This window comes from Streptomyces sp. NPDC034670 (assembly GCF_055574875.1).
Genome location: NZ_JBVITR010000001.1, coordinates 37564 through 94380, shown reverse-complemented (window position 1 = coordinate 94380; position 56817 = coordinate 37564). Strand labels below are relative to the sequence as shown.

General features: G+C 75.7%; 45 protein-coding genes and 1 pseudogene (1 of these 46 only partly in view). 18 read left to right on the top strand and 28 right to left on the bottom strand.

Features of this window, described 5'->3' with window-relative positions:
* From ACZ56B_RS00420 to ACZ56B_RS00380, 9 genes are all read right to left on the bottom strand, one after another.
* Positions 1-305: the 5' portion of a glycosyltransferase family 9 protein gene (locus tag ACZ56B_RS00420; RefSeq protein ID WP_468785011.1), read on the bottom strand. The gene continues 688 nt to the left of window position 1, outside the view; only the first 305 of its 993 coding nucleotides appear in the window; it begins with the start codon at positions 303-305; its stop codon lies off the left edge, out of view.
* 140 nt (positions 306-445) lie between these two features.
* A complete protein-coding gene (gene rfaE2, locus ACZ56B_RS00415) occupies positions 446-1810 on the bottom strand; it encodes a D-glycero-beta-D-manno-heptose 1-phosphate adenylyltransferase (protein ID WP_468784734.1) in 1365 nt (454 codons plus the stop codon).
* Between the two features lies 1 nt (position 1811).
* A complete protein-coding gene (locus tag ACZ56B_RS00410; RefSeq protein ID WP_468784733.1) occupies positions 1812-2438 on the bottom strand; it encodes a D-sedoheptulose-7-phosphate isomerase in 627 nt (208 codons plus the stop codon).
* Complete coding sequence (locus tag ACZ56B_RS00405; RefSeq protein WP_468784732.1) at positions 2435-3655, bottom strand: glycosyltransferase; 1221 nt, start codon at positions 3653-3655, stop codon at positions 2435-2437. The genes ACZ56B_RS00410 and ACZ56B_RS00405 overlap by 4 nt, the downstream gene beginning before the upstream one ends.
* Positions 3652-4602, bottom strand: a complete 951-nt coding sequence (locus ACZ56B_RS00400; protein WP_468784731.1) for a glycosyltransferase — start codon at positions 4600-4602, stop codon at positions 3652-3654. Before ACZ56B_RS00400 ends, ACZ56B_RS00405 begins: the two co-directional genes overlap by 4 nt.
* On the bottom strand, positions 4599-5597 hold the full coding sequence (locus ACZ56B_RS00395; RefSeq protein WP_468784730.1) for a glycosyltransferase family 9 protein: 999 nt from the start codon (positions 5595-5597) through the stop codon (positions 4599-4601). The genes ACZ56B_RS00400 and ACZ56B_RS00395 overlap by 4 nt, the downstream gene beginning before the upstream one ends.
* Positions 5594-6211 (bottom strand): D-glycero-alpha-D-manno-heptose-1,7-bisphosphate 7-phosphatase, encoded by a 618-nt coding sequence (locus ACZ56B_RS00390; protein ID WP_468784729.1) that lies wholly within the window; start codon positions 6209-6211, stop codon positions 5594-5596. The genes ACZ56B_RS00395 and ACZ56B_RS00390 overlap by 4 nt, the downstream gene beginning before the upstream one ends.
* On the bottom strand, positions 6208-7212 hold the full coding sequence (locus ACZ56B_RS00385; protein ID WP_468784728.1) for a glycosyltransferase family 2 protein: 1005 nt from the start codon (positions 7210-7212) through the stop codon (positions 6208-6210). The genes ACZ56B_RS00390 and ACZ56B_RS00385 overlap by 4 nt, the downstream gene beginning before the upstream one ends.
* Positions 7209-8846 (bottom strand): carbamoyltransferase family protein, encoded by a 1638-nt coding sequence (locus ACZ56B_RS00380; protein ID WP_468784727.1) that lies wholly within the window; start codon positions 8844-8846, stop codon positions 7209-7211. Before ACZ56B_RS00380 ends, ACZ56B_RS00385 begins: the two co-directional genes overlap by 4 nt.
* A gap of 299 nt (positions 8847-9145) precedes the next feature.
* Here ACZ56B_RS00380 and ACZ56B_RS00375 point away from each other — a divergent pair, with 299 nt between their 5' ends.
* Positions 9146-9916 (top strand): polysaccharide deacetylase family protein, encoded by a 771-nt coding sequence (locus tag ACZ56B_RS00375; RefSeq protein WP_468784726.1) that lies wholly within the window; start codon positions 9146-9148, stop codon positions 9914-9916.
* A gap of 83 nt (positions 9917-9999) precedes the next feature.
* On the top strand, positions 10000-10440 hold the full coding sequence (locus tag ACZ56B_RS00370; protein WP_468784725.1) for an SRPBCC family protein: 441 nt from the start codon (positions 10000-10002) through the stop codon (positions 10438-10440).
* A 99-nt stretch (positions 10441-10539) separates the two neighbouring features.
* Here the strand turns inward: ACZ56B_RS00370 and ACZ56B_RS00365 are convergent.
* Positions 10540-10895: pseudogene (locus ACZ56B_RS00365) on the bottom strand (XdhC family protein); the annotation flags it as partial.
* A 327-nt stretch (positions 10896-11222) separates the two neighbouring features.
* On the opposite strand from ACZ56B_RS00365, the gene ACZ56B_RS00360 reads away from it, so the two are divergent.
* Positions 11223-12968 (top strand): PucR family transcriptional regulator, encoded by a 1746-nt coding sequence (locus tag ACZ56B_RS00360; protein ID WP_468784724.1) that lies wholly within the window; start codon positions 11223-11225, stop codon positions 12966-12968.
* A gap of 246 nt (positions 12969-13214) precedes the next feature.
* Entirely contained in the window at positions 13215-13982 is a 768-nt protein-coding gene (locus ACZ56B_RS00355) for a hypothetical protein (protein ID WP_468785009.1), read from the top strand.
* 46 nt (positions 13983-14028) lie between these two features.
* Here ACZ56B_RS00355 and ACZ56B_RS00350 read toward each other — a convergent pair whose 3' ends face one another.
* On the bottom strand, positions 14029-14847 hold the full coding sequence (locus ACZ56B_RS00350) for a GntR family transcriptional regulator (protein ID WP_468784723.1): 819 nt from the start codon (positions 14845-14847) through the stop codon (positions 14029-14031).
* Between the two features lie 181 nt (positions 14848-15028).
* Here ACZ56B_RS00350 and ACZ56B_RS00345 point away from each other — a divergent pair, with 181 nt between their 5' ends.
* Both ACZ56B_RS00345 and ACZ56B_RS00340 read left to right on the top strand, forming a co-directional pair.
* Complete coding sequence (locus ACZ56B_RS00345) at positions 15029-15874, top strand: (2Fe-2S)-binding protein (RefSeq protein ID WP_468784722.1); 846 nt, start codon at positions 15029-15031, stop codon at positions 15872-15874.
* 257 nt (positions 15875-16131) lie between these two features.
* The gene (locus tag ACZ56B_RS00340) at positions 16132-17181 is read left to right on the top strand and encodes a DUF2637 domain-containing protein (protein ID WP_468784721.1); all 1050 of its coding nucleotides are present in this window, start codon (positions 16132-16134) and stop codon (positions 17179-17181) included.
* Positions 17182-17292: 111 nt separating this feature from the next.
* Here the strand turns inward: ACZ56B_RS00340 and ACZ56B_RS00335 are convergent, their stop codons facing one another.
* Positions 17293-18510, bottom strand: coding sequence for a PucR family transcriptional regulator (locus ACZ56B_RS00335; RefSeq protein WP_468784720.1), 1218 nt, complete (start codon positions 18508-18510; stop codon positions 17293-17295).
* A gap of 123 nt (positions 18511-18633) precedes the next feature.
* Here ACZ56B_RS00335 and ACZ56B_RS00330 point away from each other — a divergent pair, with 123 nt between their 5' ends.
* The 4 genes from ACZ56B_RS00330 to ACZ56B_RS00315 are packed head-to-tail and all read left to right on the top strand — an operon-like array spanning position 18634 to position 23973.
* On the top strand, positions 18634-19212 hold the full coding sequence (locus tag ACZ56B_RS00330) for an urease subunit gamma (protein WP_468784719.1): 579 nt from the start codon (positions 18634-18636) through the stop codon (positions 19210-19212).
* Positions 19209-20897, top strand: coding sequence for an urease subunit alpha (locus ACZ56B_RS00325; RefSeq protein ID WP_468784718.1), 1689 nt, complete (start codon positions 19209-19211; stop codon positions 20895-20897). The genes ACZ56B_RS00330 and ACZ56B_RS00325 overlap by 4 nt, the downstream gene beginning before the upstream one ends.
* Positions 20898-20944: 47 nt before the next feature.
* A complete protein-coding gene (locus ACZ56B_RS00320; RefSeq protein WP_468784717.1) occupies positions 20945-22645 on the top strand; it encodes an amidohydrolase in 1701 nt (566 codons plus the stop codon).
* Positions 22642-23973, top strand: coding sequence for an MFS transporter (locus ACZ56B_RS00315; protein ID WP_468784716.1), 1332 nt, complete (start codon positions 22642-22644; stop codon positions 23971-23973). Before ACZ56B_RS00320 ends, ACZ56B_RS00315 begins: the two co-directional genes overlap by 4 nt.
* A gap of 324 nt (positions 23974-24297) precedes the next feature.
* On the opposite strand, the gene ACZ56B_RS00310 is transcribed toward ACZ56B_RS00315, so the two are convergent.
* Both ACZ56B_RS00310 and ACZ56B_RS00305 read right to left on the bottom strand, forming a co-directional pair.
* A complete protein-coding gene (locus ACZ56B_RS00310) occupies positions 24298-24780 on the bottom strand; it encodes an ATP-binding protein (RefSeq protein WP_468784715.1) in 483 nt (160 codons plus the stop codon).
* A gap of 206 nt (positions 24781-24986) precedes the next feature.
* On the bottom strand, positions 24987-25604 hold the full coding sequence (locus ACZ56B_RS00305; RefSeq protein WP_468784714.1) for a hypothetical protein: 618 nt from the start codon (positions 25602-25604) through the stop codon (positions 24987-24989).
* A gap of 247 nt (positions 25605-25851) precedes the next feature.
* On the opposite strand from ACZ56B_RS00305, the gene ACZ56B_RS00300 reads away from it, so the two are divergent.
* The gene (locus tag ACZ56B_RS00300) at positions 25852-27480 is read left to right on the top strand and encodes a helix-turn-helix domain-containing protein (RefSeq protein ID WP_468784713.1); all 1629 of its coding nucleotides are present in this window, start codon (positions 25852-25854) and stop codon (positions 27478-27480) included.
* 6 nt (positions 27481-27486) lie between these two features.
* Here ACZ56B_RS00300 and ACZ56B_RS00295 read toward each other — a convergent pair whose 3' ends face one another.
* Together ACZ56B_RS00295 and ACZ56B_RS00290 are read right to left on the bottom strand one after the other, a co-directional pair.
* The gene (locus ACZ56B_RS00295) at positions 27487-29229 is read right to left on the bottom strand and encodes a pyruvate dehydrogenase (protein ID WP_468784712.1); all 1743 of its coding nucleotides are present in this window, start codon (positions 29227-29229) and stop codon (positions 27487-27489) included.
* A gap of 68 nt (positions 29230-29297) precedes the next feature.
* A complete protein-coding gene (locus tag ACZ56B_RS00290) occupies positions 29298-30818 on the bottom strand; it encodes a protein phosphatase 2C domain-containing protein (protein WP_468784711.1) in 1521 nt (506 codons plus the stop codon).
* A 156-nt stretch (positions 30819-30974) separates the two neighbouring features.
* Here ACZ56B_RS00290 and ACZ56B_RS00285 point away from each other — a divergent pair, with 156 nt between their 5' ends.
* Positions 30975-31457: a DUF456 domain-containing protein gene (locus ACZ56B_RS00285; protein ID WP_468784710.1), complete on the top strand. Its 483-nt coding sequence runs from the start codon at positions 30975-30977 to the stop codon at positions 31455-31457.
* Between the two features lie 33 nt (positions 31458-31490).
* Here the strand turns inward: ACZ56B_RS00285 and ACZ56B_RS00280 are convergent, their stop codons facing one another.
* From ACZ56B_RS00280 to rsgA, 3 genes are all read right to left on the bottom strand, one after another.
* Complete coding sequence (locus ACZ56B_RS00280; RefSeq protein ID WP_468784709.1) at positions 31491-31994, bottom strand: methylated-DNA--[protein]-cysteine S-methyltransferase; 504 nt, start codon at positions 31992-31994, stop codon at positions 31491-31493.
* Between the two features lie 2 nt (positions 31995-31996).
* Complete coding sequence (locus ACZ56B_RS00275; RefSeq protein ID WP_468784708.1) at positions 31997-33391, bottom strand: AlkA N-terminal domain-containing protein; 1395 nt, start codon at positions 33389-33391, stop codon at positions 31997-31999.
* 127 nt (positions 33392-33518) lie between these two features.
* Positions 33519-34622, bottom strand: coding sequence for a ribosome small subunit-dependent GTPase A (gene rsgA, locus ACZ56B_RS00270; protein WP_468784707.1), 1104 nt, complete (start codon positions 34620-34622; stop codon positions 33519-33521).
* Positions 34623-34856: 234 nt separating this feature from the next.
* Here rsgA and ACZ56B_RS00265 point away from each other — a divergent pair, with 234 nt between their 5' ends.
* Together ACZ56B_RS00265 and ACZ56B_RS00260 are read left to right on the top strand one after the other, a co-directional pair.
* Positions 34857-35342: an effector-associated constant component EACC1 gene (locus ACZ56B_RS00265; protein WP_468784706.1), complete on the top strand. Its 486-nt coding sequence runs from the start codon at positions 34857-34859 to the stop codon at positions 35340-35342.
* A 14-nt stretch (positions 35343-35356) separates the two neighbouring features.
* Positions 35357-40645 carry a caspase, EACC1-associated type gene (locus ACZ56B_RS00260; protein ID WP_468784705.1) on the top strand — a complete coding sequence of 1763 codons (5289 nt, stop codon included), beginning with the start codon at positions 35357-35359 and terminating at the stop codon, positions 40643-40645.
* A 358-nt stretch (positions 40646-41003) separates the two neighbouring features.
* Here the strand turns inward: ACZ56B_RS00260 and ACZ56B_RS00255 are convergent, their stop codons facing one another.
* Positions 41004-42542, bottom strand: a complete 1539-nt coding sequence (locus ACZ56B_RS00255; protein WP_468784704.1) for a cellulose binding domain-containing protein — start codon at positions 42540-42542, stop codon at positions 41004-41006.
* A 250-nt stretch (positions 42543-42792) separates the two neighbouring features.
* Positions 42793-44112 (bottom strand): radical SAM protein, encoded by a 1320-nt coding sequence (locus tag ACZ56B_RS00250; RefSeq protein WP_468784703.1) that lies wholly within the window; start codon positions 44110-44112, stop codon positions 42793-42795.
* Positions 44113-44331: 219 nt separating this feature from the next.
* Between ACZ56B_RS00250 and ACZ56B_RS00245 the strand changes: the two genes are divergently transcribed.
* Positions 44332-45588 (top strand): D-arabinono-1,4-lactone oxidase, encoded by a 1257-nt coding sequence (locus ACZ56B_RS00245; RefSeq protein WP_468784702.1) that lies wholly within the window; start codon positions 44332-44334, stop codon positions 45586-45588.
* A 77-nt stretch (positions 45589-45665) separates the two neighbouring features.
* Here ACZ56B_RS00245 and ACZ56B_RS00240 read toward each other — a convergent pair whose 3' ends face one another.
* Positions 45666-46196: a hypothetical protein gene (locus tag ACZ56B_RS00240; RefSeq protein WP_468784701.1), complete on the bottom strand. Its 531-nt coding sequence runs from the start codon at positions 46194-46196 to the stop codon at positions 45666-45668.
* On the bottom strand, positions 46178-47911 hold the full coding sequence (locus ACZ56B_RS00235) for a PHP domain-containing protein (protein ID WP_468784700.1): 1734 nt from the start codon (positions 47909-47911) through the stop codon (positions 46178-46180). Before ACZ56B_RS00235 ends, ACZ56B_RS00240 begins: the two co-directional genes overlap by 19 nt.
* 653 nt (positions 47912-48564) lie before the next feature.
* Here ACZ56B_RS00235 and ACZ56B_RS00230 point away from each other — a divergent pair.
* Positions 48565-49089 (top strand): gluconokinase, encoded by a 525-nt coding sequence (locus ACZ56B_RS00230; RefSeq protein ID WP_468784699.1) that lies wholly within the window; start codon positions 48565-48567, stop codon positions 49087-49089.
* A gap of 83 nt (positions 49090-49172) precedes the next feature.
* Entirely contained in the window at positions 49173-50255 is a 1083-nt protein-coding gene (locus ACZ56B_RS00225; protein WP_468784698.1) for a PP2C family protein-serine/threonine phosphatase, read from the top strand.
* 36 nt (positions 50256-50291) lie between these two features.
* On the opposite strand, the gene ACZ56B_RS00220 is transcribed toward ACZ56B_RS00225, so the two are convergent.
* From ACZ56B_RS00220 to ACZ56B_RS00210, 3 genes are read right to left on the bottom strand one after another with little or no spacing between them, the layout of a single operon-like run.
* Positions 50292-51728 carry a sugar porter family MFS transporter gene (locus ACZ56B_RS00220; RefSeq protein ID WP_468784697.1) on the bottom strand — a complete coding sequence of 479 codons (1437 nt, stop codon included), beginning with the start codon at positions 51726-51728 and terminating at the stop codon, positions 50292-50294.
* Positions 51725-53137 (bottom strand): glucose-6-phosphate dehydrogenase, encoded by a 1413-nt coding sequence (locus ACZ56B_RS00215; RefSeq protein ID WP_468784696.1) that lies wholly within the window; start codon positions 53135-53137, stop codon positions 51725-51727. Before ACZ56B_RS00215 ends, ACZ56B_RS00220 begins: the two co-directional genes overlap by 4 nt.
* Positions 53134-53982 (bottom strand): SMP-30/gluconolactonase/LRE family protein, encoded by an 849-nt coding sequence (locus ACZ56B_RS00210; protein ID WP_468784695.1) that lies wholly within the window; start codon positions 53980-53982, stop codon positions 53134-53136. Before ACZ56B_RS00210 ends, ACZ56B_RS00215 begins: the two co-directional genes overlap by 4 nt.
* A 143-nt stretch (positions 53983-54125) precedes the next feature.
* On the opposite strand from ACZ56B_RS00210, the gene ACZ56B_RS00205 reads away from it, so the two are divergent.
* The gene (locus ACZ56B_RS00205) at positions 54126-55295 is read left to right on the top strand and encodes an FUSC family protein (RefSeq protein WP_468784694.1); all 1170 of its coding nucleotides are present in this window, start codon (positions 54126-54128) and stop codon (positions 55293-55295) included.
* A 268-nt stretch (positions 55296-55563) separates the two neighbouring features.
* On the opposite strand, the gene ACZ56B_RS00200 is transcribed toward ACZ56B_RS00205, so the two are convergent.
* Complete coding sequence (locus tag ACZ56B_RS00200; protein WP_468784693.1) at positions 55564-56397, bottom strand: class II glutamine amidotransferase; 834 nt, start codon at positions 56395-56397, stop codon at positions 55564-55566.
* A gap of 57 nt (positions 56398-56454) precedes the next feature.
* A complete protein-coding gene (locus tag ACZ56B_RS00195; protein WP_468784692.1) occupies positions 56455-56676 on the bottom strand; it encodes a hypothetical protein in 222 nt (73 codons plus the stop codon).
* Between the last annotated feature and the right edge of the window lie 141 nt (positions 56677-56817).

Here is a 56817-nt window from a genome sequence, read left to right as displayed (position 1 = left end):
AGCAGGCGGTGGCTGGGCGGTCCGTTGCCGTGCAGGTCGACGGCGACGTCCGGGGGCGGCCCGGTCCAGTCCAGCGAGCGGGGCACCGCCCGCCCGGGCGCGGAGGCGGGCAGCACGCGGTCCACGGCTCCCGTGGCCGCGGCGGCCGGCGCGAGCCCGGCGGGCCCGGCCAGCACCAGTTCGTGGGCGGGGAACGCCCGGCGCAGCGCCCGCAGCGCGGGGACGCCGGCGAGCAGGTCCCCGAGGCCGAGGGCCCGCAGCACCAGCAGACGGGGCCGCCCGGCGGGCTCCGCCGGCACGGCGATCCGCGTCTCCGGCCGCCCGGCGGGGCGCCCGCCGGGCGGCGCGATGCCGTTGCCGCCCGGCACGCCCCCGGGGGCCGGGGCGCCGCCGGGCGTCTCCCCGCCCTCCGCGGTCGCTCCTCCCCGGGAGGGGTCCGGCCCGGTCACCGCGTTCCCTCCGCGGCGCGCTCCAGCATCCTCGTCGAGGAGCGGCCGTCCAGGTAGGGCAGGAGGACCGCCTGGCCGCCCCACTCCTCCAGCAGGGCCGCCTCGGGCAGGTCGGCGGCCGCGTAGTCGCCGCCCTTGACCCAGACGTCGGGGCGCAGGTCCGCCAGGAGGCGCTCGGGGGTGTCCTCGTCGAAGACGGCGACGGCGTCGACGCAGGCCAGGGCGCGCAGCACGCGGACCCGGTCGGCGAGCGGGTTGACCGGGCGGCCCGCGCCCTTGCGGCGGCGCACCGACGCGTCGGAGTTGACGCAGACGACCAGGCAGTCGCCGAGGCCCCGGGCGGCCTGGAGCAGACCGACGTGCCCGGCGTGCAGGAGGTCGAAGCAGCCGCCCGCCGCCACGACGGTGCCGTGGGCGGTGCGGATCCGGTCCGCGAGGGCGAACGGGTCGTCGCCGTCGGCCGGCGGCGGGGGCGGGGCGTCCGGCCGGGGCAGCGCGCCCGCGCCGCCCGCGCCGACGAAGTCGGTCGCGGCGGCGACGGCGGCCTCGACGGCCTCGCCGACCAGCGCGCCGTCGGCGAGCAGCCCGGCCGCCGTCACGGCGAACCGGTCGCCGGCGCCGCAGCTGTCGCCGTGGTGCGCGGCGGGGGCGGGGACGAGCAGGGGGTGCTCGCCGTACGAGAGGAGGGCGCCGCGGGCGCCGAGGGTGACCGCGACGGCGGCGGCCCTCCAGTGCCGCACGAGCGCGGCGGCGCCGCGGGCGGCGGCGGTCAGGTTCCGGTGCGGGGCCGCGCCGTCCGGCGCGAGGGCGCGCGCCTCCTGCTCGGCCGGGGTGACCAGCCGGGTGCCGGGCGCCGGCGGCCCGCCGCGCGGGTGGGGGTCCCAGAGCAGCGGCGGGCGGGCGGCCAGGACGTCCCCGAGGGCGTCGGCGGCGCCCCGGCCGTAGTCGGAGACGAGGACGGCGGACGCGGCGCGGACGGCCCCGCGGGCCCGGTCGGTGGCCTCGCGGACCCGGCCGTCGCCGCGGTCGAGGCGGGCCACCGGCCGGTCCCCGGCCAGGACGCGGCTCTTCTCCGGGAGCGGTCCGGTCAGCGGCAGCGGGACCAGGGTGACCCAGGGCCGAAGGAGCCGCCGCAGTTCGCGGCTGGCGGGATCGTCGCCCACGCCGGCGACGAGGGTGACCTCGCGGCCGTCGCGTGCGGCGAGGTACGCGGCGAGCGCGGCGCCGCCGGGGCGGGCCCGCTCCCCGTAGTCCTCGACCACCGGGACGGGCGCGTCGGGCGCGAGCCGTTCGGCGCGGCCGGTCAGGTCGCGGTCCAGCAGGGCGTCGCCGACCACGACGAGGGGTGCCTTGCCGTTCATGTCACCTCCCGGTGTCCCGGTCGCGCGCGGGTCCCGGGTCCGCGCTCCGCCACCCCCCGTCCGCCAGCGCCGCGTCGAACGCCGCGCACACCATGTGCACCGCGACCAGGTGGAGTTCCTGGACGGTGGCCGCCGCGGGCGCCGCCACGCACAGCGACTCGTCGCTGCCCGCCGCCAGCGGGTTGGGGGCGGGACCGGTCAGGGCCCACACCCGCAGGCCCGCCGAGCGCGCCGCGTCGGCGGCGGACAGCAGGTTGGCGCTGGCGCCGGACGTGGACAGCAGCATCAGCACGTCGCCGGGGCGGCCGTGGGCGCGGACCTGGCGGGCGAACACCGCGTCGACGCCGTAGTCGTTGGCGATGGCGGTGGTGCTGGAGGTGTCGGCGTGCAGGGCGATCGCGGAGAACGCGGGCCGGTCGTCGCGGTAGCGGCCGACGAGTTCCGCGGTCAGGTGCTGCGCCTGGGCCGCGCTGCCGCCGTTGCCCGCGGCCAGCAGCCGGCCCCCGCCGGCGAGGACCCCGGCGAGCCGCTGGCCCCAGCGCGCGGTGAGGGGCGCCGAGGCGCGGAACGCCCTGAGGGCGTCCGCGAGTTCGTCGCAGTGTCCGGTGACGGGAGGGTGCACGGTCATCGGGCCGCCTCCTTCCGGGTCGCGTGGGCGCTCAGCACCCGGCGGTGGACCTCCTCGACGCCGTCGGCGACGCGGTCCCAGGTGTAGCGGGCCAGCACGCGCTCGCGTCCGGCGGCGCCGTAGGCGCGGCGCAGCCCGTCCGAGGCGAGGAGGTCGCGGACCGCGGCGGCGATCGCCGCGGGGTCCCGGGGCGGGACCAGCCGGCCGGTGGTGCCGTCGACGACGCTGTCGCGGTGGCCGCCGACGTCGGTGGCGACGACCGGCACGGCGCACGCCATCGCCTCCAGCGGCACGATGCCGAACGGCTCGTAGACGGGGGTGCACAGCACCAGGTCGGCGCTGCCGAGGAGGGCGGGCATGCCGGCCGGGTCGACCGCGCCGACCAGCCGTACCCGGTCGGCCACCCCCGCGCGGTGCGCCAGGTGCCACAGCCGCCGGGCCTCCGGGTCGCGGGCCAGCCGTCCGGCGGCGGGCCCGCCGGCGATGACGAGTTCGGCGTCCTCGATCCGGGTCAGCGCGCGGACGGCCTGGTCGTAGCCCTTGCGGCGGACCAGCCGGCCGCAGGCGAGCAGCCGGTGCCGCGCGCGGCGCGGCGGTACGGACGCGTCCTCGGCGCCGGGGCGGAAGTGGCCGGCGTCCACCCCGCAGGGCACCACCGACACCCGCTCCCGGGGCACGCCCATCCCGGCCAGTTCGCGCACCTCGTCGCTGCAGGTGGCGAGGACGTGCGCGCAGCCGCGGCCGATCTCCCGCTCGACGGCGACGCGTTCGGGCGGGCTGGTGTCCCGCCACCCCTGGTGGCGGCGCTTGACGGTGCCGAGGGCGTGGAACGTCTGCACCACCGGGATGCCGTACGGGCGGGCGCCGGTCAGGGCCGCCGTGCCGGACATCCAGAAGTGGGCGTGCACGACGTCCGGCCGCTCCCGCCGCCAGGCCCGGGCGAGGTGCGCGCCGAAGGCGGGCATGTACGGCGGCAGTTCGTCCTTGGGCACCGCCTGGGGCGGGCCGGCGGGCACGTGCTCGACGACCGCGCCGCCGGGCAGCGGCACCCGGTCGGGCGGGCCGGCCGCGTCACGGCGGGTGTACACCGTGACCCGGTGGCCGCGCCGGGCCAGTTCCTCGCTGAGCCGCGCCACGTACACGTTCTGGCCGCCGGCGTCGACGCCGCCGAGCGCGGCGAGCGGGCTCGCGTGCTCGGACACCATGGCGATCCTCATCGGGCCACCTCCTTCAGCAGCCGCTCCCAGTCGTCCAGGAAGCGGGACAGCCCGTAGCGGGACAGCGCCGCCGCCCGCGCGGCCTCGCCGGCGAGGCGGGCGCGCGGCGGGTCGGCGACGAAGTCCCGCACGGCTTCGGTGAGGACGTCGATCCGGTTGGAGACCACCCCGGCACCGGGCGGCACGGCCTCGGTGACCTCGGTGGTGGCGAGCGCGACCACGGGCATGCCCAGGTGCATCGCCTCGAGCAGGGACAGGCCCAGGGAGGTCCAGCGCACGGGGTGGACGTAGACGCGCCGGCGGGCCATCTCCGCGTGCAGCCGGTCCTGCGTCAGCTCGTACGAGCGGCAGCGGTGGGGCGGGACGCCGATGTGGCCGGCGAGGCCCTCGGTGCGCATGCCGAAGACGTCGAGGGGCGCCGCGGCGGCGAAGGCCGGCAGCAGGTCGGTGCCGGTGGTGCGGCCGCGCCGCACCGGTTCGTTGACGACGACGGCGGCGTGCGGCAGTTCGCCGGTCCACCGGGGTCCGGGGTCGACGATGCCGTGCTCGATGACGGTGGCCGGGGTGGGGCCGGCGTCCCACATCAGGCGGTTGAAGTGGGTGACGTGGACGAGGGTGGCGCCGGGGACGTCCGCGGCCGGGTGGCGGGTGTCGGGCACGTCCCCGTGCGGGGCGTTGTGCTCCAGGTAGACCAGGGGCGGGCGGCGGCCCAGCCACCGGTCGACCAGGCCGAGTTCGTGGGGCCGTTGCAGCACCACGACGTCGACGTCCTGCTCGCGCAGGCGCTGCGGGGGCACCTCGACGACCGAGTCGGGCCAGTCGAAGGTGCGGGCGCGGCCCAGCCCGTCGGGTCCGCGGTCCGGGGTGACGGGGACGACGTAGGTGTGCGGGCCCCGCACGAAGGCCGTGGTCCACGACCCGTGCACGTGCCACAGCAGGATCCTCATGCCACCTCCACGAGTTTGCCGACGGCGGCGACGACGTCGAGCGCGGTCACGTCGTCCAGGCACGGGTGGCCCGGCACGGGGCACCGCCGGGCCCGGGTGCCGGCGCACGGCGCCCGCTGGTCGCCGAGCAGCACGTACGGCACGCCGTACGGCCGCCACCGCTCGGCCGGGACGACCGGTGCGAACAGGGACACCACCGGGGTGCCGACGGCGGCGGCGAGGTGCGCGGGGCCGGTGTTGCCGGTGACGGCGCAGGCGGCCCCGGCGAGCACCCCGGCGAGTTCGGCGGCGCCGGTCCGGCCGCCGAGGTCGAGGCCCCGGTCGCCGGCGACGTACGCGGTCAGCTCCCGTTCCCCCGGGCCGCCGGTGACCACCACCCGGTGGCCGGCGGCGGCGAGTCCGCGCACCGCCTGCGCGCACCGCTCGGGGCTCCAGGCGCGGGCGGGGACGCTGGCGCCCGGGTGGACGACGACGTACCCGGGCGGGCCGGCCAGTGCGCCGGCCGGGGGCGGCGGGAGCACCCGCAGCCGCCCGTCGTCGGCCCGGGGGAAGCCGGCGGCCTCGGCGAGGTCGAGCGCGGCCTCCACCTCGTGGGCGTGCGGGGCGCGGTGGTGGCGCACGTCGAGGAGGGAGCCCGGGTAGTCCTCGCTGTCGGCGGCGAGGAAGCGGACCCCGGCCAGGCGCAGCAGCAGGGCGGTGGGCAGCGGGGACTGGTGGAAGGAGGTGAGGATCAGCCCGGTGTCGGCCGCCACGGCGGCGAGGGTGTCGACGAGGCGGTCGACCTCCTCGCGGCGCACGCCGGGCGGCTGGAACCCGGCCCAGGGGGCGTCCCAGACGAGGACCTCGTCCACGCCGGGCAGCAGCCGGGCGGCGGGGGCCCCGTGCGGCCCGCACAGCAGCGTGACGCTCTCGGCCCGGGCGGCGACGGCGCGCACGGCGGGTCCGGCGAGCAGGACGTCGCCGAAGCTGTCGAGGCGGGTGACCAGGGCCTTCACGCGTGCCTCCCCACCGCGTCCGCGTCCGGCCCGCCGTCCGCGCGGGCGGGCCGGGCGGCGGCCGTCCCGGGCCGGGGGAGTCCGTCCAGGACCGCGCGCACGGCGGTCGCGAGGTCCGGCGCCACGTGGGCGGCGGCGGCCGTCTCCTCGGGGCGGGTCCGCGGGGTGGGGACGAGGATGCCGTGGGCGCCGGCCCGGCGGGCGGCCTCGACGTCGGCGCCGATGTCGCCGACGACGACGCAGTGGGCCGGGTCCGCGCCGATCCGCCCGGCCGCCCACAGGATCATGCCCGGCCGGGGTTTGCGGCAGGGGCAGCCGTCGCCGGGCCCGTGCGGGCAGACCGCCCACACGTCGAAGGGGCCGAGGAGCGCGTCGACGCGGCGGTTGACGCGGCGGACGTCGGCGTCGGTGAGCAGTCCGCGGGCGACGCCGGACTGGTTGGTGACGACGCCGGTGCGCACGCCGCGGGCGCGCAGCGCGCCGAGCGCCTCGCGGGCGCCCTCGACGGGGCGCACCAGGTCCGGGTCCGCGTTGTAGGGGACGTCGTGGACGAGGGTGCCGTCGCGGTCGAACAGCACCGCCCGCACCGGGCCCGTCCGCCCGCTCCGGCTCATCGGGCCACCTCCTGCCAGGCGGGGGCGCGGCGGTGGCGCCAGGCCCCGGCCAGCCGGTGCCAGGTCGCGGCGGGCGGGATGAGCACGCTGGTGGCCAGCATGGTCGTCACCTCGTCGCGGGTGCGCGGGCCGGGGGCGATGCGGGCGCAGGCGAACTCCGCGGTCCCGGCGGCCCAGCCGAGGGCGCAGGCGGCGGCCGCCCGGCGGTGCCCGGCGGCGGCGAGGGCGCAGGCGGCGGCGCCGGCGGCGGTGAGCGCGGTGTGCCGGCGGATCCGGCCGCGCGGCGCGGCCGCCCTGTCCCACCAGTCCGGTCCGTGCAGGCGCCGCATCAGGGCGTCGTCGGCGTTGCCGCGCTGCTGCCGCACCGACGCCCAGCGGGAGGCGGGGCGCACGGGGTGCAGGGTGGTGCGCCGGCCCCGGCGGATGCGCCAGCCGGCGTCGAGGAGGCGCAGCGCGAGGTCGGCGTCCTCGCGGAAGGCGCGCGGGAAGCGTTCGTCGAAGCCGCCGACCTGTTTCAGGGCCTCGGTGCGGCAGGCCATGTCGGCAGTGATCCAGCGGGCCCGGGCGAGGCCGGCGGTGCCGCGTTCCCAGTCGGTGGGGCGGCGCCCGCCGGGCAGCGGGACGGTGATCACGCCCTGGACGCCGGCGGTGTCGGGGGACGCCTCCTTGAGGTCCTGGGCGAGCCGCGCGCACCAGTGCGGGCCGACCTGGACGTCGTCGTCGAGGAAGGCCACCCAGGGCTCGTCGACGGCGCGCAGCCCCGCGTTGCGCGCGGCGGCGGGCCCGCGGCCCCCGCCGGTGACGACGGTGGTGCGCTCCCGCAGGTCGCCGAGGACGCTCAGCGCGTGCTCCAGCGGCCCGGGGTCGGCGTCGGGGCCGGGCCGGTCGTCGACGAGGACGATCGCCTCGGGGGGCGGCCCGATCGCGGCGGCCAGCGCGGCGAGGCAGTCGGCGAGGGTGTCCCGCACCAGGGTGGGGACCACGACGGCGTACGGCGTCATCCGAACGCCTTCCGCCTGCGCACCGCGTACGGCCCGATCGCCAGCAGGTCGACGGGGGCGGAGCCGAAGCACTCCAGGGCGTCGCGCGGGTCGTCGACCATGGGCCGGCCCGCGGTGTTGAGGCTGGTGTTGACGACCACGGGCAGTCCGGTGCGCCGTTCGAAGCCGCGCAGCATCCGCGCGACCAGGGGCTCCTGGCTCTCCTCCACGGTCTGGACGCGGGCGGTGCCGTCGACGTGGACGACGGCCGGGATCCGCTCGCGCCACCCGGGGGCGACGTCGTGGACGAAGAGCATGTACGGGCTGGGGATCGGGCCGCGGGAGAACAGCTCGGCGGCGCGGTCGGCGAGGACCATGGGGGCGACGGGCCGGAACTCCTCGCGGCCCTTGACCCGGTTGAGCCGTTCCAGGTTCTCGGCGCGGCCCGGGTGGGCGAGCAGGGAGCGGTGCCCGAGGGCGCGCGGCCCGTACTCGCTGCGGCCCTGGAACCAGGCGACGATGCCGTCCCGGGCCAGTTCCGCGGCGACGGTCTCGGCGATGTCGGCGGGCTCCTCGTAGGGGAGCGCGGCCCCCTCCAGCCAGGCCCGCAGTTCCCCGTCGCTCCAGCCGCGGCCGAGGTCGGCGCCGGGCATCGGCTCGGGGGCGCGCTCCTGCGCGGTCAGGTGGAGGGCGCCGCCGAGGGCGGTGCCGGCGTCGCCGGCGGCGGGCTGCACCCACACGTTCCGGTACGGGCCCTTCGCCGCGATCGCCGAGTTGGCGACGCAGTTCAGCGCGACGCCGCCGGCCAGGGCGAGGCAGTCGCCGCCGGCCTCGCGGTGCAGCCAGTGCACCAGTTCCAGCAGCACCTCCTCCAGGGCGGCCTGGGCGCCGGCGGCCAGGTCGGCGTGGTCCCGGGTCCAGGGTTCGTCCCCGGCGCGGGGCGGGGCGAGGGCGGCCCAGTCGACGCCGTGGGCGCGGAAGCCGCCGCGGCCGGTCGCGTGGACGTCCTCCCGCAGGCGGGCCAGGTGGCGCGGGGTGCCGTAGGAGGCGAGGGCCATCACCTTGTACTCGTCGCTGCTGCGCAGGAAGCCGAGGTGGGCGGTGAGCTCCTCGTAGACCAGGCCGAGCGAGTCGGGCAGGGCCTGGGCGGCGAGGACGTCGAGCTTGCCGTCGCGGTAGCGGCCGGCCAGGTGCGAGGTGGCCTCGCCGCGGCCGTCCAGGACGAGGACGTCGCTGTCGGGGTGCGGGGAGGCCGGTCCGGCGGAGGCGGCGTGGGCGACGTGGTGGGGGACGAAGACGACCCGGGCGGGGTCGAGTCCGGGCAGGGCCTCGGCGAGGAACTCGGGGGCGCGGCGCGCGTACTCCAGGCGCAGCGGGTCCCAGGGGTCGTCCAGGCCCATGTCGCGGGCGGGGCGGGCCAGCACCGGATCGAAGGAGTAGGCGACGGCGTCCAGGTCGGCGGGGCCGAGGCCCGCCCGCTCCAGGCACCAGCGCGCGGACCGCTCGGGCAGCTCCCAGGCGGAGAACGGCAGGGGCCGCTTGCCGTGCTTGCGCCGGCTGAAGCGCTCCTCCTCGGCCGCGGCCACGGTCCGGCCGTCGACGACCAGGGCGGCGGCGGGGTCGTGGAACAGGGCGTTGATCCCAAGGATGCGCATGGAGTGTGCTCCGTCCCTGCGATACGGGTGGTGCTCTGGGGGCGCGAGTGCCGCGTTGCAGTTGTCTCAAACACTTGAAGCCAACTTACCCATAAACGCTGCTTTGCGAGGATTTGTCGGCATTCGCCTGAGTTCACTCGAAAGCGCAGGTCAGACCCGGTGAGCAAGCCGGTCGACCACCAGGGACGCAAGCGATCGGCGGCGCTTTTCGGACAGCCCGACGCACCTTCGCCCTCCCGTCCGGGGTCACGCGAGACGGACTATACAAAGCGTGTATACACGCTTTGTATAGTCCCCGCATGCCTTCTCCGACCAAGAAGACGAAAAGACCGGGGGCCGCGTTCCGGGCCGTGACGGGCCTCCTGGCGGCCGCGCTGGCGCTGAGCGGCTGCACACGGGTGGAGACCACCGCCCCCAGCGCCGCCCGGTCCACGGACGTCCGGGCCCGGTTCGGCGCCGTCGACTGCCGCGAGGTCAAGTGCATCGCCCTCACCTTCGACGCGGGACCGAGCGAGCACTCCGCGCGGCTGCTGGACGTCCTGGAGCGGGAGCGGATCCCGGCGACGTTCTTCCTGATGGGCGAGCGGCACATCGAGAAGTACCCCGCGCTCGTCCGGCGCATGGCCGACGAGGGCCACGAGGTGGCCAACCACACCTGGACCCACCGGATCCTGACGGAGCTGGGTCCCGAGGAGATACGCGAGGAGCTGGAGCGCCCCAACGAGGAGATAGAGCGCCTCACCGGCCGCCGCCCCACCCTGATGCGCCCGCCGCAGGGCCGCACGAACGACACCGTGCACGGGATCTGCCGCGAGCTGGGCCTCTCGGAGGTCCTGTGGAGCGTGACCGCGAAGGACTACACGACCACCGACTCCGGCCTCATCACCCGCCGCGTCCTCGCCCAGGCCTCCCGCGACGGCATCATCCTGCTCCACGACCTCTACGACGGGACGGTCCCCGCCGTGCCCGGCATCATCGACGCGCTGCGCGGGCGCGGGTACGTGTTCGTGACGGTCCCGCAGCTCCTCGCGCCCGGAAGGGCGGAACCGGGGAAGGTCTACCGCCCGTGAGGCGGCCGCCGGACGCGGCGGGCGACCCGGGCGGGTGAGCCGCGCGGGGGGCGGCGGGACGGGCCGGATCCTAGGATCCTCCCGTGGCCACTTTCCGGATCCAGCGCACGGCGCCCCTCCCGCCCGACGAGGCCTGGCGCCGGCTCACGGCGTGGCCGCGCCACGGCGAGGCGGTCCCGCTGACCCGGGTCGCCGTGACGACTCCCCCGCCCACCGGCGAGGGCACCGTGGTCGTCGCCCGCTCGGGCCTCGGTCCGCTCTCCTTCGACGACCCGATGGAGGTGACGGTGTGGCGGCCGCCGCTGGGCGACTCCCCGGGCCTGTGCCGCCTGGAGAAACGCGGCCGCGTCGTCACGGGCTGGGCGGAGATCGAGGTGCGGCCGGGGCCGGGCGGCCGGGCCCGGGTGGTGTGGCGGGAGGAGATCCGCGTCCGCGCCGTGTCCGTCCTGTTCGACGGCCTGGTGGGGCGGGCCGGCCGCCATGTCTTCGGCCGGGCGCTGAACCGGCTCCTGAGGCGGCCCTGAGGGAGTCCCGGGGGTCCCGGGACCTCTCCGGAGGGTGTCCCGGGACCCCCGGGCGGTCCCGGGGAGGCCCCGCGGCCGTCCCGGGCCGCCGCCCCGCGCTCACGCCACCGGCCGGGCCCGGTCCGCGGGCGCCGGGGCGCCGTCGTGGTGGACCGGCGTGCGCGCACCGGTGAGGGGCGCCCCGCTGCCGCCGTACCGGGCCGCGACGATCTGCGCCGCGATGGACAGGGCGTCTCCTGCGGTGTCCGGGCGCCCAGGCCGAGGCCGACGGGTGACCGGAGGCGGGCCGGTTCCCGGTCGGTCACGCCGGCCCCGCGCAGGCGCGCGGCGCGGTCCGGATGGGTGCGGCGGGACCCCGGCGCGCCGACGTGGGCCACCGGCAGGCGCAGGGCCCGCCGCAGCAGGGGCACGTCGAACTCCGCGTCGTGGGTCAGCACGCACAGGACCGGCCGTCCCGTGTGCGGCGGACCGGGCTCGTCGAGAAGGAGGTTCACGCGACGTGGCGCCACGTACACCGCCCCGTACTCCGGTGGGGTCAGTCACGGAAGCCCTGAAGGAGTTGGCTGGCCAGCGAGGTCATCTTGTAGATTCATATGAAAGGAGACCGTCCGCCGTCCCCCTCTCCTCCGGGGCTCCTCCGGGGGGCTCCCGGGACTCCCCGGAACCGGAGGACACGGCGCGGGAGCGGCCGGCACCGCTGACCGGCCGTCCGCCGGTCCCTCGCCGGAGGACTCCTCCACGCTTCACCCTGGACACCGAGACGAAGAACGGCGGCGACGAGAATGCGGCTGCGCGCACTGCTGGACACCGACGCGCTGGGCCTGAGGCTGCTCGGCGGCGGCGACGAGCTGGACCGCACGGTGCGCGGGGTGATGACCACCGACCTGAGGGACCCGAGCCGCTACCTCTCGGGCGGGGAACTGGTGCTCACGGGGCTGGCCTGGCGCCGGGACGCCGCGGACTCCGAGCCGTTCGTGCGGATCCTCGCCCAGGCCGGGGTGGCCGCCGTCGCGGCCGGCACGGCGGAGCTGGGCCACGTCCCGGACGACCTGGTCACGGCCTGTGCGCGGCACCGGCTGCCGTTGTTCGAGGTGCACGAGTCGGTCGCCTTCGCGACCGTCACCGAGCACGTGGTGCGCCAGGTGTCCGGCGAGCGCGCCGGGGACCTCGCGGCCGTGGTGGACCGGCACCGGCGGATGATGACCTCGGGCCCGGCGGGCGGCGGCCCGGACGTGGTGCTCGACCTGCTGGGCTCGGACCTGGACCTGCGGGCCTGGGTGCTGTCGCCCACGGGCCGGCTGATCGCCGGTCCGAAGGCGGCGGGCCCCCGGGCCGGGGAACCGGCGCTGTCCGCCGAGGTGTGCGCACGGCTCGCGGCGGCGCACCTGGCGGCCGCCCGCACCGGCCGGCGCGGACCGCACCGGGTGGTGGTGGGGCAGACGACGTACAGCCTCTTCCCGGTGCGCGCCGGCCTGCGCGCGCCGCAGGACCCGCCGGCCGGGCCGTCCGCGCGGGACCCGGAGGACGCGCGGGACCCCGAGGACGCGCGGGGCGCGCACGGGACGGCGCTGTCGGACTGGCTGCTGGCGGTCGAGGCGGACGCCGCGGACTGGACCGAGGAGCGGCTGGACCTGCTGCACGGGGTCACCCAGCTGATCGCGGTCGAGCGGGACCGCCGGGACGCGGCGCGCACGGTGCGGCGCCGGCTCGCGCAGGAGGTGCTGGACCTGGTGCAGACGGGCGCCGCGCCGGCCGAGGTCGCGGCCCGGCTGCGGGTGGCGGCCCCGGTGCTGCTGCCCGGGCTCGGGACCGCGCCGCACTGGCAGGTGGTCGTGGCCCGCGTCGACCGGGGCGGCGGGACGGACGGCGGTCCGGCGGCCCAGGCGCTGCTGGAGGAGATCCTGGTCGACCCGGCGGCGACCGGACCCGAGCACTCGGACCGCATCGCGGTCGCCCACACCGGGGACGAGGCGGTCGCGCTCGTCCCGCTGTCCGCGGTGACGGACGGGCACGACGGCTCCGGGTCCGGGACGGGGATCCTCGCCGACGCGCTCCTGCGGGCCGTACGGGACCCGCTCACGGCGGGACTGGAGGACGACGGCCGGGTCACGCTCGGGGTCAGCGCGGCCGTGCACTCGGCGGAGGGCCTGCGCGGGGCCCTGGAGGAGGCACGGCACGCGCGGCGCGTGGCCGCGGCCCGGCCGGGCCGGGTCTGCGCGGCCGGCCACCAGGAACTGGCCTCGCACGTCCTGCTGCTGCCCTTCGTCCCCGACGACGTGCGCCGGGCCTTCACCGCCCGCCTCCTGGACCCGCTGCGGGACTACGACCGCAAGCACCGCGCCGAGCTGATCCCGACGCTGGAGGCGTTCCTCGACTGCGACGGCTCCTGGACCCGGTGCGCCTCCCGGCTGCACCTGCACGTCAACACGCTGCGGTACCGGGTGGGCCGCATCGAGCAGCTGACGGGCCGCGACCTGTCGCGCCTGGAGGACAAGCTGGACTTCTTCCTGGCCCTGCGGATGAGCTGACACGCGCGCCCGCGCGCGACGCGCCGGGCGGCGCACGGGCCCCCTCGGACGGCTCAACACGGCGGTGTGCGCCGGGAGATGACGCGCGGGCGCCGTCGGCCGGCCCGGCGTGCGCGCCCGTCGCCCAAGACTTTGTGAAATCCTTCACCCGCCCTCTTGGCCCGGCCCCGCTGTTCGTGCTGAGATGCGGCCACCACTCAACAGCTCGACGGCGCGCTCGGGGAGGGCAACGTGGCGCACACCGCCATGTCCGGTGACGGAACGACCGCCGACGGCGACCCCCTCCAGACCGCGGTGTGGCGGCTGCGCTCCCGCGCCTGCTGGGCCGACGCCGCCGCCCTGCTCGCGCCCGACACCCCGGCCACCGCCCTGCAGCGGGCGTCGCTGCTGGTGGAGCGGTGCCTGTACACCGAGGCGGGGTGGGAGGAGGCCGAGGACGCGCTGCGCACGGCCGAGGCGCTGGCCCACACCGACGAGGAGCGGGGCGCCGCCGCCTGCGAACGCGGGTACGTGGCCTACGCCGCCACGCTGTTCCGGGTGCGCGACCGCTCCGACGAGGCACGGGCCGCGCTCGGCCGGGCGGCCGCGCTGATCCCGCCGGGGGCGGCGGGACGGGCGCTGCTGGACTTCCGGCGCGGGCTGATCGCCGAGAACCTCACCCGGTCCCCGCAGGCGGCGCGGGCCGCGTACCGGCGGGCGCACGCGGGCGCCGCCTCCCACGCCGATCCGCTGCTGCTGTCCGCCACCTGGCGTCACCTCGCCGGACTCGCCCTGCGGGAGGGGGAGTTGACGGAGGCCCGGCACGGCTTCGCCGAGTCCCTGCGGATCCGCGAGGAGCTGGGCTACCTCGTGGGCACGGCCCCGGCCCTGGTCTCGCTCGCCGACACGGAGACCGAGCCGGAGGCGTCCCGCCTGCGCGAGGAGGCGCGCCGCCTGTTCCGCCTCCTGGGCGGCGTCCCCACCTGGCTGTCCCACCGCCTGGCCCCGCCCGCCGCGGGAGCGGCGACGGCGTAACCCGCGCGGTCCCCGGCCGCGGCCCGGCCCCGCGGGAGCGCCCCGCTCAGGCGGCCCCGTCGAAGTGCTCCCCCAGCAGGGTCCGCACCCCGTCGAGGTCCTGCGCGATCAACGCGTCCAGCAGGGCCGTGTGCTCATGGGCGTCGGCCACCAGCTCCGCCCGGCCGCGGCCCCCGGGAACGGCACCGACCAGGGGCCACTGGGCACGGCGGTGGAGGTCCTCGGCGATCCGCACCAGCTGCTCGTTCCCGGCGAGGGCGAGCACCGCGCCGTGGAAGGCGCGGTCGGACTCGGCGTACGCGGCCCGGCAGCCGGAGGAGGCGGCGCGGACCGTGGCCTCGGCGAGGGGGCGCAGCCCGGCCCAGCGCTCGGCGGGCACCGTGCGGGCCAGCCGCAGCACCACGGGGACCTCGACCAGCGCCCGGACCTCGGCCAGCTCGGCCAGCTCCCGCGCGCCCCGCTCGACGACCCGGAACCCCCGGTTCGGCACCACCTCGACCGCGCCCTCGAGGGCGAGCTGCTGCATGGCCTCCCGGACCGGCGTCGCGGAGACGCCGAACCGCTCGGCGAGCACGGGCGCGGAGTGCACCTCGCCGGGCCGCAGGTCGCCCGTGACCAGCGCGGTGCGCAGGGCGGCGAGGACCTGCCCGCGCACGGACGACCGCCGGACGGCGGGCCGGGGGGACGCGGCGGCCGGTTCGCCGTGCGTGTGCTCGCCGCGCACGGTCCCGTCCCCGGCGCCCCGCGGCCGGTCGCGCTCCCGCTCCTCGGCCCGGGGCTGGGCGGGCACCCGCAGGCGGCCCGCGCCGGCCCGGCCGGTGTCCGCGCCGTCCGTCCCCGCGGAGCCCTGCGTGTCCTGCTTCACGGGGTCCTCCTGCGGACGTGTCGGTACTTGGGGTCATTACTGCGGGTTGGCGTTCACCCGTCAAGCACCTTAAGCGCACCGGCCGCCGGTTCCCATATCGACGATCTTCGGTAAGGTGAGCCTTACCTTTATTGGCCCGGCTCTCCGAGTCGCGGCCCCACTCGTCGTGAAGGGGGAAGGCATGCCTGTGCCCGGTTCGGCCGTCACGGACGCGTACGCCCGCCTGGCGGAGGTCTTCCCCGCCCTGGCCGTCACCGAGCTGGGCGCCGGCGAGGAACTCCCCCGCGGCGGCGGCTGGGTCGCCGCGTCCGCGCTCGCCGAGGACGGGGCCGCCCTGGAGGCGTTCCTGGCCCGGGACGACACCCAGGTGCTGCGGGACTACGGGCACCGGGCCCGTCCGGACGTGATCGCGAGCTTCGGCCTGCACCGCTACGCCTGGCCCGCCTGCCTGCTGATCACCGTGCCGTGGTTCCTGCACCGCCGCGTGCCCCGCTACCCCGTGACGCACGTCTCGTTCGACCGCACCGCCCCCGGCCTCGCCGTGGGCCGCATGGCCGTACGGCCGGACGGCTTCGCCTGCCTGCCCGGCGACCCCGCGGCCGCGCTGCCCGGCGCCCGGGTGGTGCCCGACGAGGAGGCGCTGCGGGCCGAGGTGCGGGCGGCGGTCGCCGACCACCTCGAACCCGTCCTGGCCGCCTTCGGCCCGCGCATGCGGCGGCGCGGCCGGGCCCTGTGGGGCATGGCGACCGACGAGATCGTCGAGAGCCTGTGGTACGTCGGCCAGTTGCTCGGCGAGGAGGAGCGGGCCCTGCGCGAACTGGAGCTGCTGCTGCCGGGCGCGACCAAGCCGTACGTCGGCGCGGCGGCCTTCCGCCGGCTGACCGGGCCCGGCGGGGAGCCGGTGCGCACCCGGGACCGGGTCAGCTGCTGCATGTTCTACACCGTGCGCCCCGAGGACATCTGCGCCACCTGCCCGCGCACCTGTGCGACGGAGCGCGCCGGCCAGCTGGTCGCCCAGGCGGGCTGACGCCGCGCCGGACCGGGGCGGCACCGCCTTCCCGCCCCTCCCCCGCGCGCCACGGAAACCCTTCGCGGAACCCTCCGCACGAGCAGTCTCATTCGAACTCAACTGCCACGCTTCACAAGGCAGTTCGAGCGAAAAGCCGCCCCGGGCGCAGCACCGCGCCTCCTTGGCGGCCTCTTGCCCCGAAACCCCCTGGGAGCCGGTGGGGTTGGTCCACCATGGCGGGCGTTACGCCCCATCCCAAGGCAAGGGACCCCTAGATGAGACTGACCGACATATCGCTGAATTGGCTGCTTCCGGGCGCCGTGCTGCTCCTGGGCATGCTGACGGCGGTGGCGGTGCTGGCGCGCGGCAGGCGCTCCTCGGTCAAGGACGCGAGCGCGGACGACTCCTGGGAGCGCAGCGAGGAACGCCGCAGGCGCAAGGAGGCCGTCTACGGCACCGTCTCCTACGTCCTGCTGTTCTGCTGCGCGGCGGTGGCCGCCGCGCTCTCCTTCCACGGGCTGGTCGGCTTCGGCGAACAGAACCTCGGCCTGTCCGGCGGCTGGCAGTACCTCGTCCCGTTCGGCCTGGACGGCGCGGCGATGTTCTGCTCGGTGCTCGCCGTGCGCGAGGCCAGCCACGGCGACGCCGCCCTCGGCTCTCGGACACTGGTGTGGACGTTCGCCTTCGCCGCGGCCTGGTTCAACTGGGTGCACGCTCCCCGGGGCGTCGGGCACGCGGGCGCCCCGCACTTCTTCGCGGGCATGTCCCTGTCCGCGGCCGTGCTGTTCGACCGCGCGCTGAAGCAGACCCGCCGGGCCGCCCTGCGCGAACAGGGCCTGGTGCCGCGTCCGCTGCCGCAGATCCGCATCGTCCGCTGGCTGCGCGCCCCCCGGGAGACCTACCGGGCCTGGTCGCTGATGCTGCTGGAGGGCGTGCGCAGCCTCGACGAGGCGGTCGAGGAGGTGCGCGAGGACCAGCGCCGCAAGGACCGGGAACGCCGGCGCAGGCGCGACCAGCAGCGGGTGGAACGGGCCCGGCTGAAGGCGATCAGCCGCGGGCACCGCGGCTTCGTGGGCCGGGGCGGCGGGCGCGAGCTGGAGACGCCGGCGGTGGAGCGCGGCTCCGACCTCGACGTGGTCGCCGCGGAGCCCGCCATACCGGCGGCGGAGGCCCTGCCCGTGCGCGCGCGTCCCTCCCTGCAGCCGGTGCGCGGCGGCTCTGACGCGGTGACCGTCGACCTCACCGCCGAGGACGACACCCAGGCGCTGCCGCGCCTGGACTCCCTGGAGCGCAAGCTCAAGGACCTGGAGCAGCAGTTCGGCTGACGGCACGGCGGACGGGCGGGCGGGAGGGGGTGCGGTCCGGGCGCGGGCGCTCCCCCGCCGGCGGCGCTCCCGGCGTCCGGACCCGCCGCCGCCCCGGTCCGCGGCGGGCGGTCACCCGCTCCGGACCCGCTCGCACTGCAGGGCGAACAGGACGGCGGCCGCCTCCGTGGGCCGGGTGGGGTGCAGGCCGGTCAGCTCGGTGAACCGGCTCAGGCGGTTGAGCACCGTGTTGCGGTGGCAGTACAGCTCGCGGGTGACCGCCGCGACCGACCCGGACGCGCAGTACGCGACCACGGTGTCCAGCAGGCGCCGCCGCTCGTGCGGCGACAGCCGCTCCAGTCCGGCGAGCACCGCGTCGGCCAGCATCCCCGCGACCGGCCCCAGCCGCGCCGCCGCCACGGGCATCCACGCGTCGACCAGGGTCACCGGGCCGGGTGCCGTCCCGCCGTCCATCGTCATGGCGATCGCCTCGGCCACCCGCACCGCGTCGGGGACGCGGGCCAGCCCGCGGGCGACCGGGCCGAGGGCGCACGCCACGCCGTCCAGCCAGGCGGGCGGGGGCGCGTCCGCCCCGTCCGGCAGCCTGGCCACGAGCACCAGCATGCCGTTGTGCTGCTGCAGGTGGGAGGAGTGGCCCGCCAGCCGTGCCGCGACGGCGTGGCGCAGCTCCCGCTGCGACTCCGGTGGCGCCACCGCCACGGCGAAGTCCGCCTGCGCGCCGACCTGCAGCAAGGTGGCCGCCTGCGCGACGAGGCGCTGGTCGCGGCCGTCCGAGGACAGCAGCCGGCCCATGAGCGCGGTCCGCTCCCGCTCCCGTTCGCGGGCCAGCACCGCGACCTGGTCCAGGTAGGCGGCGTGCACGTGCACGGTGTGGAACTCCACGGCCTCCCACACCCGCACCGCCCCGCGCGTCAGCTGCGGCAGGTCCGCCGCGGGGGTGCGCTCCAGGAACGCGGTCCACAGCACGCGGAAGTCCATGCGCACCGCCTGCAGCAGCGGCTCCAGCGGCACGCCCTGGCGGGCACGGCGGCGGCCCAGCCGCTCCGGGACCGCGCGCAGCTCCTCGGGCACCGGCAGACCGCCGATCAGGCGCAGCAGCAGCTCGAAGGAGGACCGGGCCGTGTCGCGCAGGTCCTCGGGCGGGACCACCGCCTCGTAGTCGTCGAACGCGGAGACCTCCGGGACGTAGCGCCCGACCAGGTCGTCCAGGTCGTCCAGGCAGTCGCGCACCAGCGTGCGCAGCTCGGGGGGAACGGGCGTGCCGCCGCCGGCGGCACCCCCGGCGGCGGGGGTGCGGGCGGGAACCTCGGTGTCCGGCGCATTGTGCATATGCACATCATCGGCGGGTCAGTACGGAGCGTTTCAGCATTGTTCGCGCTCCCCTCACCGGGCATCGTGCTGGGCACACCCCACTGCGCGGCCGACGGCCCGCACCGTCCCGAGGGGAGCCCCGTGCATCTGACCCCACGCGAGCAGGAACGACTGACGCTGTTCTCGGCCGCCGAACTCGCCCGGCGGCGGCTGGCCCGCGGCGCCCGGCTCGGCGCGACCGAGGCCGTCGCCCTGGTGTGCGACGAGGTCCTGGAGATGGCCTGGGACGGCGTGCCGCTGGAGACCGTGGTCGAGCGGGCCCGCCGGGTCGTGCCGCGCGACCGGCTGCTGCCGGGAGTCGCCGGGACCGTGCCCGTCGTCCAGGTGGAGGCGCTCTTCCCGCACGGTTCCACGCTGGTCCACGTCGCGGACCCGTTCGGGCCGGCCGGGCCGACCGACCCCGGCGCCGTGCTCGCCGCCGAGGGCGGGAGGGACCTGGCCCCCGGCCGCCCGCGCAGGGAACTGGAGATCACCAACCGGGGCGCCCGCGCGGTGTGGGTCTCCTCCCACTTCCCGCTCGAGGAGGTCAACGCCGCCCTGGAGTTCGACCGCGAGGCGGCCCGCGGCCACCGGCTGGACGTCCCGGCCGGGGCCTCGGAGCGGTTCGAGCCCGGCGTGACCCGCACCGTCACCGTGGTGGCGCGAGGAGGAGGGCGATGAGCCGCATGTCCCGGCAGGCGTACGCGTCCCTGTACGGCCCGTCCGCCGGCGACCGCGTCCGGCTGGCCGACACCGACCTGTGGGTGCGGGTGGACGCCGACGACACCGAGCCCGGCGAGGAGATGCTCGGCGGCTGCGGCAAGACCGCCCGCGACGGCCTGCTGGTGACCGGCCGCGCCCCGCGGGAGAGCGCGCTGGACCTGGTGATCCTCGGCGTGGTCGTCCTGGACCCGCTGATCGGCGTCCGCAAGACCGACATCGGCGTCAAGGAGGGCCGGATCGTCGGCGTCGGGCGGGCCGGCAACCCGGAGAACGACGGCGGCGTCGCACTCGTCGTCGACTCCCACACCGCGATGATCAACGGCCAGGGGCTCCTCGCCACGCCCGGGATCGTGGACTCCCACGTCCACCTCTCCAGCCCCGAGGTGGTGCCCGCGGCGCTCTCCGCCGGCGTCACCACCATGGTCGGCATGGGCATCGGGGGCGTCTGGGACGTCGGCGCCAATCCCGCCCACAACCTGCACAGCCTGATCGAGGGCTGGCGCGACGCCCCGGTCAACGTGGCGTTCCTCGCCCGGGGTTCCTCCTCCTCGCGGGAGCTGCTGGAGCGCGCGGCGCTCGCCGGCTCCGGCGGCTTCAAGATCCACGAGGACTGGGGGGCCACCCCCCGCATCGTCGACACCTGCCTGGACGTCGCGGAACAGGCGGACCTGCCGGTCGCCCTGCACACCGACACCCTCAACGAGTCCGGCTACCTGGCCGACACCCTCGCGGCCACCCGCGGACGCACCGTGCACGCCTACCACGTCGAGGGCGGCGGCGGTCATCCCGACCTGCTGGAGATCGTCTCCCAGCCGCACGTGCTGACCTCCTCCACCACCCCGACGCTGCCGCTGACCCCGGCCACCGTCGCCGAGCTGCTGCCCATGACGATGACGGTGCACGGCGGCCACCACGGGCTGGAGAGCGACGTGTCGATCGCGGCGAGCCGGGTGCGCGAGCACGCCATCGCCGCCGAGAACGCCCTGCACGACCTCGGCGCGATCAGCATCGTCAACTCCGACTCCATGGGCATGGGCCGCATCGCCGAGACCGCGCGCCGCACCTGGCAGCTCGCCCACGTCCAGGCCCACCTGGCCGGGCAGACCGGTCCGGACGTCGTCAACAACGAACGGGTGCTGCGCTACCTCGCCAAGATCACGCTGAATCCCGCGATCGCCCACGGCATGGCCGCGGACGTCGGCTCCCTGCGGGCCGGCCGCATCGCCGACATCGTGCTCTGGCGTCCCGCCACCTTCGGCGCGCAGCCGGAGCTGGTGCTCAAGTCCGGCTTCGTCGCCTGGGGGGCGTCGGGCTCGGGCTCCGGCTCCACCCGGCTGACCCAGCCGCGGGTGATGCGGCCCTACTTCGGCGGCCTGGGCGGTGCCCCGCGCCGGTTGTCCACGGTGTTCGTCTCCCGGGCCTGCCTGGACGACCGCGCCGCCGCCGGCGCCCTCCCCCGGGGGGTGCGCTACACGGCCCTGCGCGACAGCCGCGGCCTGACCCGCGGCGACATGGTCGCCAACACCGCCGTGCCGTCCGTGCGGGTGCCCACCACACCGGACGCGGTGCTCGTCGACGGCCGCCCGGTGGACGTCCACCACGCCGCGGACCTGCCGCTGACCCGTCTGCAGAACCTGGCCTGAACCGGCCCCGGCCAACCGGGCCCGGACCCCCATCGGAAAGCCGTTCCATGCTCGATCTGAAACTGCGCAACGCCCGCATCCGCACCGTGGACGACCACCACCCCCACGCCCGCACCCTCGGTGTCCTGGCGGGACGGATCGTCGGCCTCGACTCGGCGGTCGAGGACCTGCCCGCGCGCACCGTGCTCGACTGCGGCGGCGCGGTCGTCGTCCCCGGGTTCGGCGACGCCCACAACCACATGGCCTGGTTCGGCCAGTCCCTGGGCGAGCTCGACCTGAGCACGGCGACCACGCTGCCCCAGGTCTACGACGCCGTCGCCCGCCACGCGGCCGGCCTGCCCGCCGACGCCTGGATCGTGGGATCCGGCTACGACGACACGGTCATGGGCGGACACCCGCACCGCACGGAGCTGGACCGGGCCGCGGGCGGGCGGCCGGTGTGGCTCAAGCACCGTTCCGGGCACATGTGCGTGGCCGGCAGCGAGGTGCTGCGGCGGGCCGGCGTGCTCGACGGCACGGCGGACGCCCCCGAGGGCGGGGTCGTGGTGCGCGACGGCGACGGCGCTCCGACCGGTCTGCTCCAGGAGCGGGCCCAGGCCCTGGTCACCGACCTGGTGATGCCCTATCCGGTGGCCGACCTGGCCGCCGCCCTGGGCCGCGCGAGCGAGGTCTACGCGGCGGAGGGGCTGACCCACGTGGTGGAGGCGGGGATCGGGCTCGGCCTCATCGGCCGCAGTCCCGTCGAGGCCGCCGCGTACCAGCTGGCCCGCGAACGCGGGACGCTGCGCACCCGGGTGGAGCTGATGGTGGCCGCCGACAACCTGCACGCCCTGCGCGCCCACGCGGACGACGGCATCACCACCGGGATCGACCTGGGTCTGCGCTCCGGCTTCGGCGACGACCGGCTGCGCCTGGGGCCGATGAAGATCTGGCTGGACGGGTCGCTGATCGGCCGCACGGCCGCGGTCTCCGAGCCGCTGTGCGGACACGACCACGCCGGCGGCGTCTACCAGGGCAGCCCGCGGGAGATGCGCCGGCTGGTCGTCGACGCCCACCGGGCCGGCTGGCGGGTGGCCGCGCACGCCATCGGCGACAGCGCCGTCGACCTCGCCCTCGACGCCTTCGCCGAGGCCCTGCGCGTCCTGCCCCGCCCGGACGTGCGGCACCGCATCGAGCACTCCGGGGTGGTCCGCCCCGACCAGCTGGACCGCTACGCGGAGCTGGGCGTGGTCCCGGTGCCGCAGGCGCGCTTCCTGTACGAGGTGGGCGACAGCATGTCCGAGGGGCTCGGCCCGGAACGCACCCGGTGGATGTACCGGCACCGTTCCTTCCTCGACCGGGGGATCCGGGTGCCGGGCAGCTCCGACCGGCCGGTCGCCCCGGGCGCGCCGCTCCTCGGCATGCAGTCCATGGTCGAGCGCCTCAGCCGGGCGGGCACGGTGCTCGCGCCGGACGAGCGGGTGAGCGCCGAGCAGGCCCTGCGGGCCTACACCATCGACGCGGCCTGGGCCAGCCACGACGAGCACCGTCGCGGCAGCCTCACCCCCGGCAAATACGCCGACTTTGTCATACTTTCCGATGACCCTGTCGCCGTCGACAGTGATCGGATGGGCGCCATCGACGTCCTGGCCACCTTCGTGGCCGGTGAGTGCGTCCACGGCGCCGACGCTCTCGGGGACACCGCGGCAGCGAGCGGTCCCCTCCCCCTGGCCGAAACCCCCCGGCCGCACGCAAGGAGTCACGCATGAGCACAGTCGATCAGGTCGCCCCAGGGGCTCCGCCGGACACGTCGACCGGGACGAAGGCCGAGCACGCCGGACGGGTCGCCTTCGCGTCCTTCGTCGGCACGGCACTGGAGTGGTACGACTACTTCCTCTTCGGGACCGCGTCCGCCATCGTCTTCAACCGGCTGTACTTCACCACGCTCAACCCCACGGCGGCCACGCTGGCGGCCTTCGCGACGTTCGGCGTCGGATTCGCCGCCCGGCCGATCGGCGCCCTCGTCTTCGGGTGGCTGGGCGACCGCGTGGGCCGGAAGCCGGCCCTGCTGATCACCGTGGTGATGATCGGCGTGGCCACCGGTCTGATCGGTCTGCTGCCGGGCTACGCCGCCATCGGCATCGCCGCGCCGCTGCTGCTGGTGCTCCTGCGCCTGGTCCAGGGCATCGCCGTCGGCGGGGAGTGGGGCGGCGCCATCACCCTGGCCGTGGAGCACGCGCCGCCGTCGAAGCGCGGCTGGTACGCCGCGCTCCCGCAGGTCGGCTCCCCCGTGGGCACCCTGCTCTCCTCCGGCGCCTTCGCCCTGGTGCTCCTGCTGCCGTCCGAGTCCTTCGACTCCTGGGGCTGGCGCCTGCCGTTCCTGATGGCCTTCCCGCTGATGGGCATCGCCGTCTACATCCGCCGCAAGGTGGAGGAGTCGCCGCTCTTCGACGAGATGCTGGAGCAGAACGAGCAGGCCAAGGTGCCGGTGCTCGACATCTTCCGCCAGGCCTGGGGCCGGCTGCTGGTCGCCATGGCCTCGGCGACCCTGGGGGTCGGCGGGTTCTACATGCTGACCACGTTCATGATCAGCTACGGGGCCGACACCCTGGGGATGCCGCGCTCCCTCATGGTCAACGGCACGCTGGTGGCGGCGGTCGTCCAGATCGCGGTGATCATCGTCGTGGGACGCCTGGCCGACCGCCTCGGCCCCGGCCGGGTCACGCTGTGGGGCGGCCTGCTCAGCGCCGCCTTCGCCTTCCCGCTCTTCTGGCTGGTCGAGACCGAGAACCCGGTCGTGGTCGTGCTGGCCATGGCGACCGGCATCGGCGTGCTCTCCGTCGCCTACGCCGTCTCCGGGGCGCTGCTCGCCGAGCTGTTCCCGGCCCGGCTGCGCTACACCGGCGTGGCGCTGTCCTACAACCTCGCCGGCGCGCTCACCGGCTTCCTCCCCTTCCTCGCGACCGCGCTGCTCGCGGCCGGCGGGGGCGCCTCGTGGCCGGCCGCCCTGCTGCTGGTGGCCCTGTCCCTGGTCACCGCCCTCGGCGGGCTCCTGGGCGGGCGGATGCGCGTGGAGGACAAGTCCCTCACCGCCTGACCCCCGGCCGACCCGCACGGGTGCCGGGACCCCTCACCGCCGCCCTCGCGCGCTCCGGCGCGGGCGGCGGTGAGCCGTTTCCGGGCCTGGCCGCACCGGCGCCACCGTGCGGCCACCGTCCCGGCCGCCGCCCTGCCGCGCCCGCGGGTTGCGGGCGCGGACTGCGGGGACGGCCGGGCACGGTTCCGGCGGCGCCGGCCGGTCCGGTCGACGCGGTGGCCGGTGCTGCGGTCACGCCGGCGGAGACGGCCGCCGGGGACCGGCCGCGCGGGCCGGACCCCGCGGAGCCGGGGCCGCCGTCAGGCGGTCCGCGGGACGACGCTTCTAGGCGGCGTCCGCGCCGAGCGCGAACCAGACCGCCTTGCCCACCCCGTGCGCCCTGATCCCCCACGCGTCGGCGAGGGACTCGACGAGCGCCAGGCCCCGGCCGTTCGTGCCGTCGGCGGCCGGTACGCGGGGCCGGGGCTCGCAGGCCACGAAGTCCCGCACCTCCACCCGCAGTCCCCGGGGCCCGACGGTGGCCGTCAGGACCGCCTCCCGGTCGGTGTGGACCAGCGCGTTGGTGACGAGCTCACTGGTGAGCAGTTCCGCGATCTCGCACTGCTCCGGTCTCCCCCACGGCCCGAGCAGTTCGCGCAGCGCCCTGCGGGACTCGGGCACCGCCCGCAGGTCCGCCCGCCCCAGCCGGCGCCTGAGGTGAGCCGTCGGCGCCTGCGCCGCCGCGCCGCCGGCCGTCGCCGCGTCCGCGGTCTTCGCCGGGAAGACCCCGACCGTGGCGGAACCGCTTCCCCGTACCTGCCTCTCCATGCTCCCCCGCCCGCGTGCCGATGTCGGTCCCCCTGCTGCTCGAACACGTTCACGGGAATGCTTGCCCCGCCATCCGCGCGGCAGTCGTGCGGGGCCGTCACCGGCCGGTTGTTGGCCGAAGTGCAACGGCCAACCATCGCGGGGGGGGTCGTCCTCCCCACCCCCGTGGCGGGAGGACGACCCCGCTCCCCGCGGTGGTCGCGCGGTCAGTACAGCTTGTCGACGGCCCGCTTCGTCGTCTCCTTGAAGGCGGTCACCGGGGCGTCGTCGAAGCCGCCCATCTGCCCCCAGCCCACGACGGTGACCGTCCTGCCGTCCCGTCCCACGGACAGCAGGTGGACGTCCGTCGCGCCCCAGGACGTGGTGGTGTGCAGGCCGTGCACCTGCGCGCCCTCCTCGACCGGCAGCGAGCCGTAGAACCGGCCCTCCGCCTCGGTCTGCGGGGAGGACCGCTCGATCCGGTCCGCGCAGGAGCGGATCTCCTCGTTCAGCCGGGCGGCCAGCGCCTTGCCCCGGGCGGCGGAACCGGTGACGGCGGTGACCTGCACGGCGCCGGTGTCCAGCTCGGTGCGGAAGACCCGGTGCCGGTAGTCGTGGGCCGGCACGCCCTCGCCCAGGCAGTGGGCGAGTTCCACCGGGAAGCCGTCGGTGACCGGGCCCGCGGTCCAGTCGGACCACGGGTGCGGCGGCAGCTCGGACGCCGCGAGGAACCTGGGCCCGGCCTTCTCGGGCGCGGCCGCGGCCGGTGCGGTCAGGGCCGTGCCGGCCGCGAGGGCGGCGGCGGTGAGTGCGGCCAGGGTGGCGGCTCGGGTGCGCATGGGCATGGGTGTCCCCCAGGAGGAGTGCGTGGTGGAATGCGGAACGGTGCGCCGGGAGGCGGCCGGCACGGTCCGTCCGGCGGCCGTCGGGCGGTACCCGGAGCATCGGCCGTCCCGGGAGGCGGACGCAAGGGCCGTCGCCGGATGCGCGGGCGTGGAACCGTCCCAGCCCCTTTGACGTGCAGGTACATGAGGTGCCTGGGATGCCCGGGACGGCCGCGGGACGCGGTTTCCCGGGCCGGAGGAGTACGGAGTGACGGTGGCGGCACAGGACGACGTGGCGCGGTTCGCGGCGCTGCTGCGGGAGCTGAAGGGGCGGACGGACCGCAGTTACGGCTCGTTGGCCCGCCGTCTGGGCATGAACACCTCCACGCTGCACCGCTACTGCGCCGGCGGGGCGGTCCCGGTCGACTTCGCCCCCGTGGAGCGCTTCGCCGCCCTGTGCGGCGCGTCGGGCGAGGAACGCCTGGAGCTCCACCGTCGCTGGCTCCGTGCGGTGGCGGCACGGCGGCGGCCGCGTCCGGCGGCGCCGGCCACCGGTGCGGAGCCGGGCCCGGACGGACGGGACACCCCGGCGCGGGAACGGACGAGGGGCGGAACACCCGGACCGGCGGACAGGACGGACGGTCCGGACGGGACGGACCGAGTGACGGCCGGACACGCCGCCGCCGGGGAACCGTCCGCCGGGGAGCCGCTCGCCGGGGACGAGGGCTCCGGCGGTCCCCGGGACGGCCGTGGGGCCGCCGCCGGCGACGGGACGGCCAGCGGGCCGGGCCGCACGGACGGGGTGGCCGCCGCGCCGGAGGCCCCCGGCGGGCCGGAGGGCGTGTCGGACGGGGCCGACGGGGCCGGGGAATCCGGGCGTGCGGGCGGCCCGGTGGCCGGGGAGGCCGTCGTGAGCGGGCCCCCGGCCGACGGTGCGCGCGGCCGGTCCCGGTACCGCCGCCGCAGGCGCGTCGCCGTCACGCTGGCCGCCGCCTGCGCGCTGCTCGCCATCGCGGGAAGCCTCTCCGCCCTGTCCGGCGGGGGCCGGCCCTCGTCCGCCGATCGGCCTTCCGCCGCCGGGGGGCCCTCCGCCGCACCGGGCCCCTCCGGGGCGGCGGATCCCGCGCCGCCCCGGGCCCGTGCCTCCTCGCCCGCCCCGCCCGGCCCCACGGCGCCGGACGGGAGCCCCGCCCCCACCGGCACGCCGCGCGGGCCCTCCGGCCCGGCGGCCGCCCCGGCGACCGGCCCGGCCGCCCCGGCGGACTCCGCCCCCGCCGGGCCTCCCCTGACCTGGACGGCCGACTCCCAGGTGTGGGAGCACGGCTGCGGCCACGACTACGTCGTCGCCAAGCCCCCGCGGCAGGTCCCCCCGCCGCCCGCCCCGCAGGACGCCGGGACCTGGGCGGCGACGCAGTCGGCCGTGCACGGGGGCGAGACGATCGTCGAACTGTCGGTGCAGGGCACGTCCGAGACGGCCGTCGTCCTCACGGCGCTGCGCGTCCGCGTGGTCGGCCGCACCGCGCCCGCCCCGGGGAACGCGTACGCCATGGACCAGGGCTGCGGCGGCGCGCTCACCCCGCGGCACTTCGCCGTGGACCTGGACAAGGACCGGCCCCTCGCCCGCGCGGTCGACGGGAACGACGCCGGCACGCCGGTCCCGGCGGTGCGCCTGCCCTACCGGGTGTCGGCGACCGATCCGGAGGTGCTGCGGGTCACCGCCCGGACCGGGACCTGCGACTGCCGCTGGTACCTGGAGCTGGACTGGTCCTCCCGGGGCCGTGCCGGCACCGTCCGCGTCGACGACCACGGCCGCCCGTTCCGCACCAGCGGCATCGTGGGCCTGCCCCGCTACGCGTACGACACCTCCGCACGCCGCTGGGCGCCCCGCACGGACTGAACCCCGCTACGGGCGCGGGATGTTGCGCAGGTTGGACCGGGCCATCTGCACCATCCGGCCGACCCCTCCGTCCAGGACGATCTTGGAGGCGGACAGGGCGAAGCCGGTCACCATCTCCTTGCTGATCTTCGGCGGGATGGACAGCGCGTTGGGGTCGGTGACGATGTCGACGAGGGCCGGCCCCTTGTGCCTGAACGCGTCCTTCAGGGCGCCGGCGAGTTCCTTCGGCTTCTCCACGCGCACCCCGTGGGCGCCGCAGGCGCGGGCGACGGCGGCGAAGTCGGGGTTCCTCATGGCGGTGCCGTGCGAGGGCAGTCCGGCGACCAGCATCTCCAACTCGACCATGCTCAGGGAGGAGTTGTTGAACAGCACCACCTTCACCGGCAGGTCGTACTGGACCAGGGTGAGGAAGTCCCCCATCAGCATGGAGAACCCGCCGTCGCCGGACATCGCCACGACCTGCCGGCCGCGGTCGGTGAACTGCGCCCCGATCGCCATGGGCAGCGCGTTCGCCATCGAGCCGTGGGTGAACGAACCGATGATCCGGCGGCGGCCGTTGGGCGAGACGTAGCGGGCGGCCCAGACGTTGCACATCCCGGTGTCGACGGTGAACACCGCGTCGTCGGCGGCGACCTCGTCCAGGACGGCGGCGGCGTACTCGGGGTGGATCGGCACGTGCTTGTCCACCTTCCGGGTGTACGCCTTCACCACCCCCTCCAGCGCGTCCGCGTGCTTCTTCAGCATCCGGTCGAGGAACTTCCGGTCGTGCTTGGCCCGGACCCGCGGCGTCAGGCAGCGCAGCGTCTCCTTCACGTCGCCCCACACCGCCAGGTCCAGCTTCGTGCGCCGGCCCAGGTGCTCGGGCCGCACGTCGACCTGGACGGTCCTCACGTCGTCGGGGAGGAAGGCGTTGTACGGGAAGTCGGTGCCGAGCAGGATCAGCAGGTCGCACTCGTGGGTGGCCTCGTAGGCGGCGCCGTAGCCGAGCAGCCCGCTCATGCCGACGTCGTACGGGTTGTCGTACTGGATCCACTCCTTGCCGCGCAGCGCGTGCCCGACCGGGGACTTGACCTTCTGGGCGAACTCCATGACCTCGGCGTGCGCGCCGCGCGTGCCGGCGCCGCAGAACAGGGTGACCTTCTCGGCCTCGTCGATCATCTCGACGAGGCGGTCGATCTCGGCGTCGCCGGGGCGGACCGTGGGCCGGGAGGTGACCAGGGCGGTCTCCACGGTCTGCTCCGGGACGGGCTCGTCGGCGATGTCGCCGGGGAGGGCGACGACGCTGACGCCGGAGCGGCCGACCGCGTGCTGGATGGCGGTGTCCAGCAGCCGGGGCATCTGCCGCGGGCTGGAGATCAGCTCGCAGTAGTGGCTGCACTCCTGGAACAGCCGCTCGGGGTGGGTCTCCTGGAAGTAGCCGAGGCCGATCTCGCCGGAGGGGATGTGCGAGGCGAGGGCGAGGACCGGGGCCATGGAGCGGTGGGCGTCGTAGAGCCCGTTGATGAGGTGGAGGTGGCCGGGCCCGCAGGAGCCGGCGCAGGCGCCCAGCCGGCCCGTGACCTGGGCCTCGGCGCCGGCGGCGAAGGCGGCGGTCTCCTCGTGCCGGACGTGGATCCAGTCGATGCCGGAGTGGCGGCGCACGGCGTCGACGACGGGGTTGAGGCTGTCGCCGACGACGCCGTAGAGGCGCTTGACCCCGGCGCGGGCGAGGGTGTCGACGAACTGTTCCGCGAGATTCTGTTTGGCCATGGCTCCCGGGTGCCCCTTCGGACGTCCTTGAAGGTCCCTCCGAGCCCATGAACGCACACCCGCCGCGTTCACGCCTCCCAGACGGCGGCGGCCGTCCGGTCGTCCGCGTACCCCTTGACCCGTACCCGGGTGTCGGCGAGGAACGCGGTGAGGCCGGGCGGCTCCGGGCGGGACCAGCGGTCGGCCAGGTGGGCGCGGAACTCCCGCTCGCCGTGGAACGGGGCGGCGAAACCGGCCGCGCACATCAGGAGGACGTCACCCGGGCGGGCCACGGAGGTGCGGAAGCGGAAGGGCTCGCGGGGCGGCCGCGCGGGGGCGCCCGCCCGCTCGTGGAGCCGGGGGGACGGCTCGTAGGGGCTCGGGGGCGCGGGGAGGCCCGGTTCCACGGCGGGGCGGTCGCCCCCGGTGGTCCCGGCGGGCGGCGAGCCGAAACCGACGACGGGCTCCCCCTTGACCGCGCTCACCTGCGGTTCGATGTCCTGCCACGCACCGTCCCGCAGCCGGAACAGTCCGCCGGGGCCGACCCCGAAGAAGACGCGGGTGCGGCATTCGGGGTCGGCGGGCAGCAGGAGGCAGCGCAGGGTGGCCCCGTGGGCGGCGGGCTCCGGCCCCTGCTCGGCCGCGTCCGCGCGGAGCCCGCCGAGACTGCGGTCGGTGAGGCGGTGCAGGCCGGACTTGAGGTCGCCGCGCCGGGCGGCCCTGATGTCCTCGACCAGGCGGGCGTGGTGGAGGCCCACCGCCCGGCCGATCCGCCGGCAGGCCGCCTCCGCGGCGCGGGGCGCCCCGGAGGCGGTCCGGCCACCGGTCGCGACCACCACCAGGACCAGGGCCTGCTCCCCCGTCCCGAACCGCGCCGTCAGCAGGGCGTCGCGGCGCGGTTCCCCCCGGTACCGCGCAAAGTCCCCGCGCACGGAGGCGGCCCGCAGGGTGCAGGCGCCGTAGCGGGCGCCGTCCAGCACGGTGTCCGGGACCAGGTCGTCCAGTGCGTCGGGGTCGGCGGCCGGGAGGGCGGTGGGCTCGGCCTCGTAGGCGGGCGGCCGGGCTCCGACGTGGGCGCGGGAGGGGAGCCGGTCCGGGGGCGGTTCGGGGCGCGGGACACGGGGGCCCGCGGCGGGGGCGTGCGGCGGGGTGTCCTGCGCCGCAGGGGGACCGGCCGCGGGGCCCCGCTCCTCCCCCGGTGCGGGGCCGGCGCCCGGCAGGCCGGCGCCCGTCGTGGGGGCCGCGGGTCCTTCCGGGGCGGCGGGCGGGGGTCCCCACGGGGCGCCCTGCGGGGGCGCTCCCGGCCCGCCCGGGGGGTGCGCCGCCGTCGTCCCGCCGGGGGACGGCCGGGGGGACGGCGGCCCCGGGGCGAAGGGCGCGTCCGCCGGGGGCATGCCCGGCGGGGGCGGACCCGGTAACGGCGGGTCCGGCGGGAGCGCGTCCGCCGGGGGCGGGTCCCCGTGCAGCGTTCCGGACGCCGAGGCGAAGCGGTCGTCCAGGGAATCGGGCGCGGTCGCGGGGCCCGTGTCGTCGACGGTGGCGTCGCCGTACAACTCCTCCCACCAGTCGTCCCCGTGGCGACCGGTGGGCCTTCCCCCCTGCTGGCTCATGCCTCCGATTCTCCACCGCCGCGGCCGGATGGGAACGGGGCAACCGGAAAATCCGTCCCCGGCGCGGCGCGGCGCGGGACGGACCGCCCCGCGCCGTACCGGACGGGCCGCCCGGTCCGTCCTGCGCCGTACCCGGGCCTCCCGCACCCTGGACAGATGGGAGCGTGGGACCTCCTGCTGGTCGGGCTGGTGCTCCTGCTCGGCCTGTGCGGAGTGCTGCTGCCCGGGGTGCCCGGATCCTGGCTGGTGTGGGCCGCGGTGCTGTGGTGGGCGCTGAAGGACCCGCGGCCCGTCGCGTGGTGGGTGCTCGTGGGGGCGACCGCCGTGCTGCTCCTCTCCGGGGCGGTGCGCCGGGTGCTGCCGCCCCGCCGGCTGCGGGCGGGGGGCGCCGACGGCCGGTTGCTGGCGTACGCGGGCTGGGGCTCGTTCCTCGGCTTCGTCCTGCTGCCCGTGATCGGTGCGGTCCCGGGTTTCCTCGCCGGGATCCACCTCGCCGAGCGGTTCCGTCCGGACCGCCGCGGCGAGGCGGCCCGGACGCTGCGCGCGGTGATGCGCTCGGGGGGCTGGAACGTGCTGGCCGAGCTGTTCGCCTGCCAGCTGGTCGCGGCGGCGTGGCTGGGCGCGGTGCTCTGGGGCTGACCGCGCCCCACGCCTCCGGGGCGCCGGCCGCGCTCACGGCCGCAGCACGCCCTCGTGCGTGAGCAGCCGCACCTTCCGCTCCAGCCCGCCCGCGTATCCGGTCAGCGATCCGTCGGAGCCGATCACCCGGTGGCAGGGGCGGACGACGAGCAGGGGGTTCGCGCCGATCGCCCCGCCGACGGCCCGCACGGCGGCCCGGGGCGCGCCGATCCGTGCGGCGATCTCGCCGTAGGACACCGTCGCCCCGTAGGGGACGTCGTCGAGCGCGGCCCAGACCCTCTCCCGGAAGGGGGTGCCCGCGGTGCGCACGGCCAGCCGGAACTCCTTCAGCTCACCGGCGAAGTACGCGGCGAGCTGCTCCTCGGCCGCGCGGAACGGCCCGGGGTCGTGCCGCCAGTCGTCCCGCACGGTGCGCCCGCCCTTCTGCCCGGGCACGGAGAGCGAGGTCAGCTCGCCGGTCGGGGCGGCGGTGAGCAGGAGCGGCCCGAGGGGGCTGTCCGTGCTCGTCCAGTACACGGTGGTCGTCGTCGTGCTCATCGTTACTCCAACTCCCCTGCGGCGCGCAGGTGGTTCAGGGCGTAGGCGCGCCAGGGGCGCCAGCCGTCGGGAACGCCGGGGCCGGGCGGGGCCGCGTCCGGGTCGCCGAGGGCACGGGCGCGGATCCCGGCGATCGTACGGGCGTCCAGGCCGGGGACGGCGGCCAGGGCGTCCTGGGCGGCGTCCCGGTCGGCGCCGGGACCGAGGTGGAGGGCGCCGTCGGCGAGGGCGGCGGTGAGCGCGCCCAGGGTGCCGCCGGGCTCGGCCTCGGCGAGGACGCCCGGTTCGGGGAAGAGGTGGGTGAGGCTGCCGCAGGGGGCGTCGAGGGCCTTGCCGTACCGCTGGACCAGCCGGGCGGCCTCGCCGGGGCCCACCAGGAGGCGCACCGCCAGTTCCTCCGGGTCGGCGGCCCCCGGCGAGCGCAGTCCGGGCCGGGCGGCGACCAGCGGGGCGAGCCGGGGGTCGGCGCCGAGCCGTTCGTCGACCGCGTAGGGGTCGGCGTCCAGGTCGAACAGCCGCCGCAGCCGCTGGACGGCGGTGGTCAGGTCGCGGGGGTCGGTGAGGTGGATCCGGGCGTCGAGCCAGCCGCCGGGGTGGGCGCCCGGTCCGGTGCGCGCGGTGCCGGTGCGCTCGTGGACGGCGGCGATGCCGGTGCCGTAGGGGAGCCGCAGCGTGCGCCGGTAGGTACGGGCGCCCGGGGGGCCGCTCACCTCCTCGACGCCCGGGACGGCCTCGCGTTCCAGCAGGTCGAAGACGGGTCCTGCCGGGTAGGGGCCGCGGTGGGCGAGCCGCAGGGGGATCCCGGCGGAGGGGGTGGCGGTGCGCGCCCGGCCCCGGTGGGGCGCGGCGGCCCGCAGCTCACTGGGGGTGGCGGCGTACACGGCCCGGACGGTGTCGTTGAACTGCCGCACGCTGGCGAATCCGGCGGCGAAGGCGATCCGGGTGACCGGGAGCCCGGTGGTCTGGAGCAGGACGCGCGCGGCGTGCGCCCGCTGTGCCCGGGCGAGCGCGACGGGGCCGGCGCCGAGCTCGCCGGTGAGCTGCCGCTGCACCTGGCGGGCGCTGTAGCCGAGCCGTGCGGCGAGTCCGGCGACGCCCTCGCGGTCGACCACGCCGTCGGCGATCAGCCGCACGGCCCGGCCCACGACGTCGGCCCGCACGTTCCACTCGGCGGAGCCGGGGACGGCGTCCGGACGGCACCGCCGGCAGGCCCGGAAGCCGGCGCCCTGCGCGGCGGCGGCGGTCGCGAAGAACCGCACGTTGCGCCGCTTCGGCGTGACCGCGGGGCAGCTGGGCCGGCAGTAGATCCCGGTCGTCTCCACGGCGAAGAAGAACGCCCCGTCGAACCGGGCGTCGCGGCTGCGCACCGCTTCGTACCTGCTGTCCTCGTCCTTCACACCGTCCAGTCTCCACCGCCCGGGGCGCCCCGGCTGGCGGGAATCGGACACGGAGTCGTCGGGCACGGGGCCGGGAGGAGGGGGCCGGGGAGCGGGGGCGCTCCCTCCCGGGACCGCCCCCGCCCGGCTACTTCCAGCGCCCGCGCTTGGCCTCCATCGCCGCCCTGCCCTCGGCGCCCTTGCGCTTCCAGTCCTTGCGGATCTCCGCGCGGAGCCTCGCGTCGGTCTTGGCGACGATGCGCTGGTTCTCCCGCAGCAGCTTGCGGTAGCTCTCCAGACGGCGCTGCGGGAGGGCCCCGGTCCCGACGGCGTCGAGGACCGCGCAGCCCGGTTCGCTCCCGTGGGCGCAGTCGTGGAAGCGGCAGCCCGCCGCGAGTTCCTCGATCTCGGAGAACACCTGGCCGACGCCGGTGCCGGCGTCCCACAGGCCGACGCCCCGCAGGCCGGGCGTGTCGATGAGGACTCCCCCGCCGGGCAGCGCCAGCAGGTTGCGGGTGGTCGTGGTGTGGCGGCCCTTGCCGTCGACGTCCCGGATGGCCCGCACGTCCATCACGTCCTCGCCGAGCAGCGCGTTGGCGAGGGTGGACTTGCCGGCGCCGGACTGCCCGAGCAGCACCGACGTGCCGCCGGCGACGACCGCCTCGAGGACGTCCAGCCCGGCCCCTTCCCGGGCGCTGACGGTGAGCACCGGCACGCCCGGCGCGCTGGTCTCCACGTCCTGGACGAGGTGCGCCCGGGTCGCCGCGTCCGGCACCAGGTCGGCCTTGGTGAGCACGACCACCGGCTGCGCCCCGGACTCCCAGGCGAGCGCGAGGAACCGCTCGATGCGGGCCAGGTCGAGTTCGACGGCGAGCGAGACGGCCACGACGGCGTGGTCGACGTTGGCGGCGAGGATCTGTCCCTCGGACCGCTTGGAGGAGGTGGAGCGCACGAAGGCGGTGCGGCGCGGCAGGTACGCCCGCACGTAGCGCGGGGTGCCCTCCGGTTCGACGGCGACCCAGTCGCCCGTGCACACGACCCGCAGGGGGTCGTGCGGGGTGACGAAGGCGGTGTCGGCGCGCAGGGTCCCGGCGGCGGTGACGACGTCGCACCGGCCGCGGTCGACCCGGACGACCCGGCCGGGCAGCAGGCCCTGCGCGCCGTACGGGGCGAACGCGTCCGCCCAGGCGTCGTCCCAGCCGTAGGGGGTCAGGGCGTGCGACGGAGAGGTCCGCGGAGAGGAGAGGTTCAAGGGAAACCCTTCGACGAGGGCGGCCCCGGCTGCGCGCACGGGCGCGGAAGAAAGGGAAGTCAGCCGGAGACCGGGGAGGTGGACGGGACGAACGTCTGGATGCGGGCAGCGCCCTGCGCAAAGACAGCCATCGGTCACACCTCCCGAAAACCTCGACTCGAACGAACAGCACCCCTTCACGGAGCGCTTCGCCAACGCGGCACAGCCTAGAGCCGCCGACGATCGGACGCCATCATGTTTTTCGCGCCCGGCGCCGAAGGGTCACCGCCGGTCTCACGCGCAGCGCGCTTCCGGCCGCTCGCCGGTAGGCCAACCCGTTACCATCGTCGTCTGTTCCCGCACCGACTGAGGGGGTCCGTGATGCGCGTCCACTTGCAAAGCGACGGGGACGAACGAGCCTTGGTGGAGCTTCAGAGCTGGCTGGCCCGCGATCCGAAGGCGCGACAACTGTCCGTCACTCCGGTCTCCACGCCGGGACCCACCATGGGCGCGCTGGACGCCCTGGAGATCATCCTGGGGTCCGCCGGTGACATCGCGAACTTCGCCGTCGGTTACGCCGGTTGGCGGCTCGCGCGAGCTCACGGTGGGAACCGGGGTGCGCGCACGCTGACCTTCGGGGGCACCACGGTCGACATCAGTCATCTCACCCCGGAGCAACTGGCGGATCTCCTGCGCCGACTGGAGACCGGAGACGCGAGCGACGACGCCGCCCGGGCATGACCGAGGGGGCAGCCTTGTCGTCCCGAGCGGTGTTCTTCGCTGTCCATGACTACCAGGAGCTCCCCAAGCTCGAAGGCGTCGCCAAGAACGTCCCCGCACTGCTTGACCAGCTCGCCGACCCGGAGATGCACGCGCTCAGCCGGGAGGACTGCAACGTCCTCACCGCTGACAGCACGCAGAGCGAGTTCCTCGATGCGGTGTACACCGCTGCCGAAGAGGCCACCGACCTCCTCCTCGTCTACTACGCCGGGCACGGCCACTATGCCAAGGACGGCCAGGACCTGCTGCTCACCGAGAAGCGGTTCAGCCACAGGAGAGACTTCTACTCGGTTGCGTACAGCAAGATCAGGGAGGCCGTCGAGGAGTCCCCGGCCCAGCGCAAAGTCGTCATCATCGACTGCTGTCACAGCGGGCTCGCCGTACGGATGGGGACGGACCCCGCCGAGGAGAAGGCGACGTTCGCCATCGAAGGCGCCTGCGTTCTCGCTTCGGCCGCCGGGACCGAGAAGTCGTTGTGCCTCCCCGACGGCAGCGTGTTCACCCTCGCGCTGGTGGACGTGCTCAAGCAGGGCATCACAGGACCGCTGGACAGCCAGGGCCGCCGGGGCGAGGAGCAGAGCCACCTCCTGACCGGCGACATCCTGCGGGTCGTCAGAGACCGCCTGGCCGGACGGGTCGAGGGCGGGATCGCGGTACCCGAACCGCGTATCGCCTGCAGCGGGGAAGGCTTCCGGATCCCACTCGCACGCAATCGGGCGTACACCCGCGAGAAGCCGAAGGCCGCCACTGCGGCCGGTGCCGCCGGTCGGCAGCAGCCGTCCGCCGGCTACACGCCGACCTCGGTGGTCCCCCAGGAACACTTCATCGAAGGGCTCGGCGGGTTCAGACGGAACCTCGTCCCCGAGTGCCTTCCCTACGTGTCACCCGGGCAGGACCACGCGACCGAGCGGTCTCGGCTTTTCCGCCGCCTGCGTGAGTCCGACGACCGCGGCGTACTGCTGATCGGCGCGGCCGGTACCGGCAAGACCCGCACGGTCCTCGAGGTGGGCCAAGTGGCGCTGGACGAGGGCTGGCGCGTGTTGCACTTACGCCCCGGCGGGAAGGAACCCGTCACCACGGCGCTCATCCACCAGGTCATGGCCGAGGATTCCCCGGCCCTGGTGATGATGGACTACCTCAACCACTACTTCGAAGAGGATCCCCCGCTCGACCTGGCCGTTCTCCGGCACCAGCTCCTGCCGGAGGCACAGCGCAGGGGAATCAGGGTCGCCTTCCTGGCCACGGCGCGCCCCGGGTGGCTGCGCCAGTCGACCGGTCTGCACCTGTACGAGCTCTTCGACGAGATCGAGCTGCGGCAGGACGAGGAGTTCCAGCGGCTCGTCGCACAGCGAGCGCTGGCCAGGCTGGCACCCACCGCGATCGAGCGGTTGGGCATGGACCGGATGTGGGAGATCTGCGGCCACCGGCCCATCATCGCGCTCCTGGTCGCCCGCGAGGTGGAGCGCCGGTTCGTCGGCGGCGGTCTGCGGGACCTCTCCGGTCTACGGGCCAGTGGTGAGCTGTCCTCCTGGCTCAGGAGCCGACTGGAGGAGGACGGCCTCACGGTCCTTCTGAGCCAGGGGGGCCGTCACGAGGCGACCGCGTTCCGCCAGGCCTCGGCGTCCGAGCTGCTGGTGGCCGCCGCGGCCGCGGCGGCAGCCTGTCCGCAGGGGTACGACGACGTGGTCGCGGCCGCCCAGGCGGCGCTGCCCCGGCCCTCCGAGGACACTCCGAACGCGGAGGAGGTGGTGGCGACCCTGCTCGACATGGGCTGGCTGCAGCGCGAAGGCTCAGCGGACATGCTGGCCACCGCCCACGACATCGTCTGTGACCAGCTCGTCGAATCGGTTGTCCTCCCTGCCGGGTCACGGAGCCCGGACCGGCGGCGGACCCTGTCCTTGCTGGGCGGTTCTCTCACCGCACCCCGAACGCTCGGACGCTACGCGACGAGCCTCTCCCGGTTGATGAACGACCTGCCGCCGCAGTCCGGGGAGGCGGTGTCGGATCTCCTCGACCGGTGGTTCTCGGACAACTCCGCGGTGATCGGCGACGTCATGCGGCACGACGCGGACGCGGGCGGCTACGCCCTCGGGGCGCTCGTCACCGGGCCGCCTTGGTCCGAGGCGGCCGTGCGGAACTGGCGCGACATCGCCGGTCCCTGGCTCGAGGAGTACGGTGACCAGGTCGATGCCCGGCACTTGCTGCACAGCGGCCTGTCGCGCCTGCCCGCCGAAAGCGCCGCCCTGCTCGTCCCGGACGCACTGCGCTGGCTCGAGCTGCACGGTGCGCGGCAGGAAGCCAGGTACGTCCTGGGCCCGCTCCTCGGCCGTAAGGAACTCGAGGCCGATCTCAAGCCGTCCCTGGAAAACGCGATCGGCTGGCTGAACCTCCACGGGGAGTCCCCGGAAGCCCATTACGTCCTGAGTGGCCTCGTCGCCCGTGAAGACCTCAACGTCCGGCAGACCCGCAGGGCCGTCCTGGCCGCCCTGCGGTGGTGCGAGCGGTCGACGGCCGCGCGGCAGACCGGAGCGGTCCTCCACTCCCTCCTGGGCCGGGAAGACCTGACCGACGCCGAACTGCACGGCGCGATCGCGGCGGCGCACGCATGGGTGAGCGACCACATCACCCTCGAAAACTCGTCAAGGGTCCTGTTGGCTCTGCTGGAACATCCCCGTTTGCCACGCGAGGAGGGCCCCTACGCCGCCACGCTGGCGCTCGAGTGGCTGGAGCACCACGGGGACACGCGGCGCGCCAGCCGGGTACTGCACTCGGTGCTGGGCGTACGGAGAGCAGGAAGACCACAGATTCGGCAAGCGCTCGCCCACGCCGTCGCATGGCTGGAGTCGTATGCCACGGAGACAAAAGCCGACTTCCTGATCGGCCGACTGCTCGAGCGCTACGACCTGACGCCCGAGGAACGGGAGACGGTGATCGGGTTCGCAGGTCAATGGCTGAGCATCCACGCGGCGAAGAGCGACGCCGACTTCCTGATCCGCCGGCTGCTCGAGCGCTACGACCTCGCCACCGAGGAGCGGGACCTCGTCTTCGGATTCGGGGTCCGGTGGCTTGACGGTCACGCGCCCGAGCAGGGGGCCAGCTTCCTCCTTTCCAAGATGCTGCCCCGGCGCGACCTCACTTACGAGGCGGCCCGGTCGGCCATAGGACAGGCGACGTCCTGGCTGGAGATCCACGGGCACGAGGAGACAGCCGGCTTCGTACTGCAGCACCTGCTCGAGCGGGAGGACGTTCCCGCCTACGAAGTCCGGCGGGCCGCCGCCTTCGCCAACGCATGGCTGTCGAAGCACAAGGACGTCAAGGACGCCAGCTTCGTCCTGCCCGCCCTCCTGGCCCGGCCCGACCTCACCGACGAGGAAGCGGGACAGGCCATGGCCTCGACGATGTCCTGGCTGCGCGTGCACGGCCTCGTCGACTTCGCGGACCGCGTCCTGAGGCCGCTTCTGCTCCGCGCCGACCTCCCGCCCGAACGGTTGCGGTCCGCCGTCCACTGCACGCGGGAATGGCTGGAGCAGCATCGGGAAGAGAGAAGTGCGGGCTACCTGCTCGGCACGCTCCTCGCACGCGACGACCTCACGGCGGAGGAAGCCTCAGCCGCCGTGGAAGAGGGCCTGACGTGGCTCGCGCGGTACTGCCCGGGGCCGGGGACCCACGCCCTTGTGCCGGAACTGCTCAGGCGGGCCGACCTCTCGCCCGAGCAGCGCATGCGGACCACCGCGTTCGCCGATGACTGGGAGCGGCAGGACATCCCCACCCGGACGGAGGCCCAGGAAATCCGGAAAGGACTCCTGGGAAGCACGACGCGTGCCGGCGAGGAGAGGCGAGCGGAGCTCCTGGCCGGGGTGGGGTGGCTCGAGGAGAACGCCGTGCGGGCGGGAGCCTTCCCCGCGTTGACCGCCGTGCTGGAGCATCCCATGCTGCGGCAGTCCGAGTCGGCGGCGGAACTCACCGGGAGAGCCATCGGCTCGGCCCTGATCTGGCTGGAGAGGCACTGGGCAGAGGTCACCGCCACCTATGTGATCCAGGCACTGCTGAAGGCACCCGAGGTAACGGACGAGCAGCTCGGCGTGGTGGCTGCCTGCAGCCTGCGGTGGCTTCTGAAGTACGAGAAACAGCTGTCCGCCTTCCATGTGATCGAGCTCCTTCTCTCTCACCCCGCTCTGGACGCAGCACTGCTCGACGACGCCGCCCTTCTGGCCCTCGGCTGGCTTCGGCACTGTGGAACGGAGCGCGAGGCGGGTTTCGTCCTGGAGAAACTGCTGAAGCGCGTCGGCCTCGTGGATGCGCGGGTGCGGGACACCGTGGCCTTCGCCCACGCCTGGTTGGCCGGTCACGGCTCGAAGCCGGAGGCGGGCAACGTCCTCAGACCCTTGCTGGCCCGGGACGATCTGACGGACGCCGAGTGGGAGTGGGTTGCCACGCGGACGAAGGACTGGCTGCGGAAGCACGGGACCAGCCGTGTGGCACAACGCGTCCTGATCATGTTCGCCGGGCACCGCCGGGTCGGAGCTGCCGACCTCGACGAAGTGATGGGCACGGCTGTCGCCTGGCTGGAGAACCACAAGCACGCACCGAACGTGCACCGCACGGTGCGGTCGCTGTTCGAACCGGCGGATCTGAGCGAGGCCCAGATCAGGAAGCTGGCCGGCTTCGGACTGCGGTGGATCTCCCAGCAGAAGACGGTCAGGGCCTGGCGGATGCTGGGCGTTCTCGCCGAGCGTTCGGACTTGCCGGCCGACCAGGCCGCTGAGGTCGAATCGCTGGTGGCCACCCGGGTGTCGGCAGACCCCACCGCGTTCGACGTCACTTTCGTGCTGGAGCCTCGCCTGACGCGTACGGACGTCACTCTGGCACAGCGCACGAAGGCGATTTCCTGGTCGTTCCTGTGGCTGGAACGCAACATGCCCGAATGGCGGTCCCTCTTCCTCCTCAGGTCCCTTCTCCCCCTGCAGGAACTCTCGGCGGCCGAGAAACGCCGGGTGATGCACTGGTCGTTCGAGTGGCTGGAGCACTTCACCGACGGCACTGCCGAGACGTTCGCGGAGCGGAACGCCGAAGCGGTGCTCAGCCCGCTCCTTTCGCAGGACCTGGACGAGACGCAGTCGCGCAGGCTCGAGGTTTACCTCCCACAGCGGCGGACGCCGTCGAGCGAGCCGTCCGCCGCTGATTCGTCGGCACCGGTGTTTCCCACGGCGCGGACTTCGGGGGAGGTGGCCGAACGTTGTCCCATGACTGCTGGTCATGGGTGACGTACCCGGTCGCTCGAGCCGGCTCGGCCGAAAAGGTGAACGCACCCCGCGCGTGGTCCCGTGGCATTCGTTCGTCGACCACCGGCGTTGTCGGTGTCCCGGGACACGGTGCGGAGCGACGGGCCGGACGGAGATCGTGATCGAGTGGCCGGTGTCCCGGGGGGGGTCCATGCCCTCTGACGAGGCTGCCTCTCCCGGCCGACCGGTCCCGGTCGGCCGGGAGACCTCGGAGGGCGTTGCCCCCGAGCCGGGCCGCAGACGGTGACGGAGCTCGATTCCGACGACCGGCCGGCGGGCGGTCCCTGTCGTGAAGCGCCGGGCGCCCGGTCCGGAGGGCACGGCCGCGCGGCGCTCCGCGTCACGCCTTCGCGCAGGGGCGGCCGTCGAGGGTGAAGTCGGACGGCGGGGAGTTGGCGCCGCGCCAGGAGCCGAGGAAGCCGAAGGCGACCTTCCCGCCGGCGGGGACCTTCCTGTTGTAGTCGGCGGCGGTGACGGTGACGCGGGGGCCGTCCTGCCGCACGGTGGCGTCCCAGATCTGGCGGATCCGCTGGCCGTCCCGGAAGGAGAAGCCGACCCGCCAGGAGTCGAGGGGGTGGTGGGTGGTGACGGTGACGGTGGCCTGGAAGCCGTCGGACCACTGGTCGGCCAGGTCGTAGGCGACCCGGCAGGGGGGCGGCTCGCCGGGGCCGGCGGTCCCGGGCGCGGCGGTGGCGGTGGACGTGGAGGTGCCCTGGGGTTCGGGGGCGGGCTCGTCCCGGTCCGGTGTGCGCCGCGCGGGCGGCTCCGGGGAGCCGGAGGGGGCGGACGTGGAGGTGCCCTGGGGTTCGGGGGCGGAGGGGGTGGGCGCCGCGGCCGGGGCGGGGGGCAGGGACGGGCCGGGGCCGGTCGCCGGCCGCCGGTCGGTGCCGGGGTCCGCGGCGCTCTCGGCGTCCGTGCCCCCGAACGGCATCAGCGAGACCGCGAGCGCGAGCGCGGAGACCAGGACGGCGGCCGCCAGCAGGCCGTTGCGGGCGAGGCGTGCCCCGGCCGTGCCGTCCGCCGGGTCACCGTGCTCCGGGTCGCCGTGCTCCGGTTCGGTGCCGTCCCGGTGTCCGGTCCCGAGCCGCACCTCGGCGGCCCGGCGGCGGCGCTCCAGGTAGGCGAGGCCGCCCCAGCCGATCACCCCGCCGGCCAGCGCTCCGGGCAGTCCCCCCTCGTGCAGCCGCAGGCAGGCCGCGGCCTCGGCGCACGGCGCGCAGGTGGCGAGGTGCCGGGAAAGGTCACCGGAGACCCCGGGGGTGTCGGAGGCGGGCGAGCGGGTGACGGCGTCGAGCAGCCGGGCGTAGCCGCGGCACTCGGCGGCCATCGGGGAGTCGAGGTGGTTGCGCCGGCAGCGGTCCCGGAACACCCCCCTCACCTGGGCGAGTTCCTCGGCCGCGGTGTCGGGGGCGATACCGAGCCGGCGGGCCACCAGGGGCAGCGGCAGGGCCTCCACCTCGGCCAGCCACAGCAGTTCGGCGTCCGTCTGCTGCAGGTCGCGCAGTCCGCGCAGGGCGACCGGGCGTTCCAGGGGCGGGCCCGTGTAGCGGGCGGCCCGGTCGGAGTGGAGCCACAGCCGCAGGTCGGGATCGAGCCGGTGCCCCTGCCCCGCCTCCTCCCAGGCCGCCGCCGTGCCGCGAACGGCGGTCAGCAGCAGGGGTATCCGGGGCAGCCGGGAGGAGCGGCGGCCGGTGCCGCGGACGGTGCCCGCCTCGGCGGCGCGGATCTCCCGTATGCCCCGGGCGAACGCCTCGCGGGCCAGCTGTGCGGCGGCGGCGGACCCGGACGTGCACAGGTCGGCGTAGGAGAGCACCGCGTCCCAGCACTCGGAGAACAGCACCGCCTCGGTGGCGTCCTGGGGGCTCGGCAGGTCGGGCATGGGTCTCCTGCATCACGAACGAGGCAACTCGCCATACCAATGGTGGAGTTGGGGAAACCTCGCGGCAGGGGACGAGCCTTTCACGTTCCCGGCGCACCTGACAAGCGCCGTCTTCGCCCGGTATGACGCGGTGGTCCGCGTCCCTCGCCGGACCACACGCGGGGAAGGCCGGGGCGTCCTGGCCCCGGCCTTCCCGTGCTCCCGCGCGGTCCTCACGGGCGCCCGCGCGCCCGTCCTTCCGCTCCCGTCCTCACACCTCGGCCGGCTCCTGCGCCGGGAGGCTGTCCATGAAGGAGCTGACGGAGAACACCGCGCGGCCGGGTCCGGGCGGGCCGTAGCCGGGGGGCGAGGACAGGCCGAAGTCGTCCATGGTGGCGCGGTAGGCCTCCAGGAGCCGGATGTGGTACTCCAGCGGGGCGCCCTGCGGGTTGGCCTTGCCGAGCGGGGTGGTCGGCTCCGGGCACCAGGTGGTGAACCGGGGCGTGATGCCGTGCGACATGAAGAAGCGCAGGCCCTCGGTGGTGGACGCGATGGCCTCGTCGACCGTCTTGAAGCCGAAGGGCTCGGCCATCTCCACGCCCGCCACGAAGTTGGGGATCACGTTGCGCGCGCCGAAGACGTCGGCGGAGTCGAGGATGCGCCGGTGCCACTCGTCGCGGCCGACGTAGCGCTCCTTGCCGGGGCAGTACATCTTGAACAGGTACTCGTCCCACACCTCGTAGTTGGGGTGGTAGATCTGCACGCCGTAGTCCTTGAAGCGCTGCACGTCCTCCTTGGGCAGCGCCTGGGCGACGACCTTGCCGATCCAGCGGCCGGGGAAGCGCTCCTCGATGGCCTTGGCGTAGTGGCCGTAGAAGTCGGCCTCGTCGCGACCGGAGACGGTCTTGGTGATGGCGCCGCCGGTGAGGGTGTAGGCGGTGGAGGCCTTCGCCGTGTCGTAGCGGTCGATGATCTCCAGGGCCTCGAGGACCTCCTCGACGTCCTTCACCCCGGTGTAGGGCCGGCCGGCCGCCTTGTGCTGGCGCCAGTTGTGGTTGATGTCGCAGTACTGGCACTCCTCCTTGGCGCCGAAGTACTGGCAGACCCGGAACACGGTCAGGTAGATCAGGTAGCCCCACTGGATGGTGGGCGCCACCTCCATGACCGACTTCCCGTTGGAGAGGGTGTGCCGGTAGTACTCCGGCATCGGCGGCACCCCGACGTCGGCGATGCGCCTGCCGTCGAGGTAGAGGCCGAGCACGCCGTCCTCGTTCGCGGCGACGCGGTACGGCGAGGAGGGGTTCACCCGGACCGAGACGACGGTGCGGCGCAGGTCGTAGGGGCCGCCGGTGAGGATGATCTCCTCCGGCGGGCGCCTCAGCGCGGCTTCGCCCAGCTCGGGCAGGGTGCCGTGGTCGAAGGAGAAGATGAAGTACGACTTCGGCTTGACCTCGCCGTCCTCGTTGTCGCTGAGGGCGGACGGGTCGAAGGCCACGCCGCCCCGGAGCAGGTCCTCCTTGAAGACGGCCTCCCGCGGTACGTGCGGGAACCGCTCCATCAGATCCTCGACCAGCGCGGTACGGCTGCCCATCTAGTGTCTCCTCCCGGCTCGGACGTACGACTCCTCACGGTATGCCCCCGCCCGGACGTCCGGCGTGCCGGGTCCCCCCACGTGGCGCGCGCCACTCCCGCGCGCCGGCGGGGAGGGCGCCCCCGGCCGGCGGCCGGACCGGCTGTTCACGGGGGCGGGGGCGCGGGATAGGTTCCGGCGGGGCCCGTTTTCCGGTCCCGCTCCCGGGGAGGACGACCGATGACCGAGACCGTGACCAACTGGGCGGGCAACATCACCTACACCGCCAGGGAGGTGCGCCGCCCGCGCACCCCGGACGAACTGCGCGCGCTGGTCGCCGGGAGCCCCCGGGTGCGGGTCCTGGGCAGCGGGCACTCCTTCAACCGGATCGCCGACCCCGGCGAGGACGGCGTGCTGCTGTCACTCGACGCGCTGCCCCCGCGGATCGACGTGGACACGACGGCCCGGACGGTGCGGGTCGGCGGCGGGGTGCGGTACGCGGAGCTGGCCCGGCGGGTGCACGCGCACGGGCTGGCGCTGGCGAACATGGCGTCGCTGCCGCACATCTCGGTCGCCGGGTCGGTGGCGACCGGCACGCACGGCTCCGGGGTCGGCAACGGTCCGCTCTCCTCGGCCGTGCGCGAGGTGGAGCTGGTCACGGCGGACGGCTCGGCGGTGCGCGTCGGCCGGGAGGACCGGGCCCGGTTCGGCGGGGCGGTCACCGCGCTGGGCGCGCTCGGGGTGGTCACCGCGCTCACCCTGGACCTGGAGCCGGCCTACGAGGTCGAGCAGCGCGTCTTCACCGAGCTGCCGCTCGACGTGCTCGACGCGGAGACGTTCGGGGCGGTGACGGCGGCGGCGTACAGCGTGAGCCTGTTCACCGACTGGCGTTCCCCCGGCTTCCGCCAGGTGTGGCTCAAGCACCGCACCGACCGGCCGCTCCGGCCGTTCCCGTGGGCGGCGCCCGCCACCGCGAAGATGCACCCGGTGCCGGGCATGCCCGCCGTGAACTGCACCGAGCAGTTCGGCGTGCCCGGGCCGTGGCACGAGCGGCTGCCGCACTTCCGGGCGGAGTTCACCCCGAGCAGCGGGGCGGAGCTGCAGTCGGAGTACCTGCTGCCGCGGGACCGCGCCGTCGACGCGCTGCACGCGCTGGACGGGATCCGGGAGACGGTCGCCCCCGTCCTGCAGACCTGCGAGGTGCGCACCGTCGCCGCCGACGACCAGTGGCTCAGCCCCGCCTCCGGCCGGGACAGCGTGGCCGTCCACTTCACCTGGGTCGAGGACACCGGGGCGGTGCTGCCCGTGGTGCGCCGGGTGGAGGAGGCGCTGGCGCCGTTCGGGGCGCGGCCGCACTGGGGGAAGGTGTTCACCGTGCCGCCGGCCCGGCTGCGCGCCCGCTACCCCCGGCTGGACGACTTCCGGAGGCTGGCCCGCGCGCTGGACCCGTCGGGCGTGTTCGCCAACGCCTTCGTCCGGGACCTGCTGGACGGCTGAGCCGGCCGCTCCCGCCCCGGGGAGCACGGCCGGGGCGCCCGCACCGGATCCCCGCCGGCGCGGGCACCCGCCGCCGCTCAGTGGCCGGCGCAGCAGGGCGTGGGGTCCGGGGCCTCGAAGGGCACCAGGGCGCCGCCCGCGGCCGGGGTGGCGGCGAGGACGAGTTCGTCCCGCTGCCACTGCGGCCGCACGTGGTCCCGGGTCACCAGGCGGGTCCCGGGGTCGGGGCGGCCGGGTGCGCCGAGGACGGCCACCCGGTCGATCGCGGAGCCGGCGACCAGCTCCGCGACCGTCAGGGTGCCGGTGAGGGACGGGGCGCCCGGGTAGAGCACCGCGCGCCCCGCCGCGTCGGGCAGCCCCGGGCGGACGGCCTCGTACCCCGCCTCCGCGAGCCGGTCCCGTACGGCGTCCAGGAGCGGCCGCGAGGGCAGGGACAGCGAGACCACGACGCGCGGGCGGTCCCCGCGCACGAGGTGCGTGCACCCGAACGTGCCGTCCGGCAGGGCGAGTCCGGCGGCCAGCCCGTGGAGCAGGTGGTCCGCCGCGCGCAGGTCCCTCACCCCCGCGTCCACGGTGACGGCGTGCGGCGTCACGAGGGCAGCACCCACACGGGGTTGGAGTAGAACCACAGGTCGCGCCACGGGTCGGCGTCGCCGACGACGTCGAGGGCGGGGCCCGCCGGGTCCACCTCGGCGCCCATCGCGCCGACGGCGGACCGGTTGCCGTCGGTGCCGCGCAGCCGGACGTACTGCGGGCGGTCGACGCGGCCGAGGTCGAAGGTGAGGCGGACGGTTCCGGCGGACTGGCCGACGTCGTAGGACCGGACGACCTTCGCGGTGGGCGCGGTGAAGGTGTCCCGGTCGGCGGCCGGGCCGGTCACCTCGCCCCGGATGACGTCCACGCGGGCCAGCTCGGGCACGAAACCGGCCCAGTTGGGGCCGCCGGCGAGCGCCACGTCGGCGGTCAGCGTGACCCTGGTGCCCTTCTTGACGTGCAGCGCGCCGCCGAGCGTGGCCCAGCGTCCGCCGCCGGACACCCGGACGTCGAGGCCGCTGACGAGCTGGCCGTGGTCGACCCAGACGCGGCCGGCGCGGATGCCGTCCATGACGGCGGCGTAGGAGAAGCCGTCGGCCCCGACGTGGGTGCGGCTGTACTGGCCGGGCCAGTAGTCGCCCTGGGTGAGGTCGATCCCGCCGCCGTAGACGGGGTCGGGGTACCTGCCGTCGGTGGCGAAGTCGCCGCCGGGGCCGCGCACCGCGGTGTCGGCGTAGACCTGGTGGGAGTCGGAGTTGGCGGTGATCCACCAGGGGCGGCCCTCGGCGAGGAGGCTGTCCCACAGGCCGCCGACGGTGGCGGTCATCCAGTCGAAGCCGCCCCAGGTGCGGTAGCTCTCCAGGGGGTAGCCCGGGAAGGAGTTGGCGCCGGGGCTGTTGTCGTAGATGCCGCGGGCGCGGCCCATGCCGAGCGGCCGGGGCAGACCGGCGGCCTGGTGGCCGGGGGCGCCCTCGAAGCCGACGGCGATCTGCCGGCCGGTGCCGTTCGCGTCGCGCCAGGCGCGGATCTCGTGCGGGGAGTCGACCCCGCGCCGCGCCGGGTGGTTGGCGAGCATCAGGGCGTCCTGGACCCTGCGCCGTCCGACCTGCTCGGCGAGGAAGGTGAGGCCGGCGACGGCGAGCGCCTCGTTGGCAGGGGTGGAGTCGGAGGCGCCCTTGACGCTGCCGTCGTAGTCGGTCTCGAACTGCTTGAGGACGGCGACCTCGTTGCGGCCGGGGTGGACGAAGACGGTCCCGTGCTCGGCGGCCGGGATGTTCCACTCCAGGCCCTGGAAGACGAGGGTGTCCGGGTGGGCGGCGCGGGCCCGTCTGATGTCCGGGTTGACCTTCTCCACGCCGATCCTCGCGTGGGTGGCGCTGCCGTGGTCGGTGATGACCAGCCAGTCCATGCCGTGCCGGGCGCCCTGGCGGACCTGGTCGACGACGCGGTACTTGCCGTCGCTGCTGTACTGGGTGTGGATGTGGTGGTCGCCGGCGAGCCACAGGAAGCCCTTGCCGCGACGGCCGCCGCCCGCGGCGTGCGCGGGGGTGCCGGCGCCCGCGGCGTGCGCGGGGGTGTCGGCGCCCGCGGGCAGCACGCTGCCGGCCGCGAGTCCCGCGCCCAGCAGGCCCGCGCGGCGCAGCAGCGCGCGGCGGGACCTCTGCTCGGGGCCGAGTGCCTCGTCGGGCACGGAGGGGTCGAAGGCGGCGGGCAGGGGCCCCGCCGTCCCGTGCCCGTGATCGTGTCCGTGGGAGTGGTGGTGCGGCCCGTGTGCGTGCCCGTGACCCATGCGAAGTGCCTCCTGGATGCCGCGCTTCGGTGCGGCTGCCGTCCGCGGCGCGACCGCGCCGCGTGTGGAGGATCAACGCGGCGGATGAACGCCGAACCGCCCGCAGGTGAGCGGCGCGTGCCCCGCAGACGGCGGCTCGTCCGCACCCGCCGGGCGGGCCGCCGCCTTCCCGGTCCCCGGCTCCCCTCCCGAGGGCCCGCGCGCCCCGCGCCGGACTCCCACCGCACCCCGCCCCGTCACGGCCGGTGCCGGCCCGGACGGCGGGGCGGGGTGCGGGGACGTCACGCCGTCCGCGCCGGCCCGGCGCCTCGGCGTGGCGGAGGCGCGCCCGTGCGCGCACGGGCGCGGCCCGCGGGACCCGCACGCCCGTACGGCGCTGCTCGCGGGCGGCGGGACGACCGGCCGGACCGCGGCGGCGGCCGCCGGGCGGGCGGACCGGGCACGGCGCACGGGCCGCGGGTCCCGTCCGGCCCGGGCCCGGCCGGCGGGACCGGGGGCCTTCCCGGAGCGGCCGGCCCCGGTCCCGCCGGAGGGCACCCGGTGGGCGGCTCCGGGCCTGCCGGAACCCCGATTCCCTGAGACGATCGGGGCATGGCACCTCCGTCCCCTCCCGTGCCCCCGGCGTCCGGCGCCCGCCGGAGCGGGGAGGACACATGAGCAGCCCCCGGGTCGTGGTGGTCATGGGGGTCACGGGCACCGGCAAGACCACCGTCGGCGTCCTGCTCGCGGCCCGGTTCGAGGTCCCCTACGCCGAGGGCGACGACTTCCACCCGCGGAGCAGCATCGCCAAGATGTCGGCCGGCGACCCGCTCACCGACGAGGACCGCGGGCCCTGGCTGGACGCCATCGGCGCCTGGGCGCGCGAACGGGCGGGGCTCGGCGGAGTGATCAGCGGTTCGGCACTGAGGAGGGCCTACCGCGACCGGGTGCGGGCCGCGGCTCCCGGCATCGTGTTCGCGCACCTCACGGGCGACCGCGCGCTCATCGAGGAGCGGCTGGCCCGCCGTCAGGGGCACTTCATGCCCACGGCGCTGCTCGACTCCCAGCTCGCCGCGCTCCAGCCGCTGGAGCCGGACGAGGCGGGAGTCACGGTGGACGTGTCGGGTACTCCCGAGGAGATCACCGACCGCGTCGTGGACGCGCTGCGCGAGCTGGAGCGGTCCTCCGCCGCGCGGTAGGGCACGGCGGGCGCCGCTCCCGCGGCGGCCCCCGGGCTCCGGTTCCCGAAGACCCCGCCGGACGATCACCCCAGGGACACGGAATGCACAACGGCCGCAGGGAAGAGACGCGGACGGGCCGGTGGCTCCGCTGGCTGCCCGCCGCGGTGATCGGGAGCGCGTTCCTCATCGACCTGTTCGCCCTGAGGAACGTCAATGTGTTCCCCCTGCTCGCGGCCGCCCCCGGAACGGCCGCACCGGTGCTCTCCCTGCGCGGGACCGTCGCCACCGGGGTGGCGGCGAACCTCGCGGGGCTCGCCCTGGTGCACCTGGAGCGGGAGCCGACCAGCGCCGACCTCGTCCCGTTCGTCAGCCTGATCCTCCTCACCGCCGTCGCGGCGGTCTCCAACGTGCTGCTGACCCGCGACCGGCGGCAGCTGAGGACGAGCCGCGAGGTGGCGGCGGCGGTGCAGCGCGCGGTGCTCCCGGATCCGCCGCGCCGGGTGGGACGGCTGGCCGTGGCCTCCCGGTACGAGGTCGCCCACCGGGAGGCCGCCATCGGAGGGGACCTCTTCGCGGTGCACGACACGCCCCACGGCGTCCGGATCCTCCTGGCGGACGTGCGCGGCAAGGGGGTCGAGGCGATCCGCACGGTCAACGTCCTGCTCGGCGCCTTCCGCGAGGCCGGCGACCACCAGCCGGACCTGCCGGGCGTCGTCCGGCAGCTGGAGATCCGGATGCAGGCGATCATCGCGCAGGCGACCGGGGCGGAGGCCGAGTCGTTCGCCACGGCCGTCGTCGCGGAGCTGCCCCCGGACCGCTCCGAGCTGCGCGTCGCCAACCGGGGCCACTCCGCGCCGCTGCTGGTCCACGACGGCAAGGCGAGCCCGCTGGAGCCGGCCGTGCCGTCGCTTCCCCTGGGCCTGGACGTGCTCGGCGACGGTCACGACGTCCCGGTCGACCGGTTCGACCTGCCCGTTGGAGCCGTCCTGGTGCTGTTCACCGACGGCATCGACGAGGCCCGCGACGCGGACGGCGTCTTCTTCGACCCCGTGCCGTTGCTGTCCCGGCCCTTCCCGCCCGATCCGGACGTGGTGCTCGACACCCTCCTCGCCGCCGTCTTCCGGCACACCGGGGGAAGGCTCCAGGACGACGCCGCCCTCCTCGCCGTCACCCTGGAGGAGTAGGGCCTTTCGTCTGGACCGGGCCGGGCGCGCGGGAGGTCACCGTGTCGGCACGTTCCACCGCCGGTGGAGGTCCTCCCCCACCTCGTCGACGTGCCGGCCGCGCGTCTCGGGGACCCGGGTGGCGACGAACGCCACACCGAGCACACAGATCACGGCGAAGATCCAGAACGTCGGCCCCTCCCCGATGGCCGAGATCAGGGGCAGGAACAGCAGGCTCACCACGAAGTTCGAGAGCCAGTTCACGGTCGCGCCCGATCCGGAACCCTCGGCGCGCTGGGCCGGGGGGAAGATCTCGCCGAGCAGCACCCAGAAGACCGGGCCCAGGCCGATCCCGAACGCCACGATGTACAGCATCATGAAGACGAGCATGAGCAGCGGGCTCAGGTCCACGGCGAACGCGACGCCCAGCATCGCGATGGAGACCGCCATGCCGGTGAGGGAGCCGAGCAGCAGGGGCCGGCGGCCGACCCGGTCGACGAGGCCGAGGGAGACCACGGTGACGATGACGTTGACGACGCCGATGAAGACCGAATAGTAGATCGCGTTCGAGGCGGACAGGCCGGCCTGGCCCATGATCGTCGGTGCGTAGTAGAGGATCGTGTTGATGCCGGAGAACTGCTGCAGCGCGGCGAGGATCAGGGCGACCAGGAGCGCGGGACGGACCGCCGGGACCAGCAGCGCCCGCACGCCCCCCGGCCCGTTCCCGGACCCGCCCCCGCGCTGCCCGCCGTCGCGGCCGGTGTCGGTGCCGGTGTCGTCGTAGCGCGAGACGACGAGGTCCGCGCCGCCCGGTTCGGTGACCCGGTCGAGCGTCCGGCGGGCCCGGTCCGTCTTCCCGTGGTTGATCTGCCACACCGGGGACTCGGGCAGCCACAGGCACACCAGGACCAGGAGCGCGGAGGGGACGCCGCCGACCCAGAACATCGCGCGCCACTGCTCGGACTCGGCGAAGGCCCAGTTCACGAGGTAGGAGGTGAGCAGGCCGATGGTGATGAGCAGTTGGTTGAGGCTGAGGACGCGGCCCCGGATCTGGGCCGGCGCCATCTCGCCGAGGTAGGTCGGCACCGTGGCCGACACCCCGCCGACGGCGAGACCCATGACGATGCGGCCGAGCAGCAGCGTCCAGTAGCCGGTGGCCACGGCGGCGATGACGATCCCGAGGAGGAACAGCGCCCCGAGGCCGCCCATGAGCGGCCGTCGCCCGTAGCGGTCCGCGAGCCTCCCGCTGACCAGCGCGCCGGCGACCGCGCCGAGCAGCAGGACGCTGACCACCGAGCTCTGTTCGAAGGAGTTCAGGTCGAACTCGTCGCGGATGAACAGCAGCGCGCCGGAGATGATCCCGGTGTCGAAGCCGAACAGGAAGCTGCCGATGGTGATGGCCACCGCCCAGCGGCGGACGATCCGGGAGCCCTTCGGCGTGAGCCGGACGAACCGGCTCTCCCTCGTCGGGCGGGTGTCCAGCGGTTCGCTCATGCCGTCCGCTCCTCCCAGGTCCCCGGACCGGTGCTGCCGGCCGGGTAGTCGTCGAGGGGGACGCGGCCGGCGCGCCAGGCGTCCAGCACCGGTTCGACGATGCGCCAGGACTCGACCGACATGTCGTCGCGCACCGACAGGGGCTTCTCGTCCTCCAGGACGCCCCGCAGCACCTCGCCGTACTCGAGCAGCTCGCCCGGGCTGAAGCTGGTGTCGAGCGTCACCGGGGAGACGGTGGTCGGGTCGCCCGGCCCGTTGATGTTGAGGTCCAGCTGGAGGCGGTGGGGGCCGATGCCGAGGCGCAGCCGGTTGTTGGGGACGGTGCCGACGAGCCCGGTCGGGACGTGCCGGGGGGCCCTGAACCGGAAGGCGACCTCCTGCCGGGGCGAGCCGATCGCCTTGCCCGAGCGGACGCGGAACGGCACGCCGGCCCACTGCCAGGTGTCGACGGCGAACACGACCTCGGCCAGGGTCTCGGTCTCCCGGGCGGGGTCGATGCCCGGTTCGTCGGCGTACGACGGGAGCGGGCGGCCGTCGACCGTGCCGGCGGTGTAGCGGGCGCGCCGGCTGAACCGTTCGGGGCGGTCGTCCCAGACGTGGGTGGCGCGCAGGACGTGTGCCTTGGCGTCCCGCACGTCGAGCGCGTCCAGCGTGCTCGGCGCGGGCATCGCCACCAGTGCCAGCACCTGGAGCAGGTGGCTCTGGATCATGTCGCGCAGGGCGCCCGTGGTGTCGTAGAAGCCGGCCCGGCCCTCGAGGCCGAGCGTCTCGTCGAACACGATGTCGACCGCTTCGACGTGTTCCGAGGTGAGCAGCGGTTCGACCACCCGGTTGGCGAACCGGACGCCCAGGATGTTCAGCACCGTCGACATGCCGAGGAAGTGGTCGACGCGGTGCACGTGGTCCTCGGGCACGAGGCCGTGCAGCAGGTCGTTCAGCGCGGCGGCGCCGGCCGCGTCGGTGCCGAAGGGCTTCTCCAGCACCAGGCGCGTCCCGTCCGGCACGCCGACCCGGGCCAGCGCCCGGCAGGCCTCGACGGTGACCGCCGGCGGCAGCGCGAAGTACAGCGTGAGGCGGCCGCGGCGGGACGCCAGCAGGCGGCGCAGGCCGTCCTCGTCGGTGGCGTCCGCGGCCAGGTAGCGCGCGTCGCGGACGACGGCGTCGACGGCCGGCCCGCTCGCCCCGCCCGCGGCGAACGCCCGCGCGACGAGCGTCCGCCACTCCTCGTCGCTCCCCTCGCCCCGGTCGCTGCCGACGAGGAGGAGGCCGGTCAGCGACGTGGCGGCGACGAGGTCGCCCAGTCCCGGCAGGAGCAGCCGTGCCGTCAGGTCGCCGCGTGCGCCGAGGACGACCAGCGTCTGGGTCCGCCCGTCGTCCGGGCCGGTCGCGGGGGCGTCGGCGGCGCTCATCCGGCGAACTCCCGCACGGGCCGGCCCCCGACCCCCGGGGTGCAGGCGAACAGCGCGCCCGCCTCGGGCTCGGTGCCGGGCTCGAGGTGCTCGCGCGAGGTGGTGATGAACAGCCGGCCGAGCCCGGGCCCGCCGAAGGTGCACGCCGTCACCTTGGTGACCGGCAGCTCCACGACCTCGTCGAGGGTGCCGTCCGGCGCGTACCGGCGCACCGAGCCGCCGCCGTACAGGGCGACCCACACGCCGCCCTCCGCGTCGACCGTCAGCCCGTCCGGGCCGCCGGCGCCGTCCGGCACGACGGCGAACGGGCGCCGTCCGCTCAGCCCTCCCCCGCGGTCGTAGTCGAAGACGTCGACGCGGCCCGTCGCGGTGTCGGCGTAGTACGCGCGGTCCCCGTCGGGGCTCCACTCGAGGCCGTTGGAGACCGTCACGGCGTCGAGGACGGTCGTCGTCGAGCCGTCCGGGTCCAGGCGGTGCAGGGAGCCGGCCCCCTCCCGGCCGTCGTAGGCCATGGAACCGCAGTAGAACCGCCCGTCGGGGTCGCAGCCCCCCTCGTTCATGCGTACGCGCTCGTCGCTCCACAGGGAATCCAAGAGGGTCACCGTTCCGTTCGGGTCCTCGAGGGCGAAGCCGCGTTCGACACCGAGCACGGCGCCCCCTCCTCGTCGGGGCCGGACCGCGGCGACGACGGTGTCGACGTGCCGCCGTGCCACGGTGTGGTCCGGGGCGAGCGACAGCACGTCGCCCGCCAGCATGTCCAGCCACCGCAGGCCGCCCCACGCGTCGGACCAGACCGGTCCCTCGGCGTGGTACGCGAGCGGCTCGGTGACCTGTTCCGCCCTCACCGTCCCCGCCTCCCTTCCGGTGCCTCCGGGACTTGCGGGGCTCCCGGGGCTTTCGGTGTTTCCGGTCGTTCCGGCGCGGGTGCGGTCCGCCGGAGCCGTCCGGCACCGGGTGGGCGCGGCGAGCGGGTGGCAGGATGAGGAAGATGAGCGCGCCGCGGTTCCGCAGGGTCCGTGCGGTGCCGCGCCGGGCGGCCGCCGGTCTCCGGGCCGCCGCCCGCCGGGTGGCGGCGGACGGCTGGCCGCTGCTGCAGGCGACCGCCAGTGCCACGGCGGCCTGGGGAGTGGCCCGCTACCTGCTCGACCACCCCGCCCCGTACTTCGCCCCCATCTCGGCGATGATCGCGCTGACCGCGAACCTCGGCGAACGCGGCCTGCACGCGGTCCGGCTGCTGCTGGGCGTGGTCCTGGGGCTCGTGGTCGGCGAGCTGGTGCTGTTCACCGTGGGGACCGGTCCGGGCTCGATGGCCCTCGGCGTCTTCGTCGCCCTCGTGGTCGCACGCGCCGCGAAGGGCTCGCAGGTCGTCGTCGTCCAGGCCGCCGTGAGCACCATTCTCGTGGTGGCGCTGGGAGACCAGTCGAACGGCGTCCAGCGCCTGGTGGACGTGCTGGTCGGCGCGGGCATCTCCCTGGTCTTCACCCAGCTCCTCTTCCCGCCGGAGCCCCTGGCCCTGCTGCGCCGCGCCGAGAAGGCGGCGCTCACCGCGATCGCCGGCGGCCTCGCCACCACCGCCGACGCCATCGCCCGCGACGACGACGCACTCGCCGAGCGCGCGGTCGACGAGCTCCGTGACGTCCAGGACCACGTGGCGGAGCTGCGCCGGGCCGGACGGGCCAGTACGGGCGTCGCCCGCAGGACGCTGGTGTGGCGGGGGACCGTCGTCGTGCGGGAGAGGGAGAACGCGGAGCACCTCGGCCTGCTGGGCGCCAACTGCTTCGCGCTCGCGCGTCTCGTCGCGTCGGCCGGCCCCGGCACCCGCGCCCGGTTCCGGCAGCCGGTGCGCGACCTGGCGGACGTCGTCGCCGCGCTGTCCCGCGGGCTCGGCGACCGCGAGGTGCGCCAGCGGGCCGCGGACCGCGCGCTGGAGCTCGCGACGCGGTTCGCCGCGGACGCCGGGCCGGCCGACTCGGACCGGTCCTACCTGGCCCACGGCCTGCGCATGGTCGCGACCGACCTCATCACGTTCGCCGGCGTCGACCTCGCCGACGCGATCGAGGCGGTCCGCGCGGGAGCGCTGGAGCAGCGCGTGCCGCCCGCCGCGTCGCCCGGCCGGTTCCTCGGCTGGCCCCGGTGGCTGCGGGACAGGGACCGCTAGCGGTCCGCCCGGAGCGGGCCGTCGGGCGGGGAGCCGCCGAACCGGAAGGCAGGGCTGCCCCCTGTCGTTCCTGATGGACATGGTGATCCCTGGACGAAGGGGAGGGACGGGCAGGCGGCGCGACCGCCTCCCTTCCGATGGTCCCCAACGCCCCGGCCCCGCGCATCTCCACCGACCGCCACCGGGACCGGCCCGGGGCCACGGCGGCCGGCCGGGTCCGCCCTCCGGTCCGGCGCGCCCCGGTGGACCGCCGGTGCGCCTGCCGGCCCTACGCCACCAGCGGCGTGAAGGGCATCAGCCGGTCCCCTTCGGGCTGGACGACGCCGTAGCTGCTCTCCGGGACCTCGTTCCAGACGCCGGGCAGGTCCCCCAGGGGCTCGGAGACGACGAGGCGGGTCTCGTCGGAGGCCTCGCGCAGGAACCCCAGGTCCGGGTGGAGGGAGCGCAGCGTCTCCACCCGCGTGCTGTAGAACAGCGAGCGCGACTTCCTCTCGCTCGAATAGCGGAACGTCCACAGCCGCCGCCCGTCGGCCACCGCGACCGTCATCTGCAGCGGGAACTCCACGCCGTGCTCGCGGCCGGTCCGCTCCACCAGTCCCGCCATCCGCGCCACCGCCCCCGGCGGGTCCTCCTCCAGGCCGAGGGTGAGGGCCAGGTAGAACATCATCTCGGAGTCCGTGGACCCCTCCATGTCGGGGAAGAGGTCCGGGGCGACGGCCAGGGCGAGGTCGCGCCGCAGGAGGGGGAAGCCGGCGATCGCGCCGTTGTGCATCCACATCCAGCGGCCGTGGCGGAAGGGATGGCAGTTGGTCTGCTGCACCGCCGAACCGGTCGACGCCCGGATGTGGGCGAAGAACAGCGGCGAGTGGACGTGGGAGGAGATCTCCCGCAGGTTGCGGTTGCTCCAGGCCGGCCCGATCTCCCGGTAGATCGCCGGGCTCTCCAGGTGCGGCCCGTACCAGCCGATCCCGAACCCGTCGCCGTTGGTGGTCTCGACGCCCATCTTGGCGTGCAGGCTCTGGTCGATCAGCGAGTGGGTCGGCCGGTAGAGGAGGTTGTCGAGCAGGGTGCTGGTGCCCGAGTAGGCGAGCCAACGGCACATGTCCACCGCCTTCCCGGTCCCGCCGCCGCGGTCGCGGCCGGCGCGGACCCTCTCCGGTCAGTCCCCCTCGCGGGCCGCGCCCGGCGCCGTGCGCCGCCCCAGCGCGAGCCGGGTCACGCGCGGCCAGTCCGGGGCCGCGCCGCCCCACCGGGTCCCCACGCGGTCGCGCGGGACGCGGACCCGCAGCGCCCCGGGCACGATCCGGCACACCACCGGCGCCGGCAGCAGCACGTGCTCCCCGTCCACACCGGCCGGGACGGTCGGCGCGTCCGCCTCCACGACCACCTCCCCGGCGGTGAGCCGCAGCAGACCGGCCGCGGGGGGGGGGGGGGGGGGGGGGGGGGGGGGGGGGGGGGGGGGGGGGGGGGGGGGTGGGGGGGGAGAGGGGGGGGAGTGCGGCAAAGCCCTCTGATCCCGTGT

What these genes read in the sequence shown, in the direction of transcription:
- ACZ56B_RS00295 (WP_468784712.1), bottom strand. Translation starts at nt 29,229, where the DNA reads ATGGCCAAACAGAATCTCGCGGAACAGTTCGTCGACACCCTCGCCCGC.
- ACZ56B_RS00225 (WP_468784698.1), top strand. Translation starts at nt 49,173, where the DNA reads ATGCACAACGGCCGCAGGGAAGAGACGCGGACGGGCCGGTGGCTCCGC.
- ACZ56B_RS00400 (WP_468784731.1), bottom strand. Translation starts at nt 4,602, where the DNA reads ATGAGGATCCTGCTGTGGCACGTGCACGGGTCGTGGACCACGGCCTTC.
- ACZ56B_RS00335 (WP_468784720.1), bottom strand. Translation starts at nt 18,510, where the DNA reads ATGCACAATGCGCCGGACACCGAGGTTCCCGCCCGCACCCCCGCCGCC.
- ACZ56B_RS00220 (WP_468784697.1), bottom strand. Translation starts at nt 51,728, where the DNA reads ATGAGCGAACCGCTGGACACCCGCCCGACGAGGGAGAGCCGGTTCGTC.
- ACZ56B_RS00315 (WP_468784716.1), top strand. Translation starts at nt 22,642, where the DNA reads ATGAGCACAGTCGATCAGGTCGCCCCAGGGGCTCCGCCGGACACGTCG.
- ACZ56B_RS00230 (WP_468784699.1), top strand. Translation starts at nt 48,565, where the DNA reads ATGAGCAGCCCCCGGGTCGTGGTGGTCATGGGGGTCACGGGCACCGGC.
- ACZ56B_RS00290 (WP_468784711.1), bottom strand. Translation starts at nt 30,818, where the DNA reads ATGAGCCAGCAGGGGGGAAGGCCCACCGGTCGCCACGGGGACGACTGG.
- ACZ56B_RS00285 (WP_468784710.1), top strand. Translation starts at nt 30,975, where the DNA reads ATGGGAGCGTGGGACCTCCTGCTGGTCGGGCTGGTGCTCCTGCTCGGC.
- ACZ56B_RS00325 (WP_468784718.1), top strand. Translation starts at nt 19,209, where the DNA reads ATGAGCCGCATGTCCCGGCAGGCGTACGCGTCCCTGTACGGCCCGTCC.
- ACZ56B_RS00360 (WP_468784724.1), top strand. Translation starts at nt 11,223, where the DNA reads ATGCGGCTGCGCGCACTGCTGGACACCGACGCGCTGGGCCTGAGGCTG.
- ACZ56B_RS00280 (WP_468784709.1), bottom strand. Translation starts at nt 31,994, where the DNA reads ATGAGCACGACGACGACCACCGTGTACTGGACGAGCACGGACAGCCCC.
- ACZ56B_RS00380 (WP_468784727.1), bottom strand. Translation starts at nt 8,846, where the DNA reads ATGCGCATCCTTGGGATCAACGCCCTGTTCCACGACCCCGCCGCCGCC.
- ACZ56B_RS00245 (WP_468784702.1), top strand. Translation starts at nt 44,332, where the DNA reads ATGACCGAGACCGTGACCAACTGGGCGGGCAACATCACCTACACCGCC.
- ACZ56B_RS00310 (WP_468784715.1), bottom strand. Translation starts at nt 24,780, where the DNA reads ATGGAGAGGCAGGTACGGGGAAGCGGTTCCGCCACGGTCGGGGTCTTC.
- ACZ56B_RS00255 (WP_468784704.1), bottom strand. Translation starts at nt 42,542, where the DNA reads ATGCCCGACCTGCCGAGCCCCCAGGACGCCACCGAGGCGGTGCTGTTC.
- ACZ56B_RS00410 (WP_468784733.1), bottom strand. Translation starts at nt 2,438, where the DNA reads ATGACCGTGCACCCTCCCGTCACCGGACACTGCGACGAACTCGCGGAC.
- ACZ56B_RS00355 (WP_468785009.1), top strand. Translation starts at nt 13,215, where the DNA reads ATGTCCGGTGACGGAACGACCGCCGACGGCGACCCCCTCCAGACCGCG.
- ACZ56B_RS00250 (WP_468784703.1), bottom strand. Translation starts at nt 44,112, where the DNA reads ATGGGCAGCCGTACCGCGCTGGTCGAGGATCTGATGGAGCGGTTCCCG.
- ACZ56B_RS00375 (WP_468784726.1), top strand. Translation starts at nt 9,146, where the DNA reads ATGCCTTCTCCGACCAAGAAGACGAAAAGACCGGGGGCCGCGTTCCGG.
- ACZ56B_RS00390 (WP_468784729.1), bottom strand. Translation starts at nt 6,211, where the DNA reads ATGAGCCGGAGCGGGCGGACGGGCCCGGTGCGGGCGGTGCTGTTCGAC.
- ACZ56B_RS00305 (WP_468784714.1), bottom strand. Translation starts at nt 25,604, where the DNA reads ATGCCCATGCGCACCCGAGCCGCCACCCTGGCCGCACTCACCGCCGCC.
- ACZ56B_RS00345 (WP_468784722.1), top strand. Translation starts at nt 15,029, where the DNA reads ATGCCTGTGCCCGGTTCGGCCGTCACGGACGCGTACGCCCGCCTGGCG.
- ACZ56B_RS00205 (WP_468784694.1), top strand. Translation starts at nt 54,126, where the DNA reads ATGAGCGCGCCGCGGTTCCGCAGGGTCCGTGCGGTGCCGCGCCGGGCG.
- ACZ56B_RS00385 (WP_468784728.1), bottom strand. Translation starts at nt 7,212, where the DNA reads ATGACGCCGTACGCCGTCGTGGTCCCCACCCTGGTGCGGGACACCCTC.
- ACZ56B_RS00265 (WP_468784706.1), top strand. Translation starts at nt 34,857, where the DNA reads ATGTTTTTCGCGCCCGGCGCCGAAGGGTCACCGCCGGTCTCACGCGCA.
- ACZ56B_RS00200 (WP_468784693.1), bottom strand. Translation starts at nt 56,397, where the DNA reads ATGTGCCGTTGGCTCGCCTACTCGGGCACCAGCACCCTGCTCGACAAC.
- ACZ56B_RS00215 (WP_468784696.1), bottom strand. Translation starts at nt 53,137, where the DNA reads ATGAGCGCCGCCGACGCCCCCGCGACCGGCCCGGACGACGGGCGGACC.
- ACZ56B_RS00235 (WP_468784700.1), bottom strand. Translation starts at nt 47,911, where the DNA reads ATGGGTCACGGGCACGCACACGGGCCGCACCACCACTCCCACGGACAC.
- ACZ56B_RS00320 (WP_468784717.1), top strand. Translation starts at nt 20,945, where the DNA reads ATGCTCGATCTGAAACTGCGCAACGCCCGCATCCGCACCGTGGACGAC.
- ACZ56B_RS00405 (WP_468784732.1), bottom strand. Translation starts at nt 3,655, where the DNA reads ATGAGGATCGCCATGGTGTCCGAGCACGCGAGCCCGCTCGCCGCGCTC.
- ACZ56B_RS00340 (WP_468784721.1), top strand. Translation starts at nt 16,132, where the DNA reads ATGAGACTGACCGACATATCGCTGAATTGGCTGCTTCCGGGCGCCGTG.
- rfaE2 (WP_468784734.1), bottom strand. Translation starts at nt 1,810, where the DNA reads ATGAACGGCAAGGCACCCCTCGTCGTGGTCGGCGACGCCCTGCTGGAC.